This is a genomic window from Streptomyces sp. NPDC002640 (assembly GCF_053592575.1).
This window is the reverse complement of record NZ_JBSFVZ010000015.1, coordinates 1-56,253: the sequence shown is the minus strand read 5'-3', so window position 1 is coordinate 56,253 and position 56,253 is coordinate 1. Positions and strand designations below refer to the sequence as shown.

Annotated in this window: 50 protein-coding genes and 2 pseudogenes (1 of these 52 only partly in view); 32 read left to right on the top strand and 20 right to left on the bottom strand. The window is 73.1% G+C overall.

Annotated elements, in window-relative coordinates; translation table 11 throughout:
* Nucleotides 1–505: the end of an RICIN domain-containing protein gene (locus ACWD3O_RS20295; protein WP_451416831.1), read on the top strand. It extends 842 nt beyond the left edge of the window; only the last 505 of its 1,347 coding nucleotides appear in the window; the start codon falls outside the window, past its left edge; it ends in the stop codon at nt 503–505.
* A 110-nt stretch (nt 506–615) separates the two neighbouring features.
* On the opposite strand, the gene ACWD3O_RS20290 is transcribed toward ACWD3O_RS20295, so the two are convergent.
* Nucleotides 616–1,122 (bottom strand): ATP-binding protein, encoded by a 507-nt coding sequence (locus tag ACWD3O_RS20290; protein ID WP_451409838.1) that lies wholly within the window; start codon nt 1,120–1,122, stop codon nt 616–618.
* Between the two features lie 105 nt (nt 1,123–1,227).
* On the opposite strand from ACWD3O_RS20290, the gene ACWD3O_RS20285 reads away from it, so the two are divergent.
* The 14 genes from ACWD3O_RS20285 (at nt 1,228) to ACWD3O_RS20220 (ending at nt 13,717) form a co-directional block, all read left to right on the top strand.
* On the top strand, nt 1,228–2,064 hold the full coding sequence (locus ACWD3O_RS20285) for a helix-turn-helix domain-containing protein (RefSeq protein WP_451416830.1): 837 nt from the start codon (nt 1,228–1,230) through the stop codon (nt 2,062–2,064).
* Complete coding sequence (locus ACWD3O_RS20280) at nt 2,061–2,270, top strand: DUF397 domain-containing protein (protein ID WP_451416829.1); 210 nt, start codon at nt 2,061–2,063, stop codon at nt 2,268–2,270. The genes ACWD3O_RS20285 and ACWD3O_RS20280 overlap by 4 nt, the downstream gene beginning before the upstream one ends.
* A 180-nt stretch (nt 2,271–2,450) precedes the next feature.
* Nucleotides 2,451–3,002, top strand: coding sequence for an EF-hand domain-containing protein (locus tag ACWD3O_RS20275; protein WP_451409841.1), 552 nt, complete (start codon nt 2,451–2,453; stop codon nt 3,000–3,002).
* Nucleotides 3,003–3,234: 232 nt separating this feature from the next.
* Nucleotides 3,235–4,716, top strand: a complete 1,482-nt coding sequence (locus ACWD3O_RS20270; protein WP_451416828.1) for an aldehyde dehydrogenase — start codon at nt 3,235–3,237, stop codon at nt 4,714–4,716.
* 73 nt (nt 4,717–4,789) lie between these two features.
* Nucleotides 4,790–5,770 (top strand): VOC family protein, encoded by a 981-nt coding sequence (locus ACWD3O_RS20265; RefSeq protein ID WP_451416827.1) that lies wholly within the window; start codon nt 4,790–4,792, stop codon nt 5,768–5,770.
* Nucleotides 5,767–6,573, top strand: a complete 807-nt coding sequence (locus ACWD3O_RS20260; protein ID WP_451409844.1) for an aspartate dehydrogenase domain-containing protein — start codon at nt 5,767–5,769, stop codon at nt 6,571–6,573. The genes ACWD3O_RS20265 and ACWD3O_RS20260 overlap by 4 nt, the downstream gene beginning before the upstream one ends.
* A gap of 221 nt (nt 6,574–6,794) precedes the next feature.
* A complete protein-coding gene (locus ACWD3O_RS20255; RefSeq protein WP_451416826.1) occupies nt 6,795–7,616 on the top strand; it encodes an alpha/beta fold hydrolase in 822 nt (273 codons plus the stop codon).
* Nucleotides 7,617–7,650: 34 nt separating this feature from the next.
* The gene (locus ACWD3O_RS20250; RefSeq protein ID WP_451416825.1) at nt 7,651–8,172 is read left to right on the top strand and encodes a cupin domain-containing protein; all 522 of its coding nucleotides are present in this window, start codon (nt 7,651–7,653) and stop codon (nt 8,170–8,172) included.
* Nucleotides 8,165–8,917 (top strand): SDR family oxidoreductase, encoded by a 753-nt coding sequence (locus ACWD3O_RS20245; protein ID WP_451416824.1) that lies wholly within the window; start codon nt 8,165–8,167, stop codon nt 8,915–8,917. The genes ACWD3O_RS20250 and ACWD3O_RS20245 overlap by 8 nt, the downstream gene beginning before the upstream one ends.
* A 51-nt stretch (nt 8,918–8,968) precedes the next feature.
* On the top strand, nt 8,969–9,739 hold the full coding sequence (locus ACWD3O_RS20240) for an SDR family oxidoreductase (protein WP_356131409.1): 771 nt from the start codon (nt 8,969–8,971) through the stop codon (nt 9,737–9,739).
* Between the two features lie 21 nt (nt 9,740–9,760).
* Complete coding sequence (locus tag ACWD3O_RS20235) at nt 9,761–11,413, top strand: thiamine pyrophosphate-binding protein (RefSeq protein ID WP_451416823.1); 1,653 nt, start codon at nt 9,761–9,763, stop codon at nt 11,411–11,413.
* A 61-nt stretch (nt 11,414–11,474) separates the two neighbouring features.
* Entirely contained in the window at nt 11,475–12,398 is a 924-nt protein-coding gene (locus ACWD3O_RS20230; RefSeq protein ID WP_451410030.1) for a PDR/VanB family oxidoreductase, read from the top strand.
* Nucleotides 12,399–12,455: 57 nt separating this feature from the next.
* Complete coding sequence (locus ACWD3O_RS20225) at nt 12,456–12,674, top strand: recombinase-like helix-turn-helix domain-containing protein (protein ID WP_451409849.1); 219 nt, start codon at nt 12,456–12,458, stop codon at nt 12,672–12,674.
* A gap of 5 nt (nt 12,675–12,679) precedes the next feature.
* The gene (locus ACWD3O_RS20220) at nt 12,680–13,717 is read left to right on the top strand and encodes a Rieske 2Fe-2S domain-containing protein (protein WP_451409850.1); all 1,038 of its coding nucleotides are present in this window, start codon (nt 12,680–12,682) and stop codon (nt 13,715–13,717) included.
* A 108-nt stretch (nt 13,718–13,825) separates the two neighbouring features.
* Here ACWD3O_RS20220 and ACWD3O_RS20215 read toward each other — a convergent pair whose 3' ends face one another.
* From ACWD3O_RS20215 to ACWD3O_RS20195, 5 genes are all read right to left on the bottom strand, one after another.
* A complete protein-coding gene (locus ACWD3O_RS20215; RefSeq protein WP_451409851.1) occupies nt 13,826–14,350 on the bottom strand; it encodes a MarR family winged helix-turn-helix transcriptional regulator in 525 nt (174 codons plus the stop codon).
* 135 nt (nt 14,351–14,485) lie between these two features.
* Nucleotides 14,486–15,856: an MFS transporter gene (locus ACWD3O_RS20210; RefSeq protein ID WP_451409852.1), complete on the bottom strand. Its 1,371-nt coding sequence runs from the start codon at nt 15,854–15,856 to the stop codon at nt 14,486–14,488.
* A gap of 184 nt (nt 15,857–16,040) precedes the next feature.
* A complete protein-coding gene (locus ACWD3O_RS20205; protein ID WP_451416822.1) occupies nt 16,041–18,350 on the bottom strand; it encodes a xanthine dehydrogenase family protein molybdopterin-binding subunit in 2,310 nt (769 codons plus the stop codon).
* Nucleotides 18,347–18,889: a (2Fe-2S)-binding protein gene (locus ACWD3O_RS20200; RefSeq protein ID WP_451416821.1), complete on the bottom strand. Its 543-nt coding sequence runs from the start codon at nt 18,887–18,889 to the stop codon at nt 18,347–18,349. Before ACWD3O_RS20200 ends, ACWD3O_RS20205 begins: the two co-directional genes overlap by 4 nt.
* Nucleotides 18,886–19,707 (bottom strand): FAD binding domain-containing protein, encoded by an 822-nt coding sequence (locus ACWD3O_RS20195; protein ID WP_451416820.1) that lies wholly within the window; start codon nt 19,705–19,707, stop codon nt 18,886–18,888. The genes ACWD3O_RS20200 and ACWD3O_RS20195 overlap by 4 nt, the downstream gene beginning before the upstream one ends.
* Nucleotides 19,708–19,973: 266 nt before the next feature.
* Between ACWD3O_RS20195 and ACWD3O_RS20190 the strand changes: the two are divergent.
* A pseudogene (locus ACWD3O_RS20190) lies at nt 19,974–20,156 on the top strand (XdhC family protein); the annotation flags it as partial.
* 102 nt (nt 20,157–20,258) lie between these two features.
* The gene (dusB, locus tag ACWD3O_RS20185) at nt 20,259–21,410 is read left to right on the top strand and encodes a tRNA dihydrouridine synthase DusB (protein WP_451409856.1); all 1,152 of its coding nucleotides are present in this window, start codon (nt 20,259–20,261) and stop codon (nt 21,408–21,410) included.
* A gap of 63 nt (nt 21,411–21,473) precedes the next feature.
* On the opposite strand, the gene ACWD3O_RS20180 is transcribed toward dusB, so the two are convergent.
* On the bottom strand, nt 21,474–22,709 hold the full coding sequence (locus ACWD3O_RS20180) for a glycoside hydrolase family 6 protein (RefSeq protein WP_451409857.1): 1,236 nt from the start codon (nt 22,707–22,709) through the stop codon (nt 21,474–21,476).
* A gap of 218 nt (nt 22,710–22,927) precedes the next feature.
* Nucleotides 22,928–24,433, bottom strand: coding sequence for an MGH1-like glycoside hydrolase domain-containing protein (locus tag ACWD3O_RS20175; RefSeq protein WP_451416899.1), 1,506 nt, complete (start codon nt 24,431–24,433; stop codon nt 22,928–22,930).
* 948 nt (nt 24,434–25,381) lie between these two features.
* Here ACWD3O_RS20175 and ppdK point away from each other — a divergent pair.
* Entirely contained in the window at nt 25,382–28,132 is a 2,751-nt protein-coding gene (gene ppdK / locus ACWD3O_RS20170; protein WP_451416819.1) for a pyruvate, phosphate dikinase, read from the top strand.
* A gap of 493 nt (nt 28,133–28,625) precedes the next feature.
* On the opposite strand, the gene ACWD3O_RS20165 is transcribed toward ppdK, so the two are convergent.
* Together ACWD3O_RS20165 and ACWD3O_RS20160 are read right to left on the bottom strand one after the other, a co-directional pair.
* Nucleotides 28,626–29,429, bottom strand: coding sequence for an SAM-dependent methyltransferase (locus ACWD3O_RS20165; RefSeq protein WP_451416818.1), 804 nt, complete (start codon nt 29,427–29,429; stop codon nt 28,626–28,628).
* Between the two features lie 177 nt (nt 29,430–29,606).
* Entirely contained in the window at nt 29,607–30,764 is a 1,158-nt protein-coding gene (locus ACWD3O_RS20160; RefSeq protein ID WP_451416817.1) for an alkaline phosphatase PhoX, read from the bottom strand.
* Nucleotides 30,765–31,059: 295 nt separating this feature from the next.
* On the opposite strand from ACWD3O_RS20160, the gene ACWD3O_RS20155 reads away from it, so the two are divergent.
* The 3 genes from ACWD3O_RS20155 to ACWD3O_RS20145 all read left to right on the top strand — a co-directional run bounded on the left by ACWD3O_RS20155 (nt 31,060) and on the right by ACWD3O_RS20145 (nt 32,823).
* The gene (locus tag ACWD3O_RS20155; protein ID WP_451409861.1) at nt 31,060–31,290 is read left to right on the top strand and encodes a type II toxin-antitoxin system VapB family antitoxin; all 231 of its coding nucleotides are present in this window, start codon (nt 31,060–31,062) and stop codon (nt 31,288–31,290) included.
* Nucleotides 31,287–31,703, top strand: a complete 417-nt coding sequence (locus ACWD3O_RS20150) for a PIN domain-containing protein (RefSeq protein WP_451409862.1) — start codon at nt 31,287–31,289, stop codon at nt 31,701–31,703. Before ACWD3O_RS20155 ends, ACWD3O_RS20150 begins: the two co-directional genes overlap by 4 nt.
* 166 nt (nt 31,704–31,869) lie before the next feature.
* Complete coding sequence (locus ACWD3O_RS20145) at nt 31,870–32,823, top strand: oxidoreductase (RefSeq protein ID WP_451416816.1); 954 nt, start codon at nt 31,870–31,872, stop codon at nt 32,821–32,823.
* Here the strand turns inward: ACWD3O_RS20145 and ACWD3O_RS20140 are convergent.
* Both ACWD3O_RS20140 and ACWD3O_RS20135 read right to left on the bottom strand, forming a co-directional pair.
* Nucleotides 32,789–33,193 carry a type II toxin-antitoxin system PemK/MazF family toxin gene (locus tag ACWD3O_RS20140; RefSeq protein WP_451416815.1) on the bottom strand — a complete coding sequence of 135 codons (405 nt, stop codon included), beginning with the start codon at nt 33,191–33,193 and terminating at the stop codon, nt 32,789–32,791. The two genes, ACWD3O_RS20145 and ACWD3O_RS20140, sit on opposite strands and share 35 nt — an antisense overlap.
* Nucleotides 33,194–33,412: 219 nt before the next feature.
* Nucleotides 33,413–34,177 carry a hypothetical protein gene (locus ACWD3O_RS20135; protein ID WP_451409865.1) on the bottom strand — a complete coding sequence of 255 codons (765 nt, stop codon included), beginning with the start codon at nt 34,175–34,177 and terminating at the stop codon, nt 33,413–33,415.
* Nucleotides 34,178–34,477: 300 nt separating this feature from the next.
* On the opposite strand from ACWD3O_RS20135, the gene ACWD3O_RS20130 reads away from it, so the two are divergent.
* Nucleotides 34,478–35,563: an MrcB family domain-containing protein gene (locus tag ACWD3O_RS20130; protein ID WP_451416814.1), complete on the top strand. Its 1,086-nt coding sequence runs from the start codon at nt 34,478–34,480 to the stop codon at nt 35,561–35,563.
* Between the two features lie 295 nt (nt 35,564–35,858).
* Here ACWD3O_RS20130 and nirD read toward each other — a convergent pair whose 3' ends face one another.
* Genes nirD through ACWD3O_RS20115 form a run of 3 tightly spaced genes read right to left on the bottom strand, consistent with a single transcriptional unit; the run spans nt 35,859 to nt 40,131 of the window.
* Complete coding sequence (gene nirD / locus ACWD3O_RS20125) at nt 35,859–36,281, bottom strand: nitrite reductase small subunit NirD (RefSeq protein ID WP_451416813.1); 423 nt, start codon at nt 36,279–36,281, stop codon at nt 35,859–35,861.
* Nucleotides 36,278–38,914, bottom strand: coding sequence for a nitrite reductase large subunit NirB (gene nirB / locus ACWD3O_RS20120; protein WP_451416812.1), 2,637 nt, complete (start codon nt 38,912–38,914; stop codon nt 36,278–36,280). The genes nirD and nirB overlap by 4 nt, the downstream gene beginning before the upstream one ends.
* Nucleotides 38,914–40,131, bottom strand: a complete 1,218-nt coding sequence (locus ACWD3O_RS20115; RefSeq protein WP_451416811.1) for an NAD(P)/FAD-dependent oxidoreductase — start codon at nt 40,129–40,131, stop codon at nt 38,914–38,916. The genes nirB and ACWD3O_RS20115 overlap by 1 nt, the downstream gene beginning before the upstream one ends.
* 164 nt (nt 40,132–40,295) lie before the next feature.
* Between ACWD3O_RS20115 and ACWD3O_RS20110 the strand changes: the two genes are divergently transcribed.
* Nucleotides 40,296–41,000, top strand: a complete 705-nt coding sequence (locus tag ACWD3O_RS20110; RefSeq protein ID WP_451416810.1) for an SMI1/KNR4 family protein — start codon at nt 40,296–40,298, stop codon at nt 40,998–41,000.
* Nucleotides 41,001–41,105: 105 nt separating this feature from the next.
* On the opposite strand, the gene ACWD3O_RS20105 is transcribed toward ACWD3O_RS20110, so the two are convergent.
* On the bottom strand, nt 41,106–44,729 hold the full coding sequence (locus ACWD3O_RS20105; protein ID WP_451416898.1) for a DNRLRE domain-containing protein: 3,624 nt from the start codon (nt 44,727–44,729) through the stop codon (nt 41,106–41,108).
* A gap of 620 nt (nt 44,730–45,349) precedes the next feature.
* A complete protein-coding gene (locus tag ACWD3O_RS20100; protein WP_451416809.1) occupies nt 45,350–46,102 on the bottom strand; it encodes a translation initiation factor IF-2 in 753 nt (250 codons plus the stop codon).
* A gap of 291 nt (nt 46,103–46,393) precedes the next feature.
* On the opposite strand from ACWD3O_RS20100, the gene ACWD3O_RS20095 reads away from it, so the two are divergent.
* The 3 genes from ACWD3O_RS20095 (at nt 46,394) to ACWD3O_RS20085 (ending at nt 48,349) form a co-directional block, all read left to right on the top strand.
* Complete coding sequence (locus ACWD3O_RS20095; protein ID WP_451409872.1) at nt 46,394–47,164, top strand: GNAT family N-acetyltransferase; 771 nt, start codon at nt 46,394–46,396, stop codon at nt 47,162–47,164.
* 104 nt (nt 47,165–47,268) lie between these two features.
* Complete coding sequence (infA, locus tag ACWD3O_RS20090; protein ID WP_451409873.1) at nt 47,269–47,493, top strand: translation initiation factor IF-1; 225 nt, start codon at nt 47,269–47,271, stop codon at nt 47,491–47,493.
* A gap of 85 nt (nt 47,494–47,578) precedes the next feature.
* Nucleotides 47,579–48,349 (top strand): phosphotransferase, encoded by a 771-nt coding sequence (locus ACWD3O_RS20085; RefSeq protein ID WP_451409874.1) that lies wholly within the window; start codon nt 47,579–47,581, stop codon nt 48,347–48,349.
* A gap of 104 nt (nt 48,350–48,453) precedes the next feature.
* On the opposite strand, the gene ACWD3O_RS20080 is transcribed toward ACWD3O_RS20085, so the two are convergent.
* Together ACWD3O_RS20080 and ACWD3O_RS20075 are read right to left on the bottom strand one after the other, a co-directional pair.
* Nucleotides 48,454–48,996: an MOSC domain-containing protein gene (locus ACWD3O_RS20080; RefSeq protein WP_451409875.1), complete on the bottom strand. Its 543-nt coding sequence runs from the start codon at nt 48,994–48,996 to the stop codon at nt 48,454–48,456.
* Between the two features lie 122 nt (nt 48,997–49,118).
* On the bottom strand, nt 49,119–51,233 hold the full coding sequence (locus ACWD3O_RS20075) for a cellulose binding domain-containing protein (protein ID WP_451416808.1): 2,115 nt from the start codon (nt 51,231–51,233) through the stop codon (nt 49,119–49,121).
* 159 nt (nt 51,234–51,392) lie between these two features.
* Between ACWD3O_RS20075 and ACWD3O_RS20070 the strand changes: the two are divergent.
* Nucleotides 51,393–52,367 (top strand): annotated as a pseudogene (locus tag ACWD3O_RS20070) (ATP-binding protein); the annotation flags it as partial.
* A gap of 49 nt (nt 52,368–52,416) precedes the next feature.
* Here ACWD3O_RS20070 and ACWD3O_RS20065 read toward each other — a convergent pair.
* A complete protein-coding gene (locus ACWD3O_RS20065; protein WP_451416807.1) occupies nt 52,417–52,938 on the bottom strand; it encodes a GNAT family N-acetyltransferase in 522 nt (173 codons plus the stop codon).
* A 143-nt stretch (nt 52,939–53,081) separates the two neighbouring features.
* On the opposite strand from ACWD3O_RS20065, the gene ACWD3O_RS20060 reads away from it, so the two are divergent.
* From ACWD3O_RS20060 to ACWD3O_RS20040, 5 genes are all read left to right on the top strand, one after another.
* Entirely contained in the window at nt 53,082–53,342 is a 261-nt protein-coding gene (locus tag ACWD3O_RS20060; protein WP_451409879.1) for a ribbon-helix-helix domain-containing protein, read from the top strand.
* A complete protein-coding gene (locus ACWD3O_RS20055) occupies nt 53,339–53,782 on the top strand; it encodes a PIN domain-containing protein (protein WP_451416806.1) in 444 nt (147 codons plus the stop codon). The genes ACWD3O_RS20060 and ACWD3O_RS20055 overlap by 4 nt, the downstream gene beginning before the upstream one ends.
* A 107-nt stretch (nt 53,783–53,889) precedes the next feature.
* Nucleotides 53,890–54,678: a sulfite exporter TauE/SafE family protein gene (locus tag ACWD3O_RS20050; RefSeq protein WP_451416805.1), complete on the top strand. Its 789-nt coding sequence runs from the start codon at nt 53,890–53,892 to the stop codon at nt 54,676–54,678.
* A gap of 359 nt (nt 54,679–55,037) precedes the next feature.
* Entirely contained in the window at nt 55,038–55,358 is a 321-nt protein-coding gene (cutA, locus tag ACWD3O_RS20045; protein ID WP_451416804.1) for a divalent-cation tolerance protein CutA, read from the top strand.
* A 350-nt stretch (nt 55,359–55,708) separates the two neighbouring features.
* Complete coding sequence (locus ACWD3O_RS20040; protein WP_451416897.1) at nt 55,709–56,128, top strand: gamma-glutamylcyclotransferase family protein; 420 nt, start codon at nt 55,709–55,711, stop codon at nt 56,126–56,128.
* Nucleotides 56,129–56,253: the final 125 nt, after the last annotated feature.

Here is a 56,253-nt window from a genome sequence, read left to right as displayed (position 1 = left end):
CTGGAGTCTCTACGCCGACACCGCCGCCCGCGACCGCCTGGCCTCCGACGCCACGTCGGGCACCTCCACCACCAGCTGGGAAGCGGCCCTCACCCCGTCGGCCCCCGCCGGTCCGGTGGTCGGCCTCCGCTGCCGGGCCAACAGCCAGTACGTGTGCGCGGAGAACGCCGGCGCCAACCCGCTCGTCGCCAACCGGGCCGCCCTGGGCGACTGGGAGCGGTTCGACCTGGTCGACCTCGGCGGGGGCGCCGTCGCCCTGCGCGCCCGCGTCAACGGCCGGTACGTCTGCGCGGAGAACGCCGGCAGCGGCTCACTCATCGCCAACCGCACCTCCGTCGGGCCCTGGGAGACGTTCCAGCGCGTGAACAACTCCGACGGCAGCGTCAGCCTGCGCGCCCAGGTCAACAACCGGTACGTCACGGCCGGCAGCGGCGGCGGCAGCCCGCTCACCGCCGCCGGCACCACCATCGGTGCCTCCGAGTCCTTCGGGCTCGTCACCGCCTGAGACGTCGCGCCTCCCGGAGGACGAGGAGACGCCGGCCGAGGCCCTCCACCGGGGCCCCGGCCGGCGGCGGCCCAGGCGATCGCCGTGCCGACCGCCCAAGGGGCGTGGCCTCACGGGGTGTGCGGGATCTCCGCCCAGACGAACTTGCCCAGCGGCCTCGGGCCGACCCCCCAGCGGCCGTCCGAGAGGGCGGCGACGATGTGCAGGCCGTTGCCGTGGTTGCGCCGCTGCCGGTCCGCGGCGCCGCGGAGCCAGGGCCGGCGGCGGCTCGGGTCGTGGACCTCGACCCGCACGTGGTCCGCGGTCACGAGGACGGTCACGCCGATCAGGTCGTCGTCGCGCGCGCCGTACTTCACCGCGTTGGTCGCCAGCTCGGAGGTCACCAGCCCCACCGCGTCCAGGAGTTCGGGCGAGGGGTCCGGCACCTCCTCGCGGACGCGGTCCACGGCGAACCGGCGGGCGAGGCGCACGGAGGCGGTCTCGCGGGGGAGGATCAGATCGACGGGGCGATGCGCGGACTCACTCGTGCGGCTGATTCGCCGGACGGCCGGGACGACGGGCGGACCGGCCTCGTCGGGACGTTCCCGCAGGTACGAGGGCATGCGGTCGGCGACCACGGCGACTCCTCTGGGTAACGGAGCGACTACCAGGGCGGCCCAGCGTGTCCTAGAGTCGGCCTTCCCTCAACTTTGCGAAAGTGGACGGAAGATTGGTGCGCGCCCGTGAACGTCAAGGAGCTGAACCCCGAGAGCTCGCCCGCCGCGGCCTTCGGCGCACGTCTGCGGGCCGTGCGGGAAGCGCGCGGATGGAAGCAGGAAGACCTGGCGGAGCGGATGGAGTACTCCAGCACGCACATCTCCTCCGTGGAAACCGGTCGCAAATTTCCAACCTTGCGCTTTTCGCGCAGTGCCGACCGGGCCTTCGGCACCGCTGACGGGGCCGAGTCGTTCGAGCGGCTCTCGCGGGAGCTGCGGCACGGCAGCCTGCTGGAGGGCTTCCCCGAGTTCCTGGCCTACGAGAGCCGGGCGGTGGAGATCCGGCTGTACGAAGTGGGCGTGATCCCGGGGCTGTTGCAGACCCGGGAGTACGCGACGGTGCTGGCGGAGAGCGCGGTCGCGCGCGGCGCCATCGGCCCGGAGCAGGCGGACGAGCGGATCGCCCTGGTCGCGGAGCGCCAGGCGGCCCTGCAGCGGCGCCACCGGCCGCTGGTGTTCGTGGTGCTGGACGAGAGCTGCCTGCGGCGGCCGATCGGCGGCCCGGAGGTCATGGCGGCGCAGTTCGACCACCTGCTCCACTTCGCCGAGCTGCCCAACACGGTGCTGCAGGTCGCCGAGTTCACGATGGGGCACCGGCGGCCGTTCAATTTGCCGGTCACCATCCTCACGCTCGCGGACCGGACGCTGATGTCCTACGCCGAGTCCGCCCAGCGGGGCCATCTGGAGCGGGAAAGCCGCTCGGTACTGCCCGTGCTGACGGCCTACCATCAGCTTCAGGCCGAAGCGCTGTCCCAGGCGGACTCCGTCGCCCTGGTCAGCCAGCTACGAAAGGGCACCCTGTGACGACCGAATCCCCGCGTTGGGTCACGTCCTCCTACAGTGACAACGGCGGCCAGTGCGTCGAGGTCGCGGCGAACCTCGCCGCCTCGCGCGGCGTCGTCCCCGTCCGTGACTCGAAGAATCCCGCCGGCCCGGTCGTGGCCGTGCCGGCCGCCTCGTTCGCCTGCTTCGTGGCGGGGGTCAAGGCCGGGGCGTTCGACGCCGCCTGACCGGTGCGGAAAGGGGCCCCACCGCGCACGCGCGCGGTGGGGCCCCTTCGCGTGCGGCCGGGTTCCCGCCCCGGCCCATGATCACCGGATCGAGTGCACTTGGGCCGCGTTCGCCCCGTTCGGCGGTGATCCGTCCCATGCTGGGGAGCGGCAGGACAAGATCACGAAAGGGACCGCCCCATGACCACCGTCGCGCAGGACGTCATCACCACCAAGCTGGAGCGCAGCTTCGACGCCATGGACGACAACCAGGACGGCTACCTGGACTGGACGGACTACCAGAAGCTCGGGGACCGCTACATCCAGGCCTACCGCCTCGACAAGAACGACCGCCGCGCCCGGGCCATCCAGACCTTCTGCCAGATCTACTGGCTGGAGCTGCTGCGGCACTCCGGCGTGGACGGCGACCGGCTCACCAAGGACCAGTTCGTCACCGCCAACCGGCTGGCCGTGGTCGACACCAGCCGGCTCAACGTCACCGAGGGTGGCGGCCACGCGATCTTCGACGTCATCGACGTCGACGGGGACAACGAGATCGGCAAGGACGAGTTCGTCCGCTTCCTGCGGGACGTCTGGCGGAGCGAGGCGCCGGAAGCGCTGGACGCCTTCGACAGGCTGGACACCGACGGGGACGGGGCCGTCTCCCGTCACGAGTTCATCCGCGCCGTGCGCGAGCACTACCTGTCCAACGACCCGGAGGCGCCGGGCAGCCTGTTCTTCGGCCGCGTCTGACAGTCCCCGCTCCGTTCCCGCTCCATCCCCGTTCCGTCCCCGCTCCTTCCACGGCTCCTCCACGGCCGCCGCCCGGGTCCGCCCGGCGGCGGCCGTCGCCGTGGGCCGATTTCGACGGGCACCCTTGCGCCGAGATATTTAAGGGGTTAGCTTTTCAGTACCAAGTGATCAGGGGGTGAAGGACCACCTGATCGCCCGTGGCCCAGTGCCAGGACGCCCAGGAGGAGACGCCATGACCGAGCTGGTTCTGCCGCCGGACGAGGCGCTGATCGCCGGGCGCTGGCGCACCGGGGCGGGCGCGGCCACCGAGGTCGTCGACCCGGCGACCGGCCGGGTGCTCACCACGCTGCACGCCGCCTCCCCCGAAGACGTGGACGCCGCGGCCCGGGGCGCCGCCCGGGCCGCGGCGGACCCCGCCTGGCGCGACCTCGCCCCGCACCTGAGGGCCCGCTTCCTGCACCGGATCGCCGAGCTGATCGACGCGGACGCGGACCGCCTGTCGGCGATCCAGACCGCCGACACCGGCAAGACCCGCGCCGAGACCCGCGCCCTGGCGGCCAGCGCCGCCGGCACCTTCCGGTACGCCGCCGCGCTGCTGGAGACCGCGGAGGACGCCGTCACCCCCTCGCGCGGCGCCTACGTCACCGTCACCACGCACGAGCCGATCGGCGTGGTCGGCGCGATCGCCCCGTGGAACTCGCCGATCGCCTCCGACGCGCAGAAGATCGCCCCCGCCCTCGCGGCCGGCAACGGCGTGCTGCTGAAGCCCGCCGACTGGACGCCGCTGACCTCGCTGGCCCTCGGCCGGCTGATCACCGACAGCGGACTGCCGGAAGGGCTGGTCTCCGTGCTGCCGGGCCGGGGCAGCGTGGTCGGCGACGCGATCGTCAGACACCCGCTGGTCGGCAAGGTCACCTTCACCGGCGGCACCGCCACCGGCCGGGGCGTGGCGCACGCCGCGGCGGAGAAGCTGATCCCCGTCTCGCTGGAACTCGGCGGCAAGTCGCCCACCGTCGTCCTGGAGGACGCCGACGTCGAACAGGCACTCGCGGGCGTGATGTTCGGGATCTTCTCCTCCAGCGGGCAGTCCTGCATCGCCGGTTCGCGGCTCTTCGTGGCGCGGGCGGTCTACGACGAGTTCGTGGGCGAACTGGTCGAGCGGACGCGGAAGTTGCGCGTCGGGCCCGGCACCGACCCGGACACCCAGGTCGCGCCGATGGTGCACCGCCGGCACCGCGACCAGGTCGCCGCCTACGTCGACCTCGCCCGCGAGGAGGGCGCCCGGGTGCTGTGCGGGGGAGCCGTGCCGGAGGGCGAGCGGTACGCCCGGGGGGCGTACTACCTGCCCACCGTCCTCGACGGCCTGCCCGCCGACGCCCGGACCTGCCAGGAGGAGATCTTCGGCCCGGTGCTGGTCTGCCTGCCGTTCGACGACGAGGAGGACCTGGTCCGCCAGGCCAACTCCACCGTCTACGGCCTGGCCTGCGGCATCTGGACCCGCGACCTGGCCCGCGCCTGGCGGATCGCCCGCCGGATCGAGGCCGGCACGGTCTGGATCAACACCTACAAGCAGTTCAGCTCCAGCACCCCCTTCACCGGGTGGAAGGAGAGCGGGCTCGGCAGCGAGAAGGGCCGCGACTGGCTGCGCGGCTACCAGCGGGAGAAGTCGCTGTACTTCGGCACCGACCCCGCTCCGCTGCCCTGGGCCTCCTGACCGGCCGCCCCCGCACCCGTACCGCCCCGTTCGACGATCCAACGATCAGACGATCAGATCCAGGAGAGACGGCATGTCCGAGACGGCCCTCCAGCGGCCCCCCGTCGCGCGGCTGCGCAAGCTGCGCGCCGTGGAGCTCCTCGTCCCGACGCTCACCGAGTCCGCCGACTTCTACTCCGAGGTCTGGGGGCTGGAGACCGTCGACGCCGACACCGACGCCGCCTGGCTGCGCGGTACCGGCGAGGAGCACCACGTGCTGCGGCTGAGCCGCGCCGACCGGGTCGGCCTCGGCCGGATCGCGTTCGCCGTGGGCTCCCCGGCGGAGGTCGACGAGGCGGCCCGGCGGCTGCTGGCCCGTTCCATCGTGCCGGTGTCCGGCCCCGGCCCGCTGGAGCAGGCCGGCGGCGGGTACGGCGTGCGGTTCACCGACCCGGAGGGGCGGCTGATCGAGATCAGCGCCCTGGTCGAGGCGGTCCCGGAGCGCGGCCGGCAGGCGGCGGTGCCGGTCGGCGTCACCCACACCGTGCTCAACACCACCGACATCGACGCCGCCGTCGCCTTCTACTGCGACGTGCTCGGCATGCGGGTCTCCGACTGGTCCGAGCACCAGATGGCGTTCCTGCGGGTCAACGCCGACCACCACTGCATCGCCTTCAACCAGGCCGACTGGACCTCGCTCAACCACGTCGCCTACGAGATGGACTCCGTCGACCACTTCATGCGCGGCCTCGGCCGGCTGCGGCACCACGGCATCACGCCCAAGTGGGGTCCGGGCCGCCACGGGCCCGGCGACAACACCTTCTCCTACTTCACCGACCCGGCCGGGCTGGTCTGCGAGTACACCTCCGAGGTCGCGCAGATCGTCGAGGACCGCTGGATCGCCAGGGTGTGGCGCCGGGTGCCCGAGCTGTCCGACACCTGGGGCACCGCGGGCCCGCCGAGCAAGGAGATCCGCTGCCACATGGCGGGCACGCCCGACCCCGGGCCGCTCGCCCCGCCCGTCGACGCCGTCGTGGCCCCGGCCGCGGACGAGACCTCCGGGGTGACCGCGTGAGCGCCGCGCGGCCGACCGTGCTGCGGATCGGCGTGGTCGGCTGGGGCGCCATCGGCCGGGTGGTCGGCACCGCCCTGGCCGCGGGCGAGGTGCCGGGCGCCGAGCTCACCCGCGTGATCGACAACCGGCCCCGGCCCGAGGCCGCCGCCCCCCAGTGCCCGATCACCGAGGCGCTGGAGGTCTGCGACCTGATCGTCGAGGCGGCCGGACAGGGGTTCGTCCGCGAGTGGGGCGCGCGCATCCTCGCCTCCGGCACCGACCTGCTGGTGGCCTCCACCGGCGCCCTCACCGACGACGCGCTCGCCGCGGAACTCCACGCGGCCGGTCCCGGCCGGGTCTACTTCACCGGCGGCGCCGTCGGCGGCCTGGACCTGCTCCAGGCGGTGCGCGGCCTCGGCGAGCTGACCGAGGTCCGGCTCACCACCACCAAGCTGCCGGCCACCCTCGAACAGCCGTGGATGGACGAGGAGTTGCTGGGCCGGATGCGCGGCGCCGACGGGCCGGTGGAGGTCATGTGCGCCACCGCCCGCGAGGTCCCGGCCCGGTTCCCGCGCTCCACCAACGTGGCCGCCTCGGTGGCCCTCGCGGTGGGCGACCCGGACAAGGTCGAGGTGCGGGTGATCGCCGACCCGGCCGCCGTCCTCACCCGCCACGTCGTCGAGGCCGCCGGGCCGCACGGCCACTACCGCTTCGAGGTCAACCACGCGCCCGACCCGGGCAACCCGGCCACCAGCCGGGTCGTCCCGCACGCGGTCCTGCGCGGCATCGGCGCCCTCACCGGACGGAAGGGACAGATCCTGTGACCCCGGCCCCGAACCCCGCCCCGGCCCCGGCCTCGAACCCCGCCCCGGCGACCCCCGCCCCGGCCCCGGCTCCGAACCCGGCCCCGGCGACCTCGACCTCGACCCCGATCCCAGCTCCGGCCCCGGCCCCGGCTTCGAACCCCGCCCCGGCGACCTCGACCCCGGCCCCGATCCCAGCTCCGGACCCGGCCCCGGCTCCTACCGGGACCGCGGCGGCGACGGTGGCGGCCACGACGGCGACGACCGCGACGGCGGCGCGGACGCCGGTGCACGTCGAGGAGGCCGGTGAGGCCGGACCGCTGGTGCTCTGCCTGCACGGCATCGGCTCCTCCTCCGCCTCCTTCGCCGCCCAGCTCGACGGCCTCGCCCCGGTCGCCCGGGTGGTCGCCTGGGACGCCCCCGGCTACGGCAGGTCACCCGACCCCGACGGCCCGCTCACGCTCGACGACTACGCGGACACCGCGGCCCGGCTGATCGCCGAGCGCGGCGGCAGCGCCCATGTCGTCGGCGTCTCCTGGGGCGGCGTGATCGCCATGCGGCTCGCCGTGCGCCACCCCGGCCTGGTCGCCAGCCTGGTGATCGCCGACTCCACCCGGGGCTCCGGCACCGACCCCGAGAAGGCCGCCGCCATGCGGGAGCGCGGCGCGCAGCTCGCCGAGGCCGGCCCGCGCGCCTTCGCCGAACAGCGCGCCCCGCGCCTGCTCTCGCCCGGCGCCCCGCCCGAACAGGTCCGCAGGGCCGTGGACATCATGGCCGACGCGATCCGCCTCCCCGGCTACGCCCACGCCGCCGAGTCCATGGCCGCCACCGACCTCACCGGGGAGCTGGAGCGGATCTCCGCCCCCGCCCTGGTGCTGTGCGGCGAGGACGACCGGATCACCGGCATCGCGGAGAGCCAGGTCATCGCCGGGGCGATGCGGCGCGGCGTCTTCGTGATCATGTCCGACGCCGGCCACCTGGCCAACCAGGAGCAGCCCGCCGCCTTCAACGACTGGGTCCGGGCCCACCTCAGGATCGCCGCCCGGCTCCCCGAGTCCGACTGACCACCACCCCACACCCACCGAGACAGGAGCAGTCATGCCTCTCACCACCACCGAGTACGACAACGGCGGAGACCTGGCCAAGTACACCGACCGGCTCATCGCGACCAAGGACTCCCGCGAGCCCGACTGGGGCACCCTCTCCTTCCAGGAGAAGGCCGGCCCGCAGTACAAGCGCGCGCAGATCCGCTACGTCGGCTCCGGCGCCACCGGCAACCACGAGAACGACTCCCGGATCCTCCCGTCCGGCGGCTTCACCTTCTCCAACATGCTGCTGCCCCCGGGCGCCGAGGGCCCCGCCCACACCCACCACGACGTCGAGGAGGCCTTCTTCGTCCTGGAGGGCCAGGTCCGCGTCGGCATCCACCGCGGCCCCGACGAGGTCGAGTACCGCACCCTCGGCTACCGCGACATGATCGTCGTCCCGGCCGGCGTGACCCGCTCGCTGAAGAACGAGGGCGACACCGACGCCTTGTTCTGCGTGATCATCGGCACGCAGAAGCCGCAGGTGCCGACCTACCCGGAGTACTCCCCGCTGTACGGCGTCACCCGTGACTGAGCGGCGCACCGTCGTCGTCACCGGCGCCGGCCGTGGCCTCGGACTGGCCACGGCCCGCCGGGCCGGCGAGGACGGATTCCGCGTCGTCGTCGCCGAACTCCTCGCCGAGCGGGGCGAGAAGGCAGTCGCGGAACTGCGGGCCGACGGCCTGGAGGCCGAGTTCGTCCGCTGCGACGTCGCCGACCCGGCGTCGGTGGCGCAGATGGCCGCCGAGGTGCGGGACCTGACCGGCGGGACGCTGTACGGCCTGGTCAACAACGCGGGCCTGGCGGACGCCGTGGGCGGCCGGTACTTCCACGAGATCGAGGTCGAGGACTTCGACCGGATCATGACGGTCAACGCCCGCGGCCCCTGGCTGGTCGCCCGCGCGCTGCTCCCGCTGATGCTGGCCAACGGCACCGGCCGCATCGTCAACGTCGCCTCGGACGCCGCCCTGTACGGCTCGCCGCGGCTCGCGCACTACATCTCGTCCAAGGGCGCGCTGATCGCCCTCACCCGGGCGATGGCCCGCGAGACCGGCGACCACGGGATCACCGTCAACGCCGTCGCCCCCGGGCTCACCGAGAGCGAGTCCACCGAGCGGATCCCCGTGGAACGGCACGAGCTGTACCGGCTCAACCGGGCCGTCTCCCGCCCCCAGCGGCCGGACGACCTCACCGGACCCATCGCCTTCCTGCTCTCCGAGGAGTCCCGCTACCTCACCGGCCAGACCGTCGCCGTCAACGGCGGCTTCACGATGCACTGACCCCTCCGCACCGATCCCCTCCGCACCGATCCCCCTCCAGGAGACAGCACGATGGATCTCGGACTCACCGGCCGCACGGTGCTGGTCACCGGCGGCAGCTCCGGCGTCGGCCTCGCCACCGTCCGGATGCTGCTCGACGAGGGCGCCCAGGTCGCCACCTGCGGCCGGCGGGCCGAGGCCCTGGAACGGATCGGCGCCCACGAACGCCTCCACACCGCCGTCTGCGACGTCCGCGACGCCGACGCCGTCACCCGCATGGTCGACGGCGTGCGGGAACGCTTCGGCGGACTGGACGGCCTCGTCAACAACGCCGGGCAGTCCCGGATGAAGCCGTTCGCCGAGTGCACCACCGAGGACTGGCGCGACGAGCTGGAGCTCAAGTTCGACGGCGTCCTCAACCCGCTCAAGGCGGCGCTGCCCCTGCTGCGCCGCTCCGACGCGGCCGCCGTGGTCAACATCAACGCGGTGCTGGCCAAGGAGCCCTCGCCGCGCCTGATCACCACCAGCGCCGCCCGCGCCGGCATCCTCAACCTCTCCAAGTCGCTCTCCCGGGAACTCGCCCCCGACGGCGTCCGGGTCAACTCGGTCTGCCTCGGCCTGATCGACACCGGCCAGTGGGAACGCCGGTACACGGCCTCCGGGACGGACCGGACGTACGACGAGTGGCAGTCCTCCCTCGCCGCCGACCGGGGCATCGCGCTCGGCCGCCTCGGCCGCGCCGAGGAGGTCGCCTACGCCGTCACCGGCCTGCTCTCCCCGCGCGCCTCCTACATCACCGGCATCAGCGTCGACGTCTGCGGCGGCATCAGCCACGCCGCCTGAGCACCCTCCCAGGAGCCCACCATGACCACCCCCAACGGCGGCGACCTGCTGGTCGCCACGCTCCGCGCGCTCGGCGTCGACACCGTCTTCGGCATCGTCAGCGTGCACAACCTGCCGCTGGTCGAGGCCGTCGACCGCGACCTCAGGTTCGTGCCCGTGCGGCACGAGGCGAGCGCCGTCAACGCCGCCGACGCCTACGGCCGGGCCCGCGGCACCCTCGGCTGCGCCCTCACCTCCACCGGCACCGGCGCGGGCAACGCGGCCGGCTCGCTGATCGAGGCCCTCTCCGCCGGCGCCTCGGTCCTCCACGTCACCGGCCAGATCGACAGCGAGTACCTCGGCCAGGGCCGCGGCTTCATCCACGAGACCAAGGACCAACTCGGCATGCTGACCGCGGTCTCGGCGTACGCCGCCACCGTCACCGACGCCGCCGACGCCGGCCGGATCCTGCGCGAGGCCGCGGCCGCCGCGCTCGCCGCGCCCGGCGGCCCCGCCAGCGTCGAGTGGCCCATCGACCTGCAGTACGCCCCCCAGACCCCGGCGGACCCGGACGGCACCCTCACCGGAGCGCACACCGCCCCGGTGCCGTCCGCCGCCCGACTCGACGCCGCCGCGGCCCTGCTGGCCGACGCGCGTCGTCCCCTGGTGTGGGCCGGAGGAGGGGCGGCCCGTGCGGGGGCCGAGCTCTCCGCGATCCTGGACACCCTGGGGGCGGGCCTGCTCACCTCCAACTCCGGACGCGGCGCCGTTCCCGAGGACGACCCCCGGGTCGTCGGGAACTTCGCCTCCGGCCCCACCGGGCGCGCCCTGCTCGCCGAGGCGGACGTCCTCCTCACCGTCGGCACCCACTTCCGCTCCAACGAGACCTCCGACTACCGCCTCCGGATCCCCGAGGCGCACGTCCAGATCGACATCGACCCCGCCGCCCTCGGCCGGACCTACCCCGCCGCGCACGCCCTGCACGGCGACGCCGCCCAGGTGCTGGGCGCCCTCGCCGAACGCCTCGCCGTCCGGGACCGGAACACCGAACCCGGCTGGGGAGAACGGGTCCGCGAGGCCCGCGAGAGTGCCCGCGCCGCGCTCCGCGACGGCATCGGCCCGCAGGCCGCGATCCTCGACGCGCTCACCGCCGCCCTGCCGCGCCGCGCCGTGATCGCCCGCGACGTCACCATCCCGTCGTCCAGCTGGGGCAACCGCCTGCTGCCGATCCACGACCCGCGCGACAACGTCTTCCCGCGCGGCGGCGGCATCGGCCAGGGCCTCGGCATGGGCATCGGCGCCGCCCTCGCCCACCCCGAGCGGCCCACCGTGGTCATCGCCGGCGACGGCGGCCTCGCCGTCCACCTCGGCGAACTCCTCACCCTGGCGCAGGAGAGGCCCCGCCTCACCCTGCTCGTCTTCAACGACGGCGGGTACGGCGTGCTCCGCAACATGCAGGACGCGCACTTCGACCGCCGCTCCGGCGTCGACCTCGCCACCCCCGACTTCGGGCTGCTGGCCCGCGCCGCCGGGCTGCCGTACGCCCGGATCGCCTCCGAGGCCGACGCCGGACCGGTGATCAAGGAGGCCGTCGACAGCGACGGCCCCACCCTGGTCGAGGTCGACCTCACCGCCCTCGGCCCGATGAAGAACCCGTTCACCCCGCCGGTCTCCATCCCCGGCCGGAACCAGTAGAAGGAGGACGGCCGTGAACGCCACCCCGCAGGAGACACGGATCGACCTTCTGGTGCACCGGATGACCTGGGAGGCCGACGACGTGCTGTCGGTCGACCTGGTCCACCCCGAGGGCAAGCCCCTCCCGGCCTGGACCCCCGGCGCCCACATCGACGTCCACCTGGGCGGCCTGATCCGCCAGTACAGCCTCTGCGGCGACCCCGCCGACACCGGCCGCTACCGGATCGGCGTGCTCAGGGAACCGTCCTCGCGCGGCGGTTCGTCCCACGTGCACGCCGCGCTGCGCCCCGGGCAGACGGTCACCGTCAAGGGCCCGCGCAACCACTTCGCCCTGGACGACGCCCCCGCGTACCTGTTCGTGGCCGGCGGCATCGGCATCACCCCGGTCCTCGCCCAGGTCCGCGAAGCCGCGGCCCGCGGCCGGGAGTGGAAGCTCTGGCACGGCGGGCGTTCGCGGGCCTCCATGGCCTTCGGCGCCGAACTCGCCGAACTCGCCGCGCGCGGCGGCACGGTGACCCTCCACCCGCAGGACGAGCACGGCCACCTCGACCTGCCCGCCATCCTCGCCGAGGCCGGCCCGGACACCCTCGTCTACTGCTGCGGCCCCGAACCGCTGCTGGCCGCCATCGAGGCCGCCTGCGAGGAACGCGGCCTGCGCGACCGGCTGCGCCTGGAGCGCTTCGCCGCGGTGAAGGCGCCCGCGCCGGAGGGCGGCGAGAACACCTTCGAGGTCAGCTGCGCCCGCAGCGGCGTCACCGTCCCGGTGGGCGCCGACGAGTCGATCGTCGACGCCCTGGAGAAGGCCGGCGTCGCCGTGGAGACCTCCTGCCGCGACGGCATCTGCGGCACCTGCGAGACCCGCGTCCTCGACGGCACCCCCGACCACCGGGACATGCTGCTCAGCTCCGACGAGCAGGCCGCCGGCGGCTCGATGATGATCTGCGTCTCCCGCTGCGCCTCCGCCCGCTTGGTGCTGGACATCTGAGTCCGCGCGACTCTGCCCGACCCCTCCTGACTTCCACCCCGTTCACCGGAGTTACCCATGACGACCCGCTATGTCGTGGTGCACCAGACCCGCACCCACGAGCCCACCGAGTACGAGCTCAAACTGGCAGGCGCCCTCGAAGAGGTCTACGCCCGCCACGGCCACGGCCTCGCCGACGTGGTGGAGGGGCTCAACCGCAGCAGCGTGTACCCGCCGGACGGACAGCCCTGGACCGAGGAGTCGTTCCAGGCCGAGATGAAGCGCCTGGGAGCGTGACGACCATGCCGACCATGCCGACCGCGACTGTCGAGGAACTGGCCGAGCGGATCCACGCGACCGGCCTGCGCAACCAGTGGTACCCGATCCTGCCGTCCCACCACGTGGCCGCCGGCTCGATGCGGCGGGTGACGCGCTGGAACGAGCCCTGGCTGCTGTTCCGCCGCCCGTCCGGCGAGCTCCACATGATCGCCGACCGCTGCCCGCACCGCAGCGCGCCGCTCTCGCTCGGCCAGCACCTCGGCGACCGGGTGGCCTGCCTCTACCACGGCGTGCAGGTGGACGGCTCCGGCACCGTGGTCTCCGTGCCCGGCCTGCCCGGCTGCAACCTGGAGGGCAAGCAGCTCGTGCGCTCGCTGCCGGTCCAGGAGCACTGCGGCGCGATCTTCGCCTACTGGGGCGACGAGCAGCACCCCGAGCCGCCGGAGCTGGTCCTGCCCGACCGGCTCGCCGACCCGCAGACCGCGCACTTCCTCAACTACGCGGAGTGGGGCGCCCCGTGGCGCTTCTACGTCGACAACGTGCTCGACCCGATGCACGGCGCCTTCCTCCACGGCCACTCGCACTCCATGTCGGGCGGCGCCAAGTCGGCCCGGTTCCGCATCCGGGAGACCGGCCGCGGCTTCTTCTTCGAGAAGACCGACCAGGTCGGCGTGAACTTCGACTGGGTCGAGTTCGGCCGCACCGGCGTCGACTGGGTCGACCTGGAGATCCCCTACCAGCCCTACGCCGGGCCGGGCGGCGCCTTCGGCATCGTCGGCATGGTCGTGCCGGTCACCGACACCGAGTGCGCGGTCTTCCACTGGCGCACCCGCGCCGTCCAGGGCTGGGAGCGCGACTCCTGGCGCTTCCTGTACCGGACGACCCTCGAGGCCCGCCACCACGAGGTGCTGGAGCAGGACCGGGTGATGCTGGAGGGCATGCCGGCCGACGGCGACGTGGGGGAGAACCTGTACCAGCACGACCTGGGGGTGGTGCGGATCCGGCGCCTGTACCGCGCCGAGGCCACCCGCCAGGCCGAAGCCCTTCTGAACCCGGCCTGACCCCCCGCCTGCACTTGTCCTGAGCCCCCCGGCCCCCGGAACCGCCCCTCGGCGGTTGCGGGGGCCCGCGGCGTTGTGTGGTGTGGGGGGTGGGGAGTGGGGTGCCGGTCAGGTGTCCTGGGCGTCGGCCAGGGAGCGTTCCAGCTTCTGGAGGAGGGCGGCGAGCTGGGTGCGCTCCTTGGGCTTGAGCGCCGCGAGCATGCGCCGCTCGTTGTCGAGGTGCTCGGCGAAGAGGCGGTCGATGAGCTGCAGGCCCGCCGGGGTGAGCCGGCAGTGCACCACACGGCGGTCCTTGGTGTCCCGCTCGCGGACGATCAGCCCCTCGCCCTCCAGCCGGTCCAGCCGGAGCGTGACGCCCGCGGAGGAGACCAGGCTGGTGGCCGCCAGTTCCCCGGCGGTGAGCCGGTACGGCTCACCGGAGCGCCGCAGCGCGGCCAGCACGTCGAAGCCCGCCAGCGACAGCCCCGCCGCGGCCACCGGCCGGTTGGTCTGCGCCTGGTAGAGCAGGAAGGAGCGGTGCAGCCGCCCCAGCACCTCGATCGGCGACGGGTCGAGGTCCGGCCGTTCGCGGTGCCACTCCTCGATGATGCGCGACACGGCGTCCGCGTCGGTCCCGTGAACCCTGCCGGCCACAGTGATCTCCTCCCGGTCTTCTTACCGGTGAAAAACTACTCCCTTAACGGACCCGCCGGATACGCCCCGGCGCGCGCGAAGGGCCGGACGGTCCCGGCTTCGGGACGTCCGGCCCTTCGCGCGCCGTGGGACGGCTCAGGCGTTGAGCTCCTCCAGCGTCTTCCCCTTGGTCTCCACCGCGAAGCAGGCAACCACCGCGCCCACGCCGGCGACCACCGCGAGCTGGACGAAGACCATGCGCAGGTCCGCCCCGGAGGCGATGATCGCGCCGACCGCGACCGGTCCGAGGATCACGCCCAGGCGGTTCCAGACGCCGCCGAACGCCGCGCCCTTGGCGCGGTTGCCCGTCGGGTACAGCTCCGGCGAGTACAGGTACAGCGAGGCGTTGATCACGAAGATGAAGAAGGTGGTGCAGGACGCGAACAGCGCGACCTGCCCGCTGGAGGTGGCGCCCGCCACCGCGAGGCCGGCCAGCGCCGCCGCCGTGCCGATCAGCGCGGTCAGCAGCAGCGGCCTGCGGCCGATGCGGTCGACCACCAGGGCGGCGATCAGCGTGCCGATCAGGCCGGTGGCGTTGCTGAGCAGCGAGTAGACCAGCGCCGTGGTGAGGTCCAGGCCGAACTGCTTGGTGTACAGCGACGGCAGCCAGGTCGAGATGCCGTGGTTGACGTAGTAGGCGACGAACCACATGGTCGACAGGATGGCGGTACGGCGCAGGTAGCGGCCCTGGAAGATCTCCCGGAGCCGGCCCCGGGACTCCTCGGCGGCGATGTCCGGGCCGGGCTTCGGCAGCGGCTCACCGGTCGAGGCGGCGACCTCCTCCTCGATCCGGGTAAGGACCGCGTCGGCCTCCTCCAGACGGCCCTGGGAGGCCAGCCAGCGCGGCGACTCCGGCACCTTGCGCACCAGGACCAGCGCCAGCAGGACCGGCAGGCCGCCGATCAGGAACATCGCCTGCCAGCCCAGGTTGGGCACCACCCACACGGCGGTCAGCGAGGCCGCGGAGAGGCCGGCCGGGAAGATCAGCTCGTAGAGCAGGACCAGCTTGCCGCGGCTGTCGGAGCGGGCGATCTCGTTGATGTAGGTGGCCGCGATCGGGACCACGCCGCCGATGCCGATGCCCTGGAGGAAGCGGAACAGGGCGAACATCTCGATGTTCGGCGAGGCCGCCACCGCGATGCTGGCGAGACCCGTGAGGAACACGCCGAGGGCGACCGTGCGTACCCGGCCGATCCGGTCGCCGAGCCAGCCGGCGACGAACGCGCCCAGCAGCATGCCCACGGAGGCGGCCGTGACGGCGAAGGTGGCCTGGGCGGTGGACAGGTTCCAGTGCTCGGTCAGGACGGGCAGGGCGGAGGCGGCGAGCAGCTGGTCGAATGCCTCGAAGAAGGTGACGGCACCGATGAGGAAACGGACCTTGACGTGCCAGCGGGAGTGCGGCAGCCGCTCCAGCCTCGCGGCGATGGAGCCGGCGCCCACCGCTTCTTTCGTTGCCACGGTCGTCATGGGAATCCTTCCGCGAACAAGCGGGAGTCAGCAGGGATGCGGCGACACTAGAGCCGGTTATCTAAGCGGTCAATAATTTGGACCTGAATTAACTCTCGGGAAACGCAACTCTTCGGCATCGGCCTCGGTATCGGCGCCGGGCAGGCACGGGAGTGCGTCCTGGGGGCCGCGGGGCGGGGCGGGGTCAGCCGGCCGCCGGGGCCGCCTCGCGCAGGGCGCGGAAGACCCGTTCGGGGGTCAGCGGCAGGGTGGTGACCCGGGCGCCGGTGGCGTCCTGGACGGCGTTGGCGATGGCGGCGGCGATCGGCACCATGGTGCCCTCGCCGGCGCCCTTGGCGCCGAACGGCCCGGGCCCGTGCCCCTGTTCCTGGGAGACGGAGACGAACGAGGCGGGCAGGTCCTCGGCCATCGGCACCCGGTAGTCGAGCGCCTCGCCGTTGACCAGGACGCCGTCCTCGTAGCGCATCTCCTCGAACAGCGCCTGGCCGTAGCCCATCAGCGCGGCGCCCTCCTCCTGGCCGCGGACCACCAGCTTGTTCGCCGCCCGGCCCACGTCGCCGGAGGCGACCAGCTTCAGCACCGTCACCGCGCCGGTGTCCGGATCCACCTCCACCTCGGCACCGGCCCAGCCGATCTCCCAGAAGACGCACGGCGCCTCCAGCGGGGCGTCGTGCGAGTTGGGCGCCTTGAAGAAGCCGTCGCCGCTGAACTCGAAGCCGGTCCCGCCGAAGACCGCCGCGATCATCGGCGGCAGGGGATGGACCGTGTCACCGAGCCGTACGCCCCAGTCGACGAGTTCCAGGTCGCCCGGCGCGCAGTCCAGCCGTCCGGCGGCGAACTCCAGGACGCGGTCGCGGGCCCGCTCGGCGGCGAGCTGCACCGCGCGGCCCATCACCGTCATGCCCGAGGAGGCGTTGGTGCCCTGGTCGAAGGGCGAGGTGTCGGTGGAGACCGGAGCGTAGGAGACCCGCTCCGGCGGCAGCCCCAGCACCTCGGCGGCGACCAGGCAGAGCGCCGTGGAGATGCCCTGGCCGATCTCCACCGAGCCGCTGGAGACGATGACCTGCCCGGTGGCGTTGATCTTCACCCGGGCCTGCGCCGGCTTGTTGACGCCGCCGCCGTCCTTGAAGCCGACGGCCAGCCCCATGCCGCGGTTCGGCGCCGCATCCCGCCCGTGGTACCCGAGCTCCGCGGCGACCAGGTCCAGCCCTTCGACCAGGTCGCTGTCGATGCCGCTCTCGCCCGGCATGAACGGCTCGCCCAGCGCCCGCAGGTTCTTCACCCGCAGCTCGTAGGGGTCCATGCCGAGCCGGCGGGCGATCATGTCGATCTGGCTCTCGCTCGCCCAGGTCGCCTGGGTCGCGCCGAAGCCGCGGAACGGCCCGGCCGGCGTCGTCGAGGTCATCACGCAGGCGCACGAGGAGCGGACGTGCTCCCACCGGTACGGCCCCGGTATGCGGTACCCGGCCTTCTCGGCGACCAGCGGACTGCCGTCGGTGTACGCCCCCGCGTCGAGCAGCACCTCGCTCTCCCGGGCCAGGAGGACGCCGTCGGCCGTCAGCCCGGTGCGGACCTTCAGCACCGCGGCGTGCTGGCTGAGCGTGAGGAAGCCCTCCTCGGTGGTCAGGCAGTAGCGCACCGGCCGGCCGGTCAGTCGGGACAGCAGGATCGCCACCGGCTCCGTCTTGCAGTTGTGCTTGGAACCGAAACCGCCGCCCACGAACGGCACGTTGACCCGCACCGAGGACTCCTCCACCCGGAACACCCGGGCGATCTCCTTGCGCAGCGGGAACGGGTTCTGGGTGGAGGTCCACACCTCGATCCCGTCGCCGCGCGCGTCGGCGACGGTGACGAAGGGCTCGAGGTGGAAGTGGTTCATCCGGGAGAAGACGAAGGTGTCCTCGAAGACGTGGTCGCAGCGCTCCCAGACGTCCGCGGAGCCGGTCTCGTACCGGAACTCGTAGCAGACGTTGGGCCGCGGCCACAGCTCGGCGGAGGCGCCGGCGCCGTACGGGGGCACGACGCCGCGCGGCTTGTCGCCCGGGAACAGCTCCGGCGCGCCCTCGGCCAGCGCCGCCTCCACGTCGGGCACGGCGTCCAGCACCTCGTACTCGACGTCGATCAGCGCCAGCGCCTCGAGCGCCGCCGCCTCGTCCTCCGCGGCCACCGCGGCCACCGGGTCACCGGCGTAGCGCACCCGGTCGGTGGCGACGACCGGCTGGTCCTTGATGAAGTAGCCGTAGACGGCGTCCAGTCCGTCCAGGTCGTCGCGGGTGATCACCGCGTGCACGCCGGGCACCGCGCGGGCCCGCGCGGCGTCCACCCGGAGCAGCCGCGCGTGGGCGTGCGGGCTGCGCAGCACCTTGGCGTGCAGCATCCCGGGCAGGGTGACGTCCGCCGTGTACCGGGCCGCGCCGGTGACCTTGAGCTTCGCGTCCTTGCGCGGCGCGGTGGAGCCGAAGGCGCCCGTCCGCCCGCCGACAACCTCGGTCACGCTTCCTCCCGGATCAGCTCGGCGGCCCGGCGGACCGAGTCGACGATCATCTGGTAGCCGGTGCACCGGCAGATGTTGGAGGAGATCCACTCGCGGATCCGCTCCTCGGTGGGGTCGGGGTCCTCGCGCAGCAGCGCGGTGGTCAGCATCACCATGCCCGGTGTGCAGTAGCCGCACTGGAAGCCGCCGCGCTCGGCGAACGCCCGCTGCACCGGACCGGGTTCGCCGCCCTCGGACTGCCCGGCGACGGTCTCCACCGAGCGGCCGTCCACGCTGAAGGCGAAGACGCTGCAGGAGGCGGTCGGCACGCCGTCGATCAGCGTGGTGCACGCGCCGCAGACGCCGCGCTCGCAGGAGGCCTTGACGCCCGTGTTGCCCATCCGCCCGCGCAGCAGGTCCAGCAGCACGGTGTGCGCGGGTATCTCCTCGCGGCGGCGGCGGCCGTCGACCTCGACGTCGACGGTGATGCGGTGGACGGCGCTCCGGTCGGTGTCGGTGCTCCGGTCGGGGTGTGCGCTCCGGTCGGTGTCGGTGGTCACGCGGCCTCCTTCTGCTCCTGGGTACGGGCGTTCAGCAGGCGGCGCAGCAGGACCCCCGCCAGGTGGCGGCGGTAGTCGGCGCTCGCGGCGGCGTCGCCGAGGCTGTCCGGCAGCGTCGCGGCCGCGCGCGCCGGGTCCTCGCCGAGCGCCAGGCGGACGGTGTGCGGGCGGGTGTACTCCGAGCCCACCGTCAGCGTCACCTCCTCGCCCCGCACCGCCACCGCGGCGGTGGCCAGCGGGCGCATGGACCGCTCGTAGCCGAACCAGAGGCGCCCGGTGTCCGGCACGACGATGGAGGTCAGCAGGGCGCCGTGCGGTTCGGCGCGCTCCCACAGGGCCGCCGGGTCCAGCTCCAGCGGGCCGTCGGGGGTGCGCAGGCGCAGGCGGGCACCGAGCGCCTGGAGCATGATCGACATCTCGTAGCGGGTGCGGCGGGCCATGAGGTTGCCGCCGATCGTCGCGCGCTGCCGGATCCGGTGGTTGGCGATCCGCCCCCAGGCGTCGGCGAAGGCCGGCAGCGCCGCGCGGACGACCGGGTCGTGGGCGCCGTCGTGGTGGGCGACGCCCGCGCCGATCTCCAGGGCGCCGTCGCGGACCGAGGTCCCGGTGAGGCCGGCGACCCGTTCCAGCGAGACCAGGCTGTCGCAGCGCAGACCCTCGCGGAACCGCGCGAACAGGTCGCTGCAGCCCTGGGCGTAGACGGCGCCGGGCCGCGCCCCCTCGGCCACCGCCTCGTCGAGCGAACCGGGGCGGTGCAGGACGAAGGGGGCCAGGGAACGCTGGGTCGGCGCGACCAGGCCGTTGGGAAGCAGGAGCATGGGGCAGGGACCTCCAGCGACACGGCGACCGGAGGAGCGCCACCGCTACACAGAGTTATCTAATGCCTGAACAGTCGATTGCGGAGATGTCTAACACCCCCGCGGTGCGGGCCACAAGGGGTGTCTTTAAAACTGCTTAAGTGTTAAAACGCTCCGCACGGACGACCTGCCGACCCCGTGGCGCCGCCGGCACCGGGCCGGAACCGGCGTCGCGGTGGCCCTGCTCGTCGACGCGCACGGCAGCGCCGCGCGGCGGCCGCCCACGGCCCCGCTTCTCCGTCCCGCTGCTGGTCGAGGCGCTGCGCACCCCCGCCGCGTACATCGGCGTGACGGGCAGCCGGCGGACCTCCGCCGAGCGGGCCGGGCGGCTGCGGGAGGCGGGCGTCGACGAGGCGGGCGTCGACGAGGCGGGGCCGCGGCGGAGCCGTCCACCGGGGCTGACCGGGGGCGACGGGCCCGTTCAGCGGGGCTGACCGGGGGCGACGCCCGTTCGCCGGGCGCCGCCCCGACCGCCTTGCGGGGTCACGGCGGCGGTGAGGGACAATGGGGGAATGTCCACGCCCGTGATGACCCCCTCGCAGACCCTGCGGATCGGTCCGCACACCGTCCAGCCGCCCGTGGTGCTCGCCCCCATGGCCGGCATCACCAACGCGCCCTTCCGCACCCTGTGCCGGGAGTTCAGCGGCGGCAAGGGCCTGTTCGTCAGCGAGATGATCACCACGCGGGCGCTGGTCGAGCGCAACGAGAAGACCATGCAGCTGATCCACTTCGACGCGAGCGAGAAGCCGCGGTCGATCCAGCTGTACGGCGTCGACCCGGTGACCGTCGGCAAGGCCGTGCGCATGATCGTCGACGAGGACCTCGCCGACCACATTGACCTGAACTTCGGCTGCCCGGTGCCCAAGGTCACCCGCAAGGGCGGCGGCTCCGCGCTGCCGTACAAGCGGAACCTGCTCCGGTCCATCCTGCGCGAGGCGGTCTCCGAGGCCGGGGCGCTGCCGGTCACCATGAAGATGCGCAAGGGCATCGACGACGACCACCTCACCTACCTGGACGCCGGCCGGATCGCCGTCGAGGAGGGCGTCACCGCCATCGCCCTGCACGGCCGCACCACCGCGCAGCACTACGGCGGCACCGCCGACTGGGACGCCATCGCGCGCCTCAAGGAGCACGTGCCGGAGATCCCGGTGCTGGGCAACGGCGACATCTGGTGCGCCGAGGACGCCCTGCGCATGGTCCGCGAGACCGGCTGCGACGGCGTGGTCGTCGGCCGCGGCTGCCTGGGCCGCCCGTGGCTCTTCGCCGACCTGGTCGCCGCCTTCGAGGGCCGCGAGGACCGGGTCGCCCCCACGCTGCGCGAGGTCGCCGACGCGATGGTGCGGCACGCCACGCTGCTCGGCGAGTGGATCGGCGACGAGGCCCGCGGCGTGATCGACTTCCGCAAGCACGTCGCCTGGTACCTCAAGGGCTTCGCGGTCGGATCCGAGATGCGCAAGCGCCTGGCGATCACCTCGTCGCTCGACGCCCTGCGCGCCGGGCTGGACGAGCTGGACCTCGACCAGCCCTGGCCGGCCGGCGCCGACGGCCCGCGCGGCCGGACCTCCGGCAACAACCGGGTGGCCCTGCCGGACGGCTGGCTGGAGGACCCGTACGACTGCTCGGGCGTGGCGGCGGACGCGGAGCTGGAGACCTCCGGCGGCTGACGCCTGCCGCCCGCCCTGCCGGAACGGCGCCCGGTCCGTCGACCGGGCGCCGCGCCGTGGGGCCTACCAGTCGGTGTTGAACCTCAGCGCGGGGACCGCGTTGGCCGCCAGGGTGTGGGCCTGGTCGGGCCACCACGCGCCGGCGGCCGGGTCGACGATCCCGTACTCCGGGTCCTCGGGGCCCGCCGTGCCGCGGGTGCAGCTGCCGTCGGACTCACCGGGGACCTTGATCCACAGGTAGGCGTCCAGCAGCGGCACACCGGTCTGGCTGGTGGGCCGGACGCCGAGGCCGCGGCCGGGCGGGTTGCACCACTCCTGCGGGTCCGGGTAGGACACGGTCGGCGTCCACGGGCCCTTGCCGTTGCGGCTGGTGTCGATCACGAAGTGCGTCAGTTCGGCGTCGGCCGGCACGTGCGAGGCGTACCAGGCGTCCGCGTCGGCCGCGGGCCACCACTGGTTGGGGCAGTCGCCCGGTGCGGAGCCCTCGGTGTTCCGCAGGTACCAGACGCACTTCGCGACCTGCGTGCCGTAGCGGATCAGTTCGCCGTCGGTGCGGTAGTTGGAGACGTTGAGGAAGAAGCCCTGCGCCCGGGATATCCCGCCGTCGATGAGGAGTTCGGCCATCTCGCCGACGGCGTGCCAGGAGCTGTGGCCCGCGTCCAGGTAGACGACCGCGCCGGGCTGCTGCGCCAGCCGGTCGACGGCGTCGTTGATCTCCTGGAGCCGGGTGGCCTGCTGCTCGGCGGTGCCGCCGCAGAAGGCGGGGGAGAGGGCGAGCCCGTCGGGCTCCAGGAGGACCACGGTCTTCCGGTCGCCGATGCCCTTGGCCAGGGCGTCGACCCAGGCGGCGTACTCCGCGCTGTTGGAGGCGCCGCCGCCCGAGTACTGCGAGCAGTCGCGCCCCGGCACGTTGTAGGCGACGGTGACCGGGACCCGCTGCTGCGGTGCGGCCTTGGACTGCAGCAGGGCCATCGAGTCGGTCGTCTGCTTCAGGGTGGTGGAGCCGGTGAACCACTGCGCGACCGGGTACGACGCCATCGCGTCCATCAGCTTGGCGTTCGCCGTGTCACCCGCCTTGCGGTCGGTGATGGCCTGGGCGAAGGCCTTGCTGTTCCCCTCGATGTAGAACTTGGTGCCCGGGGCGAGCGTGCGCCCCGGGGACCCGGCGGCGGACGCGGTGGATAAGTGGCCGGAGGACGGCTCGCTCTGCGCGGCGGACGGCGTGACGGACAGGCCTGCGAGTGCGGCCGCGACGGCCGCGGCGGCGAGGAAGGATCGGGCCTTCGGAAGGGGACGCACGGATCGGCTCTCGCAATCGTGTGGGGACGGGAAGAGAGGTACCAGGGAGGGCGTGAGGTGTGGGAGCGCTCCCAGTGTCATGCGCCCGCCATCCAAGCGAGATCGACGCGTCGGCGTCAAGAGAGCGGACGGGACCGGTTCGTGACCGGTCGGCGCCCCTCCCGCCCCGGACCTCGTCCGCGAACTCCCCCTCTGTCCCGTCGAAAGGGCGGTGGTCGTCAGCCGGTGGCCGGGGCCGTGGTGGCGGCTGCGGTTGTGGCGGTGGTCCCGGCTGCGGCGGTGGCGGTGCCCGCGGCCGCGCGGACGGCGCGGGACTGGTCGTCGAACGCCTCCTCCGAGCGGTGCAGGAGGTCGAGGGTGAGCGCGGCGGTCCAGGAGAACTCCCGGGCGCCGCAGGCCTCGGTGGTGTACGGGTCGACGTACTCGGCGAAGTCCGAGGAACCCGCCGCCTCGATCAGTGCGTCGCGCAGGCGGGCGGCGAGCCCGGTGCGGCCGTGCGTCCGCAGGCCGCGCTCCACCAGCCAGCCGACGTTGAACCAGGCGGGGCCGCGCCAGTAGCGGTGCGGGTCGAAGCAGGCGCCGGTCAGGTCGTAGCTGGGCACCAGCCGGGTGGTCGTGCCGAGCCCGAACCGCGGCCCGCGGAGCGTCTCCACCAGCGCTCCGGCGACCTCCTCGTCCAGGGTGGGCAGGATCAGCGGGATCAGCTGGGCGACACCGTGCTCCTCGATCAGCTCGTCGACGAGGACGTCGCGGCAGAGGAAGGCGCCGTGCTCCTCGCTCCACAGCCGGTCGACCAGGGCCCGGGTGAGCCGCGCGGCCCGGACGTGACGGGCCGTGGCCCGGATGCCGAGCTCGGCCTCGATCAGGCCCAGGGAGTGCTCGGAGGCGATCAGCAGCGCGTTGAACGCCGGGTCCTCCACGGCGAACTCGCCGCGGCCGTCGACGTAGCCGCGGTCCCGGTAGTCCATGGCCAGCTTGACGTACCGGCCGTAGTCCAGGTCGGTGGGCCGGTCCTCGGGGGCGCCGTGCGCGAGGTCGGCGCGGGTGAACGACCCCGCCGGGGCGGGGGTCACCCGGGAGAGCGGCGGGTCCCAGCAGGGGCTGTTGTCCATGCCCTGCTCCCAGGGGTGCACCACGCTCACCAGGCCGCCGCCGCCCAGGTCGCGGTGGCGCAGCAGGTAGTTGTGCCAGGACACCAGGTGCGGGTAGGCGCGGCGCAGGAAGCCGTTGGTCCGGGACAGGCCGGGGTCCGCCCGGTGCGTCAGCCACACGGCCAGCGCGTGCACCGGGGGCTGGACGATGCCCGACGTCTGGACGACCGGCGGCGCGCCGGAGGGGCGGCCGTCCGTCCGGGAGCGCCAGAAGTCGGGGCTCGGGAAGTACGCGTCGTGCGGCACCGCGGGGTTGAAGACGATGTGCGGGATCCGGCCGTCGTCCCACTGCGCGGAGAAGAGGGTCAGCAGCTCCGTCTGGGCGCGCAGCGCGGAGAGGTGGCGCAGACCGATCGCGATGAACGCGGAGTCCCACGACCACTGGTGGGGGTAGAGCGAGCGGGACGGCACGGTGGACGCGCCCTGCCAGTTCTCGTCCAGCACCAGGCAGGCCCGGGCGTGCAGGGAGCCGGCGAGCGTGGCGGGGTCGTGGGCGATGCCGGGAGCGGAGGGCACCTCGGGCACGTCGGGGAGCGCGGGGAGCCGCTCGGGCTCCCGGGCCGTGGAGGGCAGGAGGTGGACGGGATCCGCAGGCTCCGCGGGCTGGTCCGCGGTCTCCGTCGGCCGGGCGTGGCCGCCGGCGTCGGTGGCGGCTGCAGGGGTGTCCACGGGGTTCTCTCCAACGGGGGTCACAGGGAACGGCAGACGTGACGCGGACCACACATACCGTCAGGTCTGCCAAGAAGTACGTCTATTAAGCACGCGAAACCATCATGTAATCGGCATTTCACAAAAGACAAGGGACCGCGTGTTCCGCCCGATGCCCCGGACGGCCCCGGGCGGCGGCGCCCTCGCGGCTGACCTGCGACGACCCGGCCCGGCCGGGCGGGCTGTGAGACGCGGCGCACTGCGCGGCGTGACCGGCCCTTCACGGGCGGACGGGGTGGGCGCGGGGGCGCCGCGCCGCGTCCGGGCCCGTCGCGGGGTGGGCGGGCCGCCTGCCGTCGAGAGTTGTCCGGAACTGTTCCCCTCCGGGGCCTCGGGCGGGGCCCCGGGCGGGGTGCCGGGGCGGGGGGCCGGGTGACGCGTGCGAGGGGTGCCGCGCTCATGTGCGCAGGCGGCGCCACATGTCCACCAGGCGTCCGGATGGTGACATCCACCCCCTCGTCGGGGCGTGATTCTCGCCACCCTTGATAGATCATCCGCTCAGATGAGCGAAAAGGCGCTGGCTGCACTTCATCAAGCCGTGGCACTCGGTGCCATCGGATGATCGTTCATCGGTCAAATTCAGACGAGCTACAACTCCGCTCATCTGAGCACCCTCCCCGCTCTCTTCGGGTGTGTCCGTTCAAGAGTTGAACACATAATGCCGGGATTGCTTGCCAAGTCTTGACTTGGCGATCAACCCGCCGACCCCCTTCGGGGGCCGGCGGCGCCAACCCGGACGTACCCGAACCCCCTGGATCTGGGTATGTTCCTCGGCGTCAGGGCAGTCATCGCGTCCTCGAGGAGTCGAGAACCGTGTTGGTAAACAAAGACCGCAGCGAGTCCCACCACTCCGGTGCGCGCGTTGAGAAGGTGAAGTTCGTCTACGACTTCACCGAGGGGAACAAGGACCTCAAGGACCTCCTCGGTGGCAAGGGTGCGAACCTCGCGGAGATGACCAATCTCGGTCTTCCGGTGCCTCCCGGCTTCACCATCACCACGGAGGCCTGCAAGGTCTACCTGGAGAGCGGCCGGGAGCCGGTGGCACTGCGTGACGAGGTGAGTGCGCACCTCGACGCCCTCGAGGACCGGATGGGCAAGAAGCTCGGCCAGGCCGACAACCCTCTCCTGGTCTCGGTCCGCTCCGGCGCCAAGTTCTCCATGCCGGGCATGATGGACACCGTCCTCAACATCGGTCTCTCCGACGCCTCCGTCGAGGGCCTCGCCCACCAGGCCGGAAACGAGCGGTTCGCCTGGGACTCCTACCGCCGCCTCATCCAGATGTTCGGCAAGACGGTGCTCGGCGTGGAGGGCGACCTCTTCGAGGACGCCCTCGAGGAGGCCAAGGAGGCCAAGGGCGTCACCGTCGACACCGACCTCGACGCGGACGACCTGAAGGCGCTCGTCGCCCGGTTCAAGGAGATCGTCCGGGCCGAGGCCGGCCGGGACTTCCCGCAGGACCCGCGCGAGCAGATGGACCTCGCCATCAAGGCGGTCTTCGACTCCTGGAACACCGACCGCGCCAAGCTCTACCGCCGCCAGGAGCGCATCCCCGGCGACCTGGGCACCGCCGTCAACGTCTGCTCCATGGTCTTCGGCAACCTCGGCGACGACTCCGGCACCGGCGTCGCGTTCACCCGTGACCCCGCCTCCGGACACCAGGGCGTGTACGGCGACTACCTGCAGAACGCGCAGGGTGAGGACGTCGTGGCCGGCATCCGCAACACCGTGCCGCTCGCCGAGCTCGAGTCGATCGACAAGACGTCGTACGACCAGCTCATGGACATCATGGAGACGCTGGAGAACCACTACCGCGATCTCTGCGACATCGAGTTCACCATCGAGCGCGGCAAGCTCTGGATGCTGCAGACCCGCGTCGGCAAGCGCACCGCCGGCGCCGCCTTCCGCATCGCCACGCAGCTCGTCGACCAGGGCCTGATCGACGAGGCCGAGGCGCTGCAGCGCGTCACCGGCGCCCAGCTCGCCCAGCTGATGTTCCCCCGCTTCGACACCGACGCCCAGGTGGAGCAGGCCGGCAAGGGCATCGCCGCCTCCCCGGGCGCGGCGGTCGGCAAGGCCGTCTTCTCCTCGAAGACCGCCGTCGAGTGGGCCGCCCGCGGCGAGAAGGTCATCCTGGTCCGCCGCGAGACCAACCCCGACGACCTCGACGGCATGATCGCCGCCGAGGGCATCCTGACCTCCCGCGGCGGCAAGACCTCGCACGCCGCCGTCGTCGCCCGCGGCATGGGCAAGACCTGCGTCTGCGGCGCCGAGGAGCTCGAGGTCGACGTCAAGGCGCGGAAGATGACCGTGCCCGGCGGCGGCGTGGTCGCCGAGGGCGACGTCATCTCCATCGACGGCTCCAGCGGCAAGGTCTACCTCGGCGAGGTACCCGTCGTACCGTCGCCGGTCGTCGAGTACTTCGAGGGCAAGGCCGACCCGGCCGCCCAGGACGCCGACGAGCTGGTCAAGGCCGTCCACCGGATCATGACCTTCGCCGACGGCGAGCGCCGCCTCAAGGTCCGCGCCAATGCCGACAACGCCGAGGACGCCGCCCGCGCCCGCCGCTTCGGCGCCCAGGGCATCGGCCTGTGCCGCACCGAGCACATGTTCCTCGGCGACCGCCGCGAGCTCGTCGAGCGGCTGATCCTCGCCGAGAACACGCAGGAGCAGGAGGAGGCCCTCGCGCAGCTCCAGCCGCTGCAGAAGGGCGACTTCGTCGAGCTCTTCGAGGCGATGGACGGCCTTCCGGTCACCGTCCGCCTCATCGACCCGCCGCTGCACGAGTTCCTGCCGGACCTCACCGAGCTCTCGGTGCGGATCGCCGTCGCCGAGGCCAAGGGCGAGGACGTCTCCGACTCGCAGCGCCTGGTCCACTGCGTGCAGCGCCTGCACGAGCAGAACCCGATGCTCGGCCTGCGCGGCGTGCGCCTCGGCCTGGTCATCCCCGGCCTGTTCATCATGCAGGTCCGCGCCATCGCGGAGGCCGCGGCCGAGCGCAGGGCGGCGGGCGGCGACCCGCACGCGGAGATCATGATCCCGCTGGTCGGCACCGTCCAGGAGCTGGAGATCGTCCGCGAGGAGGCCGAGCAGGTCATCCGCGAGGTCCAGGCGGCCTCCGGCGCCGAGCTCGACATCGCCATCGGCACCATGATCGAGCTGCCCCGCGCCGCGGTGACGGCCGGCCAGATCGCCGAGGCCGCGGAGTTCTTCTCCTTCGGCACCAACGACCTGACCCAGACCACCTGGGGCTTCAGCCGCGACGACGTCGAGGCCTCCTTCTTCTCCCAGTACCTGGAGAAGGGCATCTTCGGCGTCAGCCCGTTCGAGACCATCGACCGCGACGGCGTGGGCGAGCTGGTCCGCACCGGTGTCGAGCGCGGCCGGGCCACCCGCCCCGGCATCAAGCTCGGCGTCTGCGGCGAGCACGGGGGCGACCCGGACTCGGTCCACTTCTTCCACGAGGTCGGCCTCGACTACGTCTCCTGCTCGCCGTTCCGGATCCCGGTGGCGCGCCTGGAGGCGGGCCGCGCGGCCACGGAGTCCGAGGGCAGCGACTTCCGCTGACCCCGGTCACTCCGGTCCGACTCCCGGTGCGGCGGGGATGTGCCCCCGCCGGACCGGTCCCGCCACGGGGCCGGAGCCGGTCACCGTTCCGTGACCCTCATCCGGCCGGCGCCATCACGGCCCCTGGCGAACCGCGGAGGCGGCACCCCATGTGCGGGGGTGCCGCCTCTTCCCTTTTTCCGCTTTCCGCGCGCCTCCCGCGCGACACGCCTCCCGCGCGACACGCCTCCCGGCGCGGGTGCGGCGCTCGGCGGGCTGCCCGGCGGGGCGTGGCTCCTGGCTGGGCGTGGTCCCCGGCTGTGTGCGTCTCCGGGTCGGGTGCCCGGCGTCCGGGCTTTGCGTCGCGCCCTGCGGCTCGTGTCCGACGGCTCGCGCCCTGCGGCTCGTGTCCGTCGGCGCGCGGTTCCTGGCCGGGCACACCGCCGGGCCGGGCACACCGCCGGGCCGGGCGCGGCGCCTGGGCTCGACGGCCGCGCGCGCCGACGGCGGCGCCCTACGGCTTGCGTCCGACGGCTCCGTACGAGTCGACGTGCGGGGCCGGCGCTCCCGGCTCGGGGCGCCACCGGGTGCAGGGGACGACCCCGGGGTCGACGAGGTCCAGGCCGTCGAAGAGCGAGGCGAACATCTCGGGGCTGCGGAGACGGTACTGGACCGCGCCCCGGTCGTTGTGCTCCTCCTGGGCGGCGCGGAGCACCTCGTTGGTGTCGGTGCCGTCGCAGATGAGGACGTGGCTGCCGGAGGCGAGCGGGGCGAGGAGGCGGCGCACCAGGTCGCGGGCCAGGTCGTCGTCCATGACGTGCCCCAGGATGCCGCTGAGGACGACCGCGACGGGCTTGTCGAAGTCGAGGGTCCCGCGCGCCGCGTCCAGTATGGCCTCGGGGGCGTGGAGGTCGGCGTGCAGGTAGTCGGTGGCGCCCTCGGGGGTGCCGACGAGCAGGGCCCGGGCGTGGGTGAGGACGAGCGGGTCGTTGTCCACGTAGACGATGCGGCACTCGGGAGCCACCCGCTGGGCGAGCTCGTGCGTGTTGTCGACGGTGGGCAGGCCGGTGCCGACGTCGAGGAACTGGCGGATGCCGGCGTCCGCGGCGAGGTAGGTGACACCGCGGCGCAGGAAGGCGCGGAAGGAGCGGGCGTTCTCGGCGATCTGCGGGAACGCCGCCTGGAACTGCTCGGCGGCCCGCTGGTCCACCGGGTAGTTGTCCTTGCCACCCAGCCAGTAGTTCCACATCCGGGCCGAATGCGGCACCGAGGTGTTGATCTCCGGTACCGAACCGCTGGAGGTGAAGGTGTCGGCCATGCGCTGTTCTCCTGTCCCGCGAACGATCTCCTGTCAACGCGCATGGTAGGCACGTGACTTGGGATGCAGCAGGGGAAACGGCCCGATGTCCGTGCGAGTTCCGGGGGCCCGCAACCGCCGTGCGGTTCCGGGCCCTCAGGCGTCGCGGTGGGACCGGCGGGCGGGCCGGGGGCCGGGTCAGGCGCGGAAGGGGCCCGTGACCTCGTAGGTGATGCCGCCGGAGGAGGAGCCGCTGGTGCCGCGCTGGCTGGAGAAGTAGAGGCGGCGGCCGTCGGGGGAGAAGGCGGGGCCGGTGATCTCCGAGCCGGACTGGCCCCCGATCCGCAGGAACGGCGCGACCACCCCCTGCGGCGTGATCACGCAGATCTCCATGTTCCCGCCGTCCTCCGCGACGTACAGGTCGCCCGAGGCGGTGCCGGTGACGTTGTCCACGCCGGTCAGCGGGGCGGTCCCGGAGGTGACCAGCGAGTCGTCGTAGGCCAGCGAGACGGTCGACGCCGCCGCGTCGTAGGCCCACACCCGGTTGTCGCCCTTGGTGGTGAACCAGCAGGTGCCGTTCGCGTAGTAGCAGCCCTCGCCGCCGTTGAAGCGCTTGGTACCGGAGACCTGGTTGCGGGTGGCCGTCGCGCCGGACGGGTCCGGCACCCGGGCCCAGGTGACCGAGCCGCTGGTCGCGGAGGACCCGATCATGACCTCCAGGGTCCCGGAGGACAGATCGCCCCAGGTCGTCGGACGGAAGCGGTAGAACGCGCCGTCGGTGACGTCCTCGGTCAGGTAGATCACCTGGCGGACCGGGTCGCAGGCGGCGGCCTCGTGCTTGAAGCGCCCCATCGCGTCGCGCCGCACCGCCGCCTTCACGCCCCACGGGTCCGTCTCGTACACGTACCCCCGGTCCACCTCCTCGCAGGACAGCCAGGTGTTCCACGGCGTCTTGCCGCCCGCGCAGTTGACGTTGGTGTTGGAGAGGATGCGGTACGCGCCCGTCACGGTGCCCGAGGAGTTGAACTTCACCGCGCCGGCGCCGCCCGTGGAGCTGATCTCCGAGTTGGAGACGTAGATCCAGCCCGTGCCGTCCGCGTAGCAGGCGCCGCCGTCGGGGGCGTCGTGCCAGGTGTAGTCGGTGCCGGAGACCTTCTGCCGCGAGCGGGCGATCACCCGGCTGGTGAAGCCGGAGGGCAGCCGGATCCCGTTCGCGTCCGCGGAGCCGAGGGCGCCGTACGGGCCGGTGCCGGGCTGCGCGGGGGCGGCGTAGGCCGCGCCGCGCCACAGGGTCCCGCCGAACGCGGCGGCGGTGCCGCCGAGAACAGCGGCGCGCAGGAGGTTGCGACGTTCCACGTTCACTCCAGGGGTGAGGGGTACGCTGCCCGCCGCCGGACGGCGGTGGGGGTGTTCTGCCTCGTGCCGCAGGGGAGCGTAGGAGCCGGTGCCGTACCCGGGCCCTAACCTGTCGTGAACACCTCATGTACGCCCCATGACGCGCACCACCCGCGGCTCCGCGCCCCGGCGCGCCCGGCCCGGCCTGGGTAGGCGAGGACGACGAGCTCGCCGAGATTCCGGTGGTGACGTGCTCTTGTCCCCCATCGGGTGAATCGATATCGGATCGGGTGGTCAGAACGGTATCGTTTTCGGTATGGCTCGTACTGTGATCGATCTGGACGACGACATCGTCACCGAGGCCATGCGCCTCTACGGGACGAAGACCAAGGCGGCGGCAGTACGCGCGGCGATGGAGGAGGCCGTGAAGTACCGGCTGCGGCAGGAGTTCTTCGACGCCCTCGACAGGGGCGACGTCGACCTCACCCACGACAGCCGCGAGGCCGCCACCGGACCGGCGGGGAAGGCCGAGCGGGGCGCCGCATGACACCGAGGTTCCTCATCGACAAGTCCGCGCTGGCCAGGTACGGCAGGCCTGCCGTGCGCGCGACCGTGAAGCCCTTGCACGAACGGGGGTTGCTGGCCGTCTGCGGGGCGGTCGAGATGGAGGTCCTGTACTCGGCGCGCAACGCCGCCGAGGCGACCCGGCTGCGCACCTGGCTGCGGGGCTTCGACCTGCTCAGCACCCCCGACGAGGTCTGGGAGCGCGCCCTGGAGGTGCAGGGGACCGCGGTCACCCAGGGCCACCACAGGGCCCTGTCCATGGCGGACCTGTTGATCGCCGCCGTGGCGGAACGGCACGGCGCCGTCGTGCTGCACTACGACGGCGACTACGACACGATCGCCAAGATCACCGGTCAGCCCACCGAATGGGCCGCGGCTCCGGGCACCGCCGAGTGAGGGCGACGCGGCGCGCGGTTCCGGTGGGGACGGGGCCGGTGGGGGCTTCGGCGTCCGGTGGGGCTCATGCGTACCGTGGGGGTGCCGTAACCGGAACCAGTGCCGGTGCCGGTGCCGGGAGTGAGGCCGGGGCCGGAGCCGTTCGAGTGTGAGAGGGCGCCCGCAGATGACCCGTTGGACCGCGTCGCACATCCCCGACCAGAGCGGCCGTGTCGCCGTCGTGACCGGAGCCAACGGAGGGCTCGGGCTGGTCACCGCGCTGGAGCTGGCGCGGCGCGGGGCCGAGGTGGTGCTCGCCTGCCGCGACGTGGCGAAGGGGGAGGAGGCCACCGGGCGGATCCGCGCCGAGGTCCCCGCCGCGCGGGTGGAGGTGGCCCGCCTGGACCTGGCCGACCTCTCCTCGGTCCGCGCGTTCGCCGACGCCCTGCCGCACGACCGGCTCGACCTGCTGGTCAACAACGCCGGTGTCATGGCGCTGCCCCACCGCACCACCGCCGACGGCTTCGAGACGCAGTTCGGCGTCAACCACCTCGGCCACTTCGCCCTCACCGGCCTGCTGCTGCCGCGCCTCCTCGCGACCCCGGGCGCCCGCGTCGTCACCGTCTCCAGTTTCCTGCACGCGCTGGCCAACCTGGACATCCACGACCTCAACGGCGAACGCGGCTACCGGCGGTGGATCGCCTACGGGCGCTCCAAGACCGCGAACCTGCTCTTCACCCACGAGCTGGCCCGCCGCCTCGCCGCGGCCGGCTCCGACGTCATCGCCGCGGCGGCCCACCCCGGCTACTCCGCCACCAACCTCACCGCCGCCGGGCCCGCCATGGAGGGCCGGCACACCCTGCGGCGGCTGCTGCGCCTCGCCGACCGCGCCGTCGCCCAGTCCGCCGAGGCGGGCGCCCTCCCCACCCTGTACGCCGCCACCGCCCCCGGTGTCCGCCCCGACTCCTTCACCGGCCCGTCCTTCCTCATGTGGCGCGGCGCCCCCGCCCCGTCCTGGCGCGCCCCCTGGACCCTCGACGACCGCGCCTCGGCCCGCCTGTGGGCGGAGTCGGAGCGGCTGACGGGGGTCTCCTACGACACGTCCGCTACTCGAGTCCGGGGAGACGGCGGGCGTCCTTGATCTCGCGGATCCTGGCCGCCGCCGACGGGGTCCACTCCCTCCGCCGCCCGGCGGCACGGAGGGCCTCGCCGACCTCACCGAGCTTCTCGGAGGACAACACGCCCGCCCGCTCGATCAGGGCGTCCCGGGTCAGGGTGGTCAGCCACGTGCACGGAGTAAGGCCGGGACGCGGGAACGCCACCCGCAGCACGCCCTCGAAGGGCAGCCCCTCCGAGGCTCCCACGGCCACTTCCACGCCCAGGCCGCTGACGTCGACGCCCGCTGGCGCGACGACCTGCATCGCCCGGAACCCGGACGACTCCTCGTCCGAGAGCAGCACGACCGGGCGTCGCTCGTCGAAGTCGACCCACCAGACCTCACCGCGTTGCATGTGTCCTCCTGGCACGAGACGGCGGGCGAACGCTACGCGCCCCGTGCGGGACGCGGAAGGAATCCCGCTGGATGCGGTCGGATGCGACCCCCGTCCTCGCATGTCGTGATCACAGCGCGGTGACCGGAGGATCCTGGCCGCCGCAGCCGTCGGATACCGCGTGGTTTCGAGCTGCGGCGGGGCCGGATGCACGTGCGGTGCCTTGATGGGCCCCTGCGGTCATTTCTCGATGGCCCGCGGCCCGCTGGTGACGGGCAGCCGGGAAATGTACTTCTCGAGTTCGGCGACCGTGTCTCTGGCGAGCAAGGGGCGATTCTCTTCCAACGCCGCCCTCACGGCCTCTTCGACTTGCTCAGACGTAAGGGTCGGCGCTTGGCGCAACTCCGAGGGTGCGGCTCCGTCCTCGATCCGCGCGTTGCGAAGGATCCGCACCTGTTCATCGCTGAACAGCTTGGCTTTGATTGCCGCGTAGAGCCGCGCCGCGGCTTCTTCACTGCTCATGCTGACTCCGTTTTCCTCGGGGTCGGCAGTCGCTTCCTGCGGCGCATTGGACGGTGTGGCTTCGGCGGCGACGGTGGCTTCGGTGGACGCGCGCCCGCTCTCGTCCTCGCGGGACCGGGCGAATTTCTCGCGGACAAGCCTGGCGAGCGGAAGGGCCTGGTTGTTCCAGAAGCTCCTGACAAACGGCGCGGCCCAGTTCGCGGCCTTGACGAGGATCACCACGGCCTCGAGTATCTCCTCGACGTCCAAACGCTCTTTGGCCCGTGTGCCTTCCTCGTGTTCACAACCGCAGTCGAACGGCTGAGAAGACCACACCGGTTCCTCGATGGGTGCGTCCTCTCCGTTGTCGTCCTCGTCGGGAAAGAAAGCTCCCTGCGTTACCAGGCGCCCATCCTTGTAGCAATTGTGGTTCATCCCGCCGTTCTTGCTCCGACCCGGCGTCAGGTCGTCGGGATACTCGAAAGTTCCTCGAACTCGAACCATGGTCCCCTCCGTGGAACGTGGGGCGGCGCATGCCCCGATCCCCCTGCCGGCCTGCGGAGTGCCGCAGGGAATGCACGTCTCGTGAACGCGGTCTCGTCCGAAGCCGAGCTCAACTGTACTGGTGACGGCCGACCTCCCTGTGTGCTTTGCGCATGTGCACGCGCGCCGGAGATCGACGGCAGCGACGGAGCGCCAAAGCCCGTGGTTCGCGCCCCTGTTGTAGATGCCCGTCGCTACCCTGCGGTGATGTACGACTTCCTTGCTCAAGTGATGGATCTACAGCCTGCTTACACCTGGCAGGTGACTCCCGAGATGGAGCGCCGTGGCCTGATCGTGCGGAAGGAGATACCTGACGCCCTCGAACCGCATCGCGCGGCGATAGCCGCGGCGCTTGGCGTGGCGGACGAGCGGGTGCGGATCGAGGGCTCGGGCGGTGCGGGCCGTATGAGCCTGGTGCCATGGGTTCGGGTGTGCGACCTGGAGCGGTCGCCGAGCGCGATGGACGGCTGGTACGTCGTCCTGCTGTTCGCCGCAGGAGGGGAGCGGGCCTACCTCGCGCTCATGCAAGGCACCACCTGGTGGACCGGATCCGAGCTGCGGTCCCGCAGCCCCGCAGCGCTCGCTGCCAGGGTGGACTGGGCCCACCCGCACATAGGTGAGGAGGGCCGGGGCCGGACGGGGCTGCTGCGACGGATCGATCTCGGGGCCAAGAAGTTGGGGCGGTCGTACGAGCTCGGCGTGGTCGTCGCCCTTGAGTACCGGCGGGACGCGCTGCCGGCTATGGACGCCTTCGTCGACGACCTGCTCTTCATGTCCGGGTTGCTTCGCCGGATCTACGCGGCGGAGAGCGAGGCGACCTACATCCCCGGCGACCCGATCCCCGAGGTGCTGGACGCGGAGGTGTCCGCGGACCGGGCCGCCGGACGGAACATCCCCGCATCCCGGTCCCGGCTCCGGTCCCGGCCGACGGCGGCCACGCGCAGTGGCCAAGGGTTCCTGCTGTCCTCGGTCGAGCGGCGGTTGATCGAGCGGCGCAGCGTCGACATGGCCACGGAGTACTTCGAGGCGCAGGGCTGGAAGGTGGAGGACGTCGGCGCGAACCGGCCGTACGACCTGCATCTGAGCAGGGGAGACGAGGTGCTGCACGTCGAGGTGAAGGGTACGACCTCACTCGGCCAGGCCGTCGTGCTCACGAGGGCGGAGGTCGAGGTGCAGCGGAAGTTCGCTCCACACAACGCGCTGGTCATCGTGCACTCGATACGGCTGGACCGTTCCGGCGAAGGCGTGACGGCGGAAGGGGGCGTACTGCACTGCACATCGCCGTGGGAGATAGACCAGCCGGATCTCACGCCGATCTCGTACCGGTACCGGACCGACCTGGCCTGACGCCCCACCCACACGCATCCGCCCCGCACCGCTGGTCGAGCCGTCCTCATCGGACGGTGATCCGGTACACGAGGCACTTCGGCTGCTCCCCGGGCGCCCCGTGGCCGTCGGGAGCGGCCCCGCCGTCGCCATGGCGCGGGCTTCCCGCAGCGCGCACCTCGGTTACCGGGTCGACGCCGCCTCGCGCAGGGCGGCGGCGAAGTGCGGTGTGGTCGCGATCGGCATCGCGCCGGACAAGGCGGGCGCGCGGCTGTCCTTCGGGCGCGCGCCCGCCTGGTGGGAGGGGAGGCAGACGCTAGGCCGCGCGGACCTCGAAGGTCGCGATGCGGACCGCGTCGTCGTCGAGGCACTGCCCCGTGGCGAGGTCGAAGCGCTGCTTCAGCAGGGGGGAGGCCACGAACGGGTGGCCCCCGCGGCTGCCGAGGAGGCCGCGGGAGAGGACGGCCGCGCCGGTGAAGGGGTCGCGGTTGTCGACGGCGTGCAGGCGGCCCGCGCGGTCCAGGAAGACGGCGGCCTGGCGGCCGTCGGGGAGCAGGGCGGCCACCCCGCGGCCGGGGACCAGGCGGTCCACGGCGCAGACGGGCAGCCAGTCCTCGCCGGCCCTGACCTGGACGACCGCGCGGACCAGAGTGCCGGCGGTGGCGCTCGCGCTCGCGGGCGCGGGCGCGTCGGCGGTGGCGGTGGCGGTGGGGGCGACGGCGGTGGGCGTCATCGTCATCGGGATGCGGTCCCTTCCATCTCTCGGGTGCCGGCGACGCCGATCTGGAGCAGCGGCAGGTCCGGCTTGATCTGGCCGCGCTCGGGGACGAACGCGACCATCGGGTCGGGGGTCTCGGGGGCGTTGACGAACGAGACGAAGCGCTCGAGCTTCTCGGGGTCCTCCAGCACCGCCGCCCACTCGTCGCGGTAGTGCGCCACGTGCGCGGCCATCAGCCGCTCCAGCTCGTCGCAGATGCCGAGCGAGTCGTGGACGACCACGTCGCGGACGTGGTCCAGGCCGCCGGGGATCCGGTCCAGCCACACCGAGGTCCGCTCCAGGCGGTCGGCGGTGCGGATGTAGAACATCAGGAACCGGTCGATCAGCCGAACCAGTTCCGCGTCGGAGAGGTCCTGGGCCAGCAGGTCCGCGTGGCGCGGGGTGGCGCCGCCGTTGCCGCCGACGTACAGGTTCCAGCCGTTGGACGTTGCGATGACGCCGAAGTCCTTCGACTGGGCCTCCGCGCACTCCCGGGCGCAGCCGGACACCGCGGACTTCAGCTTGTGCGGGGAGCGCAGGCCCCGGTAGCGCAGCTCCAGGTCGATGGCCATGCGGACCGAGTCCTGCACGCCGTAGCGGCACCAGGTGGAGCCGACGCAGGACTTCACCGTCCGCAGCGACTTGCCGTAGGCGTGCCCGGACTCGAAGCCGGCGTCCACCAACCGCGCCCAGATCCTGGGCAGTTGCTCGACCCGGGCGCCGAACATGTCGATCCGCTGGCCGCCGGTGATCTTCGTGTAGAGACCGAAGTCCCGGGCGATCTCGCCGATCACGATCAGCTTCTCCGGGGCGATCTCGCCACCGGGGATGCGGGGGACGACCGAGTACGAGCCGTTCTTCTGCAGGTTGGCCAGGAAGTGGTCGTTGGTGTCCTGCAGGGCCGCCTGCTCGCCGTCCAGGACATGGCCGTCGGCGCCGATCGCCGGGGCCAGGGTGGCCAGCATGTTGGCGACGGACGGCTTGCAGACCTCGCAGCCGTCGCCGCCGCGGGCCTCCTCACGGCCGTGGCGGTCCAGCAGGTCGCGGTAGGAGGTGATCCGCAGCGCCAGGACGATCTCGTACAGCTCCTCGCGGGTCTGCGCGAAGCAGCCGCAGAGGCCCTTGTCGACCTCGACGCCGCTCGCCTCCAGCTCCGCCTCGACGAGCTGCCCCAGCACCTTCACGCAGGAGCCGCAGCCCGTGCCGGCCTTGGTGCACTTCTTCACCTCGGGCACCGTCACGCACCGGTGGTCGGTGACCGCGCCGCGGATCGCGCCCTTGGTGACGTTGTGGCAGGAGCAGATGACCGCCTCGTCGGGCAGCGCGGAGGGGCCGAGCTGCGCGCCGCCGCCCGCCGCGCCGGCCGGCAGCACCAGGCTCTCCGGGGACACCGGCGGGACCGAGCCGGTGAGCGCCCGGAGGGTGCCGTACGCCTCGGCGTCGCCGACCAGGATGCCGCCCAGCAGGGTGCCGTCCCGGCCGATGACCAGCTTCTTGTAGAGCCCCGACCGGGAGTCGGAGTACACGACGTCCAGGCAGCCCTCGGCGGCGCCGTGCGCGTCGCCGAAGGAGGCCACGTCCACGCCGAGCAGCTTCAGCTTGGTGGACAGGTCCGCGCCGGTGAACTCGGCGGCCTCGTCCGAGGCGATCACCGCGGCGGCGGTCTGCGCCATCTCGTAGCCGGGGGCGACCAGCCCGTAGACCCGGCCGTCGGCGGCCAGCGCGCACTCGCCGATGGCGAAGATCCGGTCGTCGGAGAGGGTGCGGCAGTTCGCGTCGACGGCGATGCCGCCGCGCTCGCCGACCTGCAGGCCGCAGTCACGGGCGAGCTGGTCACGGGGGCGGACACCGGCGGAGAACACCACCAGGTCGACGGCGAGTTCCGAGCCGTTGGACAGCTTCATGCCGGTGACCGCGCCGTCCTCGCCGGTCAGCACCTCCTGCGTGCCGGCGCCGGTGTGGACGGTCAGGCCCATCTCCTCGATGGTGCGCAGCAGGGCCGCGCCACCGCCGTCGTCCACCTGCACCGGCATCAGCCGCGGCGCGAACTCCACGATGTGAGCGTCGAGTCCGAGCCCCTTGAGGGCGCCCGCCGCCTCCAGGCCCAGCAGACCGCCGCCGACCACCGCGCCGGTGGTGGCCCCCGCCTTCGCCCACTCCTCGATGGCCAGCAGGTCCTCGATGGTGCGGTAGACGAAGCAGCCGTCCGCGTCCTTGCCGGGCACCGGCGGGACGAAGGGGTAGGAGCCGGTGGCGAGGACGAGCGTGTCGTAGGAGACGGTCAGGCCCGAGCGGGCGGTCACCGTGCGGGCCGCGCGGTCGACCGCCTCCGCCGGGTCGCCCAGGTGCAGCTCGATGCCGTGCTGCTCGATGAACTCCAGGTCTGTCATGGAGAGTTCGTCGGGCGTGGTGCCGGAGAAGTACGAGGTGAGGTGGACCCGGTCGTAGGCCGGGCGGGGCTCCTCGCAGAGGACGACCACACGGTGCGTCGCGGTCAGCCCGCGCTCGGCCAGCGCCTCCAGGAAGCGCTGCCCGACCATGCCGTGGCCGACGAGGACGATGGTGGAAGCGGCCGCGGAGGGGATCGCGGCGGAGTCCGTGGTGGGCATGGGCATCAGGAGCCTCCGTCGTTGGTGAGCAGGTGGAGCAGGGGAGAGCCGGCCGAGGGCAGCGGCTCCGCTCCCTCCCAGGCGCGGGCCAGCGCGCCGATCGTGCCGAGTTCGCCGACCAGCACGCCGCCCACCAGCCGGTCCTCACGGACCACGACCTTGCGGTAGGTGCCGCGGGTGGCGTCGGCGAGCTGGATCACGTCGTCCCCCGGGAGCGGGGTGGGTTCGCCGAACGCGGCGAGGTCGAAGGGGCTGTCGGAGAAGAGGGTCAGCCGGGTGAGGGCGCGGGTGCCGGAGTAGCGGGCGCCGGTGTCGCCGGCCAGGGACCGGGCGAGGACCTCCGCCTGCTCCAGCGCGGGCGTGGCCAGCCCGTACACGTGGCCGTCGTGCTCGGCGCAGTCGCCGAGGGCCCGGACGCGCGGGTCGCTCGTGCGCAGCTCGTCGTCGACGACGACGCCCTTGCGGACCTCCAGCCCGGCGCCCTGGGCCAGGCCGGTACGGGGGCGGACCCCGCAGGCCAGGACCACCACGTCGGCGTCCAGGGCGTACCCGTCGGCCATCTCCACCGACCGGACCGCCCCCTCGACCACCCGGATGTCACGCACCCGCAGCTCGGTGTGGACCTCGACGCCCAGCCCTTCCAGGTGCCGCCGCACCAGCGCGGAGGCGCCCGGGTCGAGCTGCCGCTCCATCAGCCGCTCCGACTGCTGCGCCAGCACCACCTGCGCTCCGCGCTCGGCCAGCGCCCGGGCCGCCGAGACGCCCAGCAGCCCGCCGCCCACCACCACCGCGCGGGTACCGGGGCGGACCGCCGCCGACAGGCCCAGGCAGTCGTCCATGGTGCGGAACGCGTGCACTCCGCGCGGCAGTTGGTGGTCGCCGACGGCGAACAGGCCGCGCAGCGGCGGCAGTACCGGGTTCGAGCCGGTGGCCAGCACGAGGGTGCCGTACTCCAGCTCCTGGCCGTCGTCGCAGTACACGCGCCGCGCGTCCCGGTCGACCTTCACCGCCCGGGCGCGGACCAGGCCGGCCGGCGCGGGCAGCTCGATCACCTCCGGCGCGTACCGTCCGGCCAGCACCTCGGCGAGCAGCACCCTGTTGTACGGCCGGTGCTCCTCCTCGCCGACCAGCACCACCGGCACGCCCAGCTCACCGAGCCGGCGGGCGAGGCGGACCCCCGCGGGACCGGCCCCGATCACCACCACACGCTGTTGCGACGTCATACCCGGAAGCGTGCGGCGCGGGTGTTTCCCGACCGCATCCCTCCCGTTTCCCGCGAGGAACGCTGCCCTCAGCGGGGGCCGGGCCGCGGTGTGAGGGACGGCGTCCGCGGGGGAGGGCGGGAGGGGCGGGGCGGGCGGCCCGTGCCCTGCCGTAGGTTGACGGGATGAGCGACGACCTCGTGGGAGACGAAGAAGCCGCACGGGTCCGTGCGGCGTGGGGCCGTGTCGAGAGGTGGATGGCCGCGAACGCGCCCGGATCGCTGGCGCTGCTGAGGCCGGCCGCGACCGAGGAGCAGATCGCGGTCGCCGAGGCCGGCCTCGGGATGCCGCTGCCACCGGCCCTGCGCGCCTGGTACCTGCTGCACGACGGCTCCGCCGGCACCCGGACGAACGACTTCCAGGACGCCTCGGACGGCTCCCTGGTCAACAGCCCGGAGTGGCGCAAGGCGGCCTGGCTGCCGCCCTGTTACGCCTGGTACCAGCTCGACCGGCTGGTCGCCGGGTGGCGGACCCGGACGACGACCGAGGGCGGCGGCCACGACCTCGCCCACCTCCCGCTGACGGTGACCGCGGGTGACACCTGGTCGGGGCTGTTCCTGGACGCCGACCCGGGGCGGCCCACGTTCGGCCGGATCGCCGCGTGGAGCATCGGGTCCCTGGACCACGTCGGCACGGCGGACTTCACCCTGCCGCGGTGGCTGGAGGAGATCGCCTCGGCCCTGGAGACCGGCCGCTGCCTGCGCGACGCGAACGGCAAGGACCTGCCCGACGTGTGGCCGCACCTGGACGAGGAGGTGGGCGCGCTGACCTGGGGCGACCCGGATGAGCTGGAGGAGGAGGACTGGACCGTCCACGACGGCCCCCGGTGACACGCGGACGGCCCGGCTGACACGTGGGCGGCCCCGGCTGACACGCAGGCGGCCCCCGTCGAGGACGGGGGCCGCCACCGGTTCACGCCGCGTCGGCGCGGGGGATCAGGGCTTGCTCATCGTGCAGACGAGCTTCGCCTGGGAGGTGTCGCACCCCCGGAACCAGGCGTTGCCCGGGTCGAGGAGGTAGCGGTCCTCGTCGATGAGACGGAGCTGCCTGGCGAAGTCGCCGAACGGGCTCATGGAACCCTGGTTGACCTTGCCGGACATCGAGGACCGGCCGCAGATCTCGGCGAACGTCGGAGCGTCGTAACGGGTGTCGTCGAGCAGGTGGGTGCTGCCGTCGTCGGCGCGGGCGGCGACCGTCTGCAGGCAGTCCGCGCCGCCGTTGGGGGCGGGGTTCTTCCCCTCGGGGATCTTCATCCCGGCGGACTGGTAGGTCGAGGCGAACGGGAACTCGTCGCAGTTCACCTCGTCGTCGACCATCGGGATGGTGTGGTGCAGGGCCGTCCACCGGTGCGGCACGAAGGCCTTGCGCGGAACCCAGCCGGTGTCCGTGCTCCGCGTCCCGCGGTACCTGCTGCAGATCGCGTTCCGGCTGGTGATGTCCGGGGCGTAGTCCAGGTGGTTGCGGCCCTTCGGCGGGATGTACTCCAGGGCGTCGTCACGGGTCTGCCCCATGCCCGCGATCCCCGACTTGTTCTGCAGGAGCCAGGCGTGCGCCGCGGCGGCCGGGTAGTTGGCGGTGTTGAACCTGTAGGTGGGGACGTAGAGCTTCTGGACGCAGCCCGGGTCACCGTACGAGGCGACCTTGTCGCACCGCACACGGGAGCCGAACTGGCTGAGCGGCATGGGCAGCTTGTCCTCCCACTCCCGCTTGGTGCCGTCGGGGAACGGAGGCGGGTCGATGTCCGTCTTCGGGCTGATCAGCAGGTGGACCGGCAGTTCGACGGACCTGGCGCGGTCCGTCTCACCGGTGGCCTGGTTGGTGTCGCCGTTCCAGGTGTGGGTGACGCTGCCGGTGGCGACGTGGTCGTCGTTCGGAGTGCTGCCGTCCATGCCGCCGTCCCACGACAGGTCACCGTAGAAGTCGATGTTCTTGGAGGACTTGCTGCCGTCGTCGCACGCGGTGCTGAAGCAGAACGAGTCGATCATGGCTTCGGGGTGACCGTCACCGAACAGCACCGCCCGTTCGTCGGCCGGGAAGGTGTTCTCGACCTGCTGGAGCTGGACCCAGGTCTTGATCTCGGACCCGTGCGGATCCGTCTTGGACTGCCAGGCGACCTCGAACAGCGCGCTGTAGGTGACCGGGTCGACGCCCGGGATGAGCTTGGAGTTCCACACCAGTTCCATCCGGTAGTACACGCACGCCTCGGTACGGGTGATCAGGGACAGCTGGGTGGCGCCCACCTCGGCCTTGCACCAGTCCTGCTTCACCACCGGGTCGGGCGGGCTGTCCGCCCGGGCGGACATCTCGCCGGCGGACAGCTCCCGGGCGGCCCTGTCGGTTCCCCGCGCCGAGCGCTGCTTCAGCGGAGTCATGGTGATCGACAGGTCGCCGGCCCGCGTCGTCTGCGGCTGCGTCTCCTCGTACGGGTACGGCTGGGGCGGGTCGCTGGGTGCCGGCTGGGTTGCGGTGGTGTCCCGGTCGGGAAGCGCGATGTCGACGACCTGGGCACGGTCGTAGTCGCGGCTGCCCGCGGTGAACCCGTAGTCCTTGATCGGGCCGGTGTTGTCCGCACGGTCCACGGAGCGGGTCTGCAGGGTGTGGTTGCCGACCGCCGTGGGCGCCAGGGAGAAGGAGGCGGTGGTGTCCGCCGCCGAGGCACGCAGGCCGGTGGCCGTGGTGGGCACCGTCTGCCATCCCTGGTTCACCGGGTCGTCGTCGTAGGGGTCGAGACGCCACTGGACGTCGCGGACGTCTGCCTCACCCGTGACCACGTCGAAGACGCCCGGGACATCCTTGCCGCCTCCGCCCCAGTTCTCGGGGTAGGTCGCCGAGGACATGCTCGCCGGTGCGCCGGGGGCGGTGGTGTCGACGACGAACTGGGTCCAGGCGGACCAGTTGAGGTTGTAGTGGGTGCCGTCGTAGGCGTTGGTGCGGAACTTGTAGGTCCTGCCGTCCTTGAGCTGGCCGGCGGGCACGGTGACCGAGACCGGCTTGCCCTGCTCGCCGAAGTCGGAGACCAGCAGGCCCTCACCGGCGGGGGTGGTGATCGGGGTGTTGGTGGCGGCGTCGTACACCTGGAAGGTGGCGCTCACCGTGTCGCCGTCGGCGTCGGTGAAGGTGTCCCGCAGGGTGGGTGTGGTCGTGTTGACCGCCCAGACGCCCGCGTAGGACTTGAAGGGGGCGCCCGCCTGACGGTTGGCCCCGTCGGAGGGCCGGTAGTTGTAGGTGACGGACAGCTTCGGCTGGTTGGCGGTCGAGTTGCCGGAGTTGACGCGCTTCCAGGCCTTGGTGTCGTCGGTGGCCGCCCGCAGACCCATGTGGCCGCGGGTCACCTTCGCGGACGCCCAGGACTGGACGAGGGTGTCGACGTCGGCGTTGATCCAGCCGTCGGGCTGCGTCGCGGTGCAGTCCGGGTTGCCGCGGGTCTGCGTGGAGGAGTGGTACTGCTGCTTCCATGTGGGCTGGCTGGTCCACCGAGAGGACGTCGACGAGGCGGTGGTGTCCCAGACGGTCCAGCTCTGCGCGGAGCAGTCGGTGTTGCCCGAGTGGAAGTTCCACAGCGCCAGGTTGGTGTCGGTGATCAGCGCGTCCTGGATCGGGGTGGTGTTCCAGGTGATGAAGGAGCGCGCGGTGCGGGGCGTGCCGTCGGCGTTGGTGGTGCCGGGGTTGCCCATGTCGAGTTCGACGTCGTTGGACCAGTCGACGGTCTCGCCCTGCTGCACGTAGGTGTCGAACGTGGCGGCCAGGGCGGAGGTGGAGGGGTCGACCGTGACCGGGTACCGGGTCTTCGGGTCGGCGAGGAAGTCCGCCCCGGGCGTGACGACGAGGTCGACGCGGCCCTGGCCCTTGTCCACGACCTCCATGTCCACCCGGGCCCGGTTGGTGTGCTCGCCGGACGTCCGGTCGACGGTGGAGTCCCACATGACCGGGGCGGGCATGGTCGCCCGTACCGCTCCGGTCCCGGCGTCGGTGAAGGTGACGGACCCGTCGTCGTTCGCCCTGGCCTTCAAGCCCTCGGCCTTGACGGGCAGCGTGTAGGAGTAGGCGCCCTCCGGCCGTTCCTGGATCTCCACGAACTGCTCGAAGCCGGTGCGGGTGGCCTCGACGACCAGGTCCGCGCCGGGTACGGCCTCGGGGTAGCGGGCGGTGGTGCCGTCGATCTGCGGTTCGGGCAGGCCGCCCTTCCACTGGAGCGTCACGCTCTCGTCCCCTGAGCCCAGGGTGACCAGGTCGCGGGGGGCCGCCTTCCGGGCGGCGGCGAGCGAGGCCGGCGCGGTGCCGCCCTCGCCGGCCAGGCGCAGCCCGGTGGGGTGCTCCTTGGCCTTCACCGACCCGTCGGCGGACCTGACCAGCGTGGCGTCGACCGTGCGCCACTTGCCGCCCCGCCAGACCCGTTCGGGGCCGGGCGTCATGTGGGTGGTGAGCGTTCCGTCCGGGTTGGCGACCGTGATCGAGTCGGCGGTCGTCTCGTCGGTGACGGTGACCTTCTCGCCGGTGCTCTCGGCCTTCAGCACCGCCCAGGCCCGGGAGCCCTCGGCGTGGGAGGCGGCCCACTCCATGTCGGCCCGGAGCAGTTCGGCCTTGGACGGCGGGGAGACCTCGGCCGCGGCCGTGTCCTCGGGTACGGGTGCCGCGGCTGCCTGCGTGGTCAAGGCGATGCCCGTCTCGGCGGTCAGTAGTAGCGCGGTGGCCGCCGCCAGGCGGCCCAGGCGCCGGCGTCTCGCCGGTGACGATCGCACGGGGTTCGGCACGGTGTGCGTGTCCTTCCTGAGGGATGAGCGAACAGCGGTGCCACAGGCACCGGGCAGCGACCCTAGGAAGGAAGATCGTTTTGCTGTACGTACTTTCCGGCCAGCCCGTGAAGAGGAGGCGGAGACAGGAGGAGGAGGCGTGACGCCGTGGGAACTGACGTGCCGCAAACGTAAGTTGAATCACACGGCCTGGATCGGCCGGCCTTCGGAGGCGGAGGTCGACCTTCCGGAAATGTGCGCTCTTCGCAGACGAAACCGTCGTGCCGCAAGCCGTCGCCGTCCTTGGCCGCACCCCTCGCGTCGACGGGGGCACGGGGCGCCGTGGCCGACATGTGCGGTGCGCCCCGTGGTTCGCCTCGGGGCGAAGGGCTGGCGGGGGCTTCGCCCCGGCGGTTCGCCGCGCCGCACCTCGCGGGCCCGGGGTGGGTTCAGTGCGGTGGGGGCAGCGGGTCGAGGGCGAAGGCGACGCTGCAGCCGCCCTCGCCGGGCATCCGCTGGATCCGCGGCGGCGTCCACACGTCGGTGGCGCCGGGGGCCACGCGGGCGAGGAGGCAGTCCTGCGCGTCGTAGCCGTTGCCCGGCAGCGACAGGAGGACGCCGACCCGGTCGCCGTCCGCCTTCACCTCGACGTGGACCGCCGGATCCAGGTCCAGCGCGGCGAGCGTCCGGCGCACCTCGGCCTCGTCCGCCCGGCCCTCTGCGGCCACCCGCGGAAGCCCGTCGCGGAGTTCCTCGTACGGCAGCCGGGGAGGCTCGGGCGGCGGTGCGAAGGCCAGGGGAGGGCCGTCCGGGCAGTCCACGTCGCGGGGTTCCTCGCCCCACTCCGCCCGGGGGGAGACCCGGACCTCGAAGCAGCGCCGCACGGTGACCTGCTCCGGGGCGAGCCCCTGGGTGTACGCCGAGCCCGATGTGCGCACGACCACGCCGACGCCGTTCCCGTCGTGCGTCGCGGTCCCCGTCACCCGCAGCACCTCCACGCCGTCGATGCCGGTCGCGGAGTACCCCACCTCCTCCGCCGTGCGCGGGCGTTGGCTGTGGAGCCGTTGGCCCGCATCCCGGGCCACCCCCCGCGCCGCGTCGGCGGCCTCGCCCTCGGCGGAGGGCAGCAGCACCCCGCAGCCGGCGGTGAACAGCGACAGCGGCAGGAGCAGCAGCGGTGACGGCAGCGGGAGTCGGCGCATGCGGCCCACCCTCCCGGGGCCGCCCGCGACGGGCAAGCGTCCGGATACCCAGACGGGCATGGGCGCTCGTGCTCAGCCGGGGCGAGCGGCCCGGAAAAGGGTTGGACGCGGTGTCGCGCGGGCCGTTAGCTTGCGGTCGACCGTGACATCGCAGGAGGAGGTGAGACCCGTGAACGCTGTTCCGAGGTGGGTGCTCCCCCCTTCCGTCACGGTGTGCGACTGACCCGGGTGTCCGACTCGGGGGCCGTCGGGAGCGCCGCTTCAACCAGGCACTCCTGAAAGGCGAACATCATGGACGCTGTGACGATCACGCGCGTCGCGGACACCCACTGGGAAGCCGTCGCCGACGACCGGGCCGTGGGCCGGGGCGACGTCCTCCGGCGGCCCGACGGCCGGCTCTTCCTCAGCATCGACGCGTGGCAGGACGCCGTCTTCGACGCCCTCGCCGCCGCGATGCTGGCCCACCTGCCCGCACCGGTCCACACCCTGGTCGGTGAGGACGAGCACGAGGCGACGGCGCGCTGGCAGCGGTACGGCTTCACGGTGGTGCGCCGCGAGTCGGCGTACGACCTGCCCACCGACCCGCGCCGGACCGGGCTCGACGCGGCACGGCTCCCGGCCGGGGTGACCGTGCTGCCCGCCGGCGAGGCGGACGAGACGCTGCTGAGGGCGCTGGACCGCGCCGTCCGCGACGAGTTCGAGGCCACCGCCGGCCGGCGCGTCCTGCCGACCGAGCTGGTGAGCGGCCCCGCCGGGGACACGCTGGTGGACCCGTCGGCCTACGCCGTGGCCGTGCGCGACGGCGACGGCGAGTACGCCGGGCTGGCCCGTGTCACGCGGGTGGGCCGCCGGGCCCGGATCGGACTGGTCGCCGTCCGGGCCGACCGGCGACGGCACGGCATCGGACGGGCACTGCTGGCCCACGCGCTGGACGCGCTGCACCGGGACGGCGTCGCGGCCGCGTGGGCGGAGGTCGACGACTCCCACGCCGCCGCGGTCGCCCTGCTCGTGGGCGCCGGCGGACGCCGGGCCACCGGCCACCTGGAGCTGGCACGCCGTTGAGCGTCGCCCCGGCTCCACAGGTAATGAGGAACGCACCGGAGGCGGCCGTCCGGCTCCGGCACACCGACACCGGGAACACGAGGAACACGAGGAAACGGAAACCCTTGGCGAGAAAAGCGAACGGCCTGGAGATGGAAGGCACCGTCACCGAGTGCCTGCGCGACGCGACCTTCAAGGTCGAGCTGCAGAACGGGCACCACGTGCTGGCCCACATCAGCGGGAAGATCCGGAAGCACCGCATCCGGATCCTCCCGTTCGACCGCGTGCTGGTGGAGCTCAGCCCCTACGACCTGACCAGGGGCCGGATCCTCTACCGGTACCGGAACTGATCAGCGCCTGAGCGCCCGCCGGGGTGCCGGGGTGCGCCCGGGAAAATCCGGACGCACCCCACCGGCGGGGGCCTAGCCTGTCCGCATGGACGATCACGACCGGGAAGTCTTCGTCGGCGGGGTCAACGAGGTCGTCCGGGAGGGCGGTGTCGTCCGCCGGCCCGCCGGAGCCTGGAGCCCGACGGTCCAGCGGCTCCTCGCCCACCTGCGGGACGCGGGGTTCACGGGGGCGCCGCGCCCCCACGGCCTCGGGGCCGACGGCGCGACGGAACTCGTCGAGTTCCTGCCCGGGGAGGTCGGCCACGACTTCGGCGCGCCGCAGGTCCGCGGCGAGGCATCGCTGGTCGCCATGGGACGCCTGCTCCGCGCCTTCCACGACGCCTCCGCGACCTTCCCCCGGAGCCCGGACGACGTCTGGCACCTCCCGCCGCGCGAACCGGCCGAGGTGATCTGCCACGGTGACGCGGCCACGTACAACACGGTGTTCGCCGGGGGCCTGCCCGTCGCCCTGATCGACTTCGACACCGCCCACCCCGCCCCGCGCGTGTGGGACGCGGCCTACACGGCCTACCGCTTCGTCCCCCTCTACGCCCCCGACGAGGCGGACCTCACCCTGCCCGTGCCCGAGGCGCTCCGCCGGCTGCGGGTGTTCGCCGACGCGTACGGCCTGCCGGACGGGGACCGGGCCGCGCTGCCCGCGGTCGCGGCGGAGCGGCTGCGGGCGCTGGTGGAAAACATGCGCGCCCACGCGGCGGCGGGTCACCCGGCGTTCGCCCGCCACATCGCCGAAGGGCACGACCGCAGGTACCTGACCGACGCCGCGTGGATCGAGGAGAGCTTCGGCGGCCGGCTGTGATCTCGGCGCCCGCCGGCGGCTGCCGCCGGGCCGGGTGGTGCCGGGCCGGGTGGTGCCAGGCCGGGCGGCGGCCGGCTGGCGCCGGGCCGGTGGTGTCGCGGGGCTCAGACCCGCTCGAGCGGGCGGTGCGGCTCCGGCGGGAGGGTGACCGTGATGGTGTCGCCGGGGCGGACCACGCCGCCGCTGCGGACCACGCCCATGATGCCCGCCTTGCGGATCACCTCGCCGTTCTCGTCGCGGCCGATGACCTGCCGCAGCAGCCCGCGCTGGAAGTTGTCGATCTGCAGGCAGGGGTTGCGCAGCCCGGTCACCTCGACGACGGCCTCCTCACCGAGCCGGAGCAGCGTGCCGACGGGCAGCTTCAGGAGGTCCACGCCGCGCGTGGTGACGTTCTCCCCGAGCTCGCCGGGCGCGACCACGTAACCGGCCGAGACGACCTCGTCGAAGAGTTCCTCGTGGATGAGGTGCACCTGCCGCAGGTTCGGCCGGGTCGGGTCCTGCGCCACGCGCGACCGGTGCTTCACGGTCGTGCCCGCGTGTACGTCCCCCTCGACCCCGAGCCCGGCGAGCAGCGTGATGCTCTCCCGGTTCGGCTTGGTGAAGCTGTACTCCTCGTTGCGGCTGACCGCCACGACCGTCGCGTCCACGGAACATCCCCTCGGCTGGTGTCGGGCAGGATCTTACGGGGCCTCCCGACACCGCGACCGGGCCGGTGCGCACCTCGCGCGCCCGGCCTCCGGAGAGGTGCCGGGCGCGCGCGGCGGCGGGGTCAGGACGTGCGGCAGACCGTGCCGTTGAGGGTGAAGACGGTGGGCGGCGGGTTGGCTCCCTCGTTGGCTCCGACGAAGCCGAAGGTGGCGGTGGAGCCGCCCTTGGGGGCGAGTACCGCGTTCTGGCCGTTGTCGGTGACGTGGACCCGCGTGCCCGAGCCGGTGACCTTGGCGTTCCAGGCGCTCTGGACGGACTGGCCGGCGGAGGGCCAGGCGAAGTCCAGGGTCCAGCCGTTGATCGCCGTGTCGCCGAGGTTGGTCACCGTGACGGAGGCGACGAAGCCGTTGCCCCAGCCGGTGTCCACCCGGTAGTTGACCAGGCAGCTGCTGTTCCGGGGCGCGGTGGTGGCGAAGGTCAGCGGCTCCGAGGGGCGGGAGAGCCGGCCATCGGCGTCCCGGGCGAGGACGTTCACGGTGTGCTCCGAGCCCGGCGGGAGGTTCCGCAGGGTGACCGAGGGTGAGGTCGAGGTGCCGAGCAGCTGGGCGTTGGTGCCGAGCCGTTCGTAGACCTCGTACCGCACCGCCGTGCCGCGGGCGGGCGCGCTCCAGCTCAGCGTCGCCGTCCCGCTGTCCACGGCGGTGGCCTTCGGGGCACCGGGGGCGCCGACTGAGGCGGACGCCGCGTGCGGGGCGACGGTGACCGTGGTGATCGAGTAGGGCGGCAGGACCTGCGGGCCACCGGAGGTGGCCGGGACCCGGGTGACGTCGGTGTCGCCGCGGCCGTAGCGGTGGACGACCGGCGCCTGGGCGGTGGGGGTGTAGCCGGCGTAGTCGATGTCCGCGGTGTGGGCGGTGTCCGGGTCCTTGTTGATCAGCATCACGCTCAGGGTGCCGTCGGCGCGGTGCACGGCGTGCGCGGCGACCTGGTCGTCGGTGGTGGAGGAGGCGACCATGGTGTCGCCGGGCCGGCCGAGGGTGGTGAGCGACTTCAGCCCGAAGTAGGGGTGGAACGGGGTGTTGACGGGGGGCTGGCAGACGTCGCCCACGCAGCCGCCGCTGGAGAGCAGGCCGAAGTCGTTGAAGTCCCGGTCGCCGTCCACCGTCTCCACCTTGGTGGGCCCGTTGTGGGTGTTCCACCAGTCGACGTTGAAGACGCCGTTCTCCAGCGCCGTCATGTAGACGTCGGCGGCGAACAGGCCGTTGGGGCGGCTGTTCATCTGCACGTTGGAGTTGACCTCGGTGAGGGCGATGCCGATCTCCGCGGAACGCTCCCCGGCGTAGCGGTCGATCTGGCGGCGGACCTCGCGCAGCTGCCCCGGCAGCCGGGAGACCCGGTCGAGCGCCTCGTCGGCGGTCGCCCCGCCGGGGTAGGAGTGCACGATCACGAAGTCGACGGTGCCGGCGACGGCGGACAGCACGGTGTGGTTCCAGTCGGCCGAGTCGCCCTCGCCGACGATGCCGTCGGGCCAGTCGCCGGGTGTGGTCAGCACCGCGCCGACCTTGATCGTGGGGTCGACGGCCTTCATCGCCCGGGTGTACTCGAGGACGTTGCGCGCGTACTCGCGGGGGCTCTTGTCGGGGTGGTCGTCGGCCTCCCAGCCGCTGCCGTAGTGGCCGTTGCCGTAGATCTCGTTGCCGATCTCCCAGTACTTGGCGCCGTACCCCTTGGTGATGTTGGCGTACCGCACCCAGTCGGCGGCCTCCTGGGCGGTGCCGGTGCCGTAGTTGGCGATGATCATCGGCTGGGATCCGGTGGCGCGGACGGTGCCCATGAACTCGTCGAAACCGGTGCCGGGGGCGACGTAACCGCCGGGGGCGGTGTGGTCCTTCCAGTGGTAGATGTCGCCGTAGGAGCCGCCGGGGTAGCGCATGACGTTCACGCCCGCGTCGCCCATCAGGTCGACGACCTCGGGGTCGTTCATGTGGGAGTCCCAGATCGCGGTGTTCACCCCGTACGCGGCCCGGTCGATGGTGCCGAGGCCGAGGCCCGCGTTGACGGAGACGTCGACCGTTGCCGCCGCCGCCTGGCCGGCCGCGGCGGGGGCCGACGGGATCGCGGCGAGCGCGGCGACGGTGGCGAAGGCGCAGGCGAGGGCGGCGGCGGGACGTCTGCGCGCGGTGCGGGTCCGGCGGCGGCCTAAGCGACCGGGCGCGGAGCGTTGTTCGAGCGGCATGGGGGTGTCCTCCTCGGGCGTGCACCGCGTCGGCACGACGCCCGGTGCGGGTGGGCGGTGACGGTGCTGTGGGCTACGGCTTGGGAGCGCTCCCACGATGATGCGGGGGAGGTGTGAGCGCGTCAATGGGTGGGCGGGGGCGGCGTGTGCGGCGGTGGGGTGCTGCTGCTCCTGGTCGGGTCGGACCTGTCGATGATGGAGGCGCTCAACGGCTACGAGCGTCCCTTCCACCAGCGCGGCCAGGAGATGGTGCTGGGCCCGCTGAACCCCGCCGACCTGGCCGAGATGCTCGACCTGCCTCCGGCGCGGGCGTTCGACGCCGCACTGGTGACGGGCGGGCTGCCGCTGATCTGCTCCGAGTGGCGGCCCGGCGCGAAGGTCGAGGAGTTCCTCCGTGACGCGCTGGACAACCCCATCTCCGCGCTCCTGGTCTCCGCCGAGCGGTCCCTCGCCGCCGAGTTCCCGCCCCAGGCGATGAGCCGCGAGGTTCTGCGGGCCATCGGGAGCGGGGAACGGACCTTCACCAACATCGCCCGTGCGGCCGGCGGCATCGCGCACACCACCCTCAGCCGGGCCGCGGAACTGCTGGCCGGGAAGCGGGTCGTGGCGGCCGAGCTGCCGGTCTCGACGCGGCCGTCCAAGGAGCGGCGCTACCGGGTGGCCGACCCGTACCTGCGCTTCTGGCTGGCCTTCCTCGATCCGCACATGGCGGAGATCGAGCGGATGCGGGGCGACATCACCCTGGACCGCATCCGGCGGCAGTGGACGAGTTGGCGGGGCAGGGCGGTCGAACCACTGGTCAGGGAGTCGCTTGCCCGGCTCCTGCCGGACGGTGACGTGCCGGGCGCCCCCGTCGTCGGCGGGTACTGGACCCGCGGCAACGACGTGGAGATCGACCTGGTCGGCGCCGACCGCGGGCCCGTCGCCCGGCGGCTGCTCTTCCTCGGTTCGGTGAAGTGGCTGGAGAACGCCGCGTTCGACGCCCATGACCTGGCGGCCCTCCAGAAGCACCGGGCGGCGCTCACGGACGAGCCGCTGCCGCTGGTCGCGGTCTCCCGGAGCGGGGTGAGCTGTTCCGGGCTCGACGGGGTGTACGGGCCGGAGGACCTCCTCGGGGCGTGGCGGAGGGCGTGAGCCGCCGGCCGTGCCCGGGGCCCACGTTGCCGGGCTACCCGCCGCCCGGCTACCCGCCGCCGGGGCCACCGGGCGCCGCGTAGCAGCGCAGGGTCACCGTCCGGTCCGGCCCCCACCGCTGGGTGGCGTCGCCGAGGTGCCGCCAGCCGAGGCGCCGGTAGAGGGCGTCGGCCGCGGTGTCCGTGGAGAGGACGTCGAGGACCGGGTGCAGACCGGCGGCGGCGGCCTCGTCCGTGAGGCGCCGCAGCAGGGCCGCGCCCAGGCCGAGGCCCCGGGCGGCGGGGGAGACGAAGAGGCGGGTGACCACGGCGGCGCGGGCGGGGTCGCCCCAGCGGGCCGGGGCCTCGTCGCCCTCCCCGGGCCGGGACAGCGCGGCGTGGCCGACGACCCGGCCCTCGTGCTCCGCCACCCACGCGCCCAGCAACGCCGCGGGGCTGAGCCAGGCGACGGGGTCGGCGGGCCGGTCCAGGGGGTAGCCGTCCCGCTCGCGCACGGCACGCAACACCTCCGCGCAGGCGGGCAGGTCCGGCTCGGCGCGCGGTCGTAGGGCCTCGGGCCTGGTGCCACTCATGCCACTCATGCGGCTCATGCGGCTCATGCGGCTCATGCGGCTCATGCCCGCACGGTAGCGCGGGGTGGTGCCTGGTGCGGCGGCGCGCAGGCCCATGCATCAGAGCACATACACCAGTCTGGTACATGGGTTAGCCTTGGTACATGTCCATGAAGCGCACGAACGTCTACGCCGACCCTGAGGACCTCGCGATCATCAAGGAGGCGGCGCGGCGCCGGGGGATAAGCGAGGCCGAGATCATCCGGGAGGGGATCCACATCGCGGCCATGGCGAACCGCGTCTGGGAAGAGCCCCTGTTCTCCCGCACGTACGAGGGCAAGGGGCGTACGCCGTCCAGGGCGGAGGTCCGCGACGCGGTCGCCGACGCGGTCGTGCGTGAGGCGGACGCGGGGCCTGCCGCGTGATCATCGTCGTCGCCGACACGTCGGGCCTCCTGGCCGCCCTCGACGCCACCCATCCCGAGCACCGCGCGGCCAACGAGGCGATCATGGCCGCCGGTCTTCTCGTCATGTCCCCGCTGCTGCTGGCCGAACTCGACCATGTGGCCACCCGCGAGCTCGGCCGCGAGGCGGCACTCGGGGCGGTCGACGACATCAGGCGATGGATGCGTGCGGGGCGCGTCGTCGTCCCGCAGATCGACGAGGACCACCTCGCCGCCGCGCAGTCTCTTCGCATCCGGTACGGCGACCTGGACCTGGACCTGGCCGACGCGGTGAACGTCGCGCTGGCCGCCGAGTACGACACCGATGCCGTCCTCACGCTCGACCGGCGTGACTTCCGGGCGGTCCGGCCGCTGGGGCGGCACAAGGCGTTCCGGGTGCTGCCCGACGACCTGCCCCTCTGAAGCGTCGGCTCCGACGCGTCGGAGCCGGGACGCGGCGGCTCGGCGGCAGCTCAGAAGCGGCTCAAGTCCGTGGACGGTGCAGCTATCGGCTCCCTAGGCTGCCGATCATGCCCGAGATCTCGCTGACCGTCGTCGTCCTGCTCTGTGTCGCCGCGCTCGCCGCCGGGTGGGTGGACGCCGTGGTCGGCGGCGGAGGGCTCCTGCTGCTGCCCGCGCTGATGATGGGCCTCCCGGCCGGCGGCCAGCACGCCGCCCAGTTCGCGCTGGGCACCAACAAGGCCGTGGCCATCGTCGGGACCACCGGCGCCGCGATCACCTACGCCCGCCGCACCCCCGTGGACGTCGCGACCGCCGTGAAGGTGGGGCTCGCCGCCCTCGCCGGGGCCGGCGGCGGCGCGCTGGTGGCGGCCGCGCTCAGCACGGAGGTGCTCGAGCCGATCGTGATGGTGGTGCTCCTGGGGGTCGGCGCGTTCGTCATCCTGCGGCCCGCGTTCGGCACCACGCCCGCCGCCGAGCCGGCCTCCCGGCGGCGCGTGCTCGCCGCCATCGGCTTCGGCGGCGTCGGCATCGGCTTCTACGACGGCCTGATCGGGCCCGGCACCGGCACCTTCCTGGTGCTGGCGCTCACCGCGATCCTCCACCTCGACCTGGTCCGCGCCTCCGCCACCGCCAAGATCGTCAACTGCTGCACCAACGCCGGAGCGCTGGCGATGTTCGCCTGGGCGGGCACCGTGTACTGGAAGCTGGCCGCGCTGATGGCCGTCTTCAACCTGATCGGCGGCACCCTCGGCGCCCGCACCGCCCTCAAGCGCGGCAGCGGCTTCGTCCGGGTGGTGCTGCTCACCGTCGTCTTCGCGCTGGTCGCCAAGATGGCGTACGACCAGTGGCTGGCGTGAGGCAGGCGGCCCCCTCCGGGGAGTGAGGGGCATCGACCCCGGAGGGGGAGGGGGCGCGCGGTGGTCGGCGACGGACAGCGGAGATGTCCGGCAGTCCCGTCGCTCTCGCCCGGCGATGCGGGAGTGCCGCCGACTCCCGCGCCCCCGCAGTAACGAGGTAAGCGGCAGGCGCGCCGGAGCGCTTGCTGAAGGGGCGTCAGGGCGACCGGCCGCGGTCCCGCGGTGCGGGGCGTTTCCCCAGTTCACGGCAGCGGACCGGCACCCGGCGGAGCCGTGCGGGGCGGGACGGCGAACGGGTGACGGACAATGGCCCCGACCGGCGTGACGACCGCAGAGCTTCCCGCGGAGGGACGACGACCATGGCCGACTGGCTCACCGTGCTGACCACCACCGACTCCCCGGAGAAGGCGGAGGCGCTGGCGCGCGGCGCCGTGGAGGGACGCGTCGCCGCCTGCGCGCAGGTCTCCGGGCCGGTGACCTCGGTGTACCGGTGGAAGGGGGCGGTGGAGACCGCCGCCGAGTGGCAGGTGCTGTTCAAGACCACCGCGGCCCGGTACCAGGCCCTGGAGGCGCACCTGCGGGAGGCGCACGACTACGAGACGCCGGAGATCGTCGCCACGCCGATCGTGGCGGGCCACGCGGAGTACCTGCGGTGGATCGAGGAGGAGACGGCCGAGTGACCGGACGCACCGAGGGCCCCGCGATCCCGGCCGGCACGGGCACGGCCAGGGCGCCCGGAGCGGCCGGAGCGGCCGGGGTGGCCGGAGCGCCCGGAACGGCCGGAGCGGCGGGAGCGGCCGGGGTGGTCGGAGCGGCTGGGGTGGCCGGAGCGTCTGGAGCGCCTGGAGCGCCTGGAGCGTCTGGAGCGCCCGGAGCGGCCGGAGTGGCCGGAGTTACCGGAGCGGCCGGAGCCCCCGGAGCCCCCGAAGCGGCCGGGGTTACCGGAGCGGCCGGGGTGGCCGGAGCGGCCGGAGACCCCGGAGCCCCAGGGGCGGCCCGCGCCGCCGGGGCGGCTCGGGCGGGCGACGCGGTGGCCGGGCGGCTGCCGGTGTTCGTGTACGGGACGCTCCGACCCGGCGGGCTCTACCACCCGGACTTCCTCCTTGGCCGGACCACCGCCGAGGAGCCCGCCACCCTGCGCGGCGTCGTGCTGCACGAGGGCCCCGGCTACCCGTACGCGGTCGAGGAGGCGGAGGGCGGGGTGGTCCGCGGCGAGCTGATGACGCTCGCGGAGGACCGCCACGACCAGGTGCTGGCCGCGCTGGACCGGCTCGAGGACTACCGGCCCGGCGACCCGTCCAGCCTCTACTTCCGCGAGGCACGCGAGGTGACCCGCGCCGCCGACGGCGCCGTGGTGCGCGCCTGGGTCTACCTCGCGGCCCCGCGCCTGGCGGCCCGGCTGCGCACCGAGGGCCGGATCATCACCGGCGGCGACTGGTTCGCCCGGTGACCCCCCGGTTCGCCCGGTGACCACCCGCTCCTAGGTCGTGTCCGCAAAGTCAGGGGAGCCAGAGTCGTAGGCAGGCGATGGTGACCATGGCTTCGTAGTGCCGGGCGCGTTTGTCGTAGCGGGTG

Bases quoted from the DNA above. Each gene is read 5' to 3' on its own strand.
- ACWD3O_RS20275 (WP_451409841.1), top strand. From the start codon at position 2,451: ATGACCACCGTCGCGCAGGACGTCATCACCACCAAGCTGGAGCGCAGC.
- ACWD3O_RS20270 (WP_451416828.1), top strand. From the start codon at position 3,235: ATGACCGAGCTGGTTCTGCCGCCGGACGAGGCGCTGATCGCCGGGCGC.
- ACWD3O_RS20265 (WP_451416827.1), top strand. From the start codon at position 4,790: ATGTCCGAGACGGCCCTCCAGCGGCCCCCCGTCGCGCGGCTGCGCAAG.
- ACWD3O_RS20250 (WP_451416825.1), top strand. From the start codon at position 7,651: ATGCCTCTCACCACCACCGAGTACGACAACGGCGGAGACCTGGCCAAG.
- ACWD3O_RS20240 (WP_356131409.1), top strand. From the start codon at position 8,969: ATGGATCTCGGACTCACCGGCCGCACGGTGCTGGTCACCGGCGGCAGC.
- ACWD3O_RS20235 (WP_451416823.1), top strand. From the start codon at position 9,761: ATGACCACCCCCAACGGCGGCGACCTGCTGGTCGCCACGCTCCGCGCG.
- ACWD3O_RS20230 (WP_451410030.1), top strand. From the start codon at position 11,475: ATGACCTGGGAGGCCGACGACGTGCTGTCGGTCGACCTGGTCCACCCC.
- ACWD3O_RS20225 (WP_451409849.1), top strand. From the start codon at position 12,456: ATGACGACCCGCTATGTCGTGGTGCACCAGACCCGCACCCACGAGCCC.
- ACWD3O_RS20220 (WP_451409850.1), top strand. From the start codon at position 12,680: ATGCCGACCATGCCGACCGCGACTGTCGAGGAACTGGCCGAGCGGATC.
- ACWD3O_RS20210 (WP_451409852.1), bottom strand. From the start codon at position 15,856: ATGACGACCGTGGCAACGAAAGAAGCGGTGGGCGCCGGCTCCATCGCC.
- ACWD3O_RS20195 (WP_451416820.1), bottom strand. From the start codon at position 19,707: ATGCTCCTGCTTCCCAACGGCCTGGTCGCGCCGACCCAGCGTTCCCTG.
- dusB (WP_451409856.1), top strand. From the start codon at position 20,259: ATGTCCACGCCCGTGATGACCCCCTCGCAGACCCTGCGGATCGGTCCG.
- ACWD3O_RS20165 (WP_451416818.1), bottom strand. From the start codon at position 29,429: ATGGCCGACACCTTCACCTCCAGCGGTTCGGTACCGGAGATCAACACC.
- ACWD3O_RS20155 (WP_451409861.1), top strand. From the start codon at position 31,060: ATGGCTCGTACTGTGATCGATCTGGACGACGACATCGTCACCGAGGCC.
- ACWD3O_RS20150 (WP_451409862.1), top strand. From the start codon at position 31,287: ATGACACCGAGGTTCCTCATCGACAAGTCCGCGCTGGCCAGGTACGGC.
- ACWD3O_RS20145 (WP_451416816.1), top strand. From the start codon at position 31,870: ATGACCCGTTGGACCGCGTCGCACATCCCCGACCAGAGCGGCCGTGTC.
- ACWD3O_RS20140 (WP_451416815.1), bottom strand. From the start codon at position 33,193: ATGCAACGCGGTGAGGTCTGGTGGGTCGACTTCGACGAGCGACGCCCG.
- ACWD3O_RS20135 (WP_451409865.1), bottom strand. From the start codon at position 34,177: ATGGTTCGAGTTCGAGGAACTTTCGAGTATCCCGACGACCTGACGCCG.
- nirD (WP_451416813.1), bottom strand. From the start codon at position 36,281: ATGACGATGACGCCCACCGCCGTCGCCCCCACCGCCACCGCCACCGCC.
- nirB (WP_451416812.1), bottom strand. From the start codon at position 38,914: ATGCCCATGCCCACCACGGACTCCGCCGCGATCCCCTCCGCGGCCGCT.
- ACWD3O_RS20115 (WP_451416811.1), bottom strand. From the start codon at position 40,131: ATGACGTCGCAACAGCGTGTGGTGGTGATCGGGGCCGGTCCCGCGGGG.
- ACWD3O_RS20110 (WP_451416810.1), top strand. From the start codon at position 40,296: ATGAGCGACGACCTCGTGGGAGACGAAGAAGCCGCACGGGTCCGTGCG.
- ACWD3O_RS20105 (WP_451416898.1), bottom strand. From the start codon at position 44,729: ATGGAGTGGGCCGCCTCCCACGCCGAGGGCTCCCGGGCCTGGGCGGTG.
- ACWD3O_RS20100 (WP_451416809.1), bottom strand. From the start codon at position 46,102: ATGCGCCGACTCCCGCTGCCGTCACCGCTGCTGCTCCTGCCGCTGTCG.
- ACWD3O_RS20095 (WP_451409872.1), top strand. From the start codon at position 46,394: ATGGACGCTGTGACGATCACGCGCGTCGCGGACACCCACTGGGAAGCC.
- ACWD3O_RS20085 (WP_451409874.1), top strand. From the start codon at position 47,579: ATGGACGATCACGACCGGGAAGTCTTCGTCGGCGGGGTCAACGAGGTC.
- ACWD3O_RS20075 (WP_451416808.1), bottom strand. From the start codon at position 51,233: ATGCCGCTCGAACAACGCTCCGCGCCCGGTCGCTTAGGCCGCCGCCGG.
- ACWD3O_RS20065 (WP_451416807.1), bottom strand. From the start codon at position 52,938: ATGAGTGGCACCAGGCCCGAGGCCCTACGACCGCGCGCCGAGCCGGAC.
- ACWD3O_RS20060 (WP_451409879.1), top strand. From the start codon at position 53,082: ATGTCCATGAAGCGCACGAACGTCTACGCCGACCCTGAGGACCTCGCG.
- ACWD3O_RS20050 (WP_451416805.1), top strand. From the start codon at position 53,890: ATGCCCGAGATCTCGCTGACCGTCGTCGTCCTGCTCTGTGTCGCCGCG.
- cutA (WP_451416804.1), top strand. From the start codon at position 55,038: ATGGCCGACTGGCTCACCGTGCTGACCACCACCGACTCCCCGGAGAAG.